The organism is Streptomyces sp. BK239 (assembly GCF_004217285.1).
Lineage (GTDB): Bacteria > Actinomycetota > Actinomycetes > Streptomycetales > Streptomycetaceae > Streptomyces.
Genome location: NZ_SHKS01000012.1, coordinates 1 through 56,004, shown reverse-complemented (window position 1 = coordinate 56,004; position 56,004 = coordinate 1). Strand labels below are relative to the sequence as shown.

Genomic DNA, 56,004 nt, shown 5'->3' with positions numbered 1-56,004 from the left:
GGCCCAGCAGGAACGTGAACTCGAGGCCCGGCCTGCGGGCTCCCGGAGCCCGGTCGGGGATCGCCTGCGGCGCGGACGCGCCCTCGGCTCGCTGGTGGGGGCGGGTCGGCATGCGCCCAGCTTGTCAGGTGCGGCCCGTCGCGCGGGGCGGACGTGCGGCAAGTCGGGCAAGTGGGGCAGGTGTGCGCTCGTACGGAACCGCTCGTGGGACCCGCGGGAAGAAGAAGACCCCGGGCCGTGAGGTCCCGGGGTCCGCGTCGCGTGGTCGGCGCGTCAGAAGGAGGTCGGCCACCCCGGAACAGGGGGGGTGGTTCCGGGGTGGCCGTCCGGACCGGAACGCCGGCCGCCCCGGGGGGTTTGGGGCGGGCGACCGTCCGATCGGTGAGGAGATCCGAAGCGCTGGGCCCCGGTTGTGTGCGCGAAGCACGACCAGGTCGGAGCTGGGGAGGCCCCGGCCTGGGCGCCCGCAGTCACCTGCGGGCAGGGTGTATCTCTCATCTGCCTAGAACCTACGGCAGTCGATCCCGCGGCGACAGACGGATTTCCGTCCCGCCATCCACCCCGCACACGTTCTTCACACTCTGCCCCCGGCGCCGCACTCCTCAGACGCGGGCGAAGGCCTGCTCGATGATGTCGAGTCCCTCGTTGAGCAGGTCGTCGCCGATGACCAGCGGGGGCAGGAAGCGCAGCACGTTGCCGTAGGTGCCGCAGGTCAGGACGAGCAGCCCCTCCTGGTGGCAGGCCTTGGCGAGCGCGGCGGTCGCCTCCGGGTTCGGCTCCTTGGTGGCGCGGTCCTTGACCAGCTCGATCGCGATCATCGCGCCCCGGCCGCGGACGTCGCCGATGACGTCGAACTTGTCCTGCATGGCGGTGAGACGGGCCTTCATGGTCGCCTCGATGCTCTTCGCCCGCGCGTTGAGGTCGAGCTCCTTCATCGTCTCGATGGAGCCGAGCGCGCCGGCGCAGGCGACCGGGTTGCCGCCGTAGGTGCCGCCGAGGCCGCCCGCGTGCGCGGCGTCCATGATCTCGGCGCGGCCGGTGACGGCGGCGAGCGGCAGACCGCCCGCGATGCCCTTGGCGGTGGTGATCAGGTCGGGGACGATGCCCTCGTCCTCGCAGGCGAACCACTGGCCGGTGCGGCAGAAGCCGGACTGGATCTCGTCGGCGACGAACACGATGCCGTTGTCGGCGGCGAACTGGCGGATCGCGGGCAGGAAGCCCCGGGCCGGCTCGATGAAGCCGCCCTCGCCGAGCACCGGCTCGATGATGATCGCGGCCACGTTGTCCGCGCCGACCTGCTTGGTGATCTGGTCGATGGCCTGCGCGGCGGCCTCGGGGCCGGCGTTCTCCGGGCCGGTCGGCCAGCGGTAGCCGTAGGCGACCGGGACGCGGTAGACCTCGGGCGCGAACGGGCCGAAGCCGTGCTTGTACGGCATGTTCTTCGCCGTCAGCGCCATGGTGAGGTTGGTGCGGCCGTGGTAGCCGTGGTCGAAGACGACGACCGCCTGGCGCTTGGTGTAAGAACGGGCGATCTTGACGGCGTTCTCGACGGCCTCGGCGCCGGAGTTGAACAGCGCGGACTTCTTGGCGTGGTCACCCGGGGTGAGCTCGGCGAGGGCCTCGGCGACCTCCACGTAGCCCTCGTAGGGGGTGACCATGAAACAGGTGTGGGTGAAGTCGGCGAGCTGGGCGCTCGCGCGGCGCACGACGGCCTCGGCGGAGGCGCCGACGGAGGTCACGGCGATGCCGGAGCCGAAGTCGATGAGGCGGTTGCCGTCGACGTCCTCGATGATGCCGCCGCCGGCGCGCGCGGTGAACACCGGCAGCACGGAACCGACGCCCTGCGCGACCACGGCGGTGCGGCGGGCCTGCAGCTCCTGCGACTTCGGGCCGGGGATGGCGGTGACGACGCGGCGCTCCTGCGGAAGTGCGGTCATGGGGGCTCCCTGATGATCTTGCGACCCGGGATTCCGGGTGTGCGGCGGTTCCGGTTGTTCCGGGTGTGGTGAGGACGCTCGGACTTCGTTTCTCGCAGGTTAGGGCGGTTCGGAAAGGGTGGGCATGCTCCATGTGGGCGTTGTCGCCGGGACCGGTTGTCCGCCGTGGACATAGCGGGCCCGGCGGCCCCCGGACCGGGCCCGGCCGTGTGAGCGGTGGACTCCTTCGGACGGGGCGTTAGATTGACTCGCTGACGGTGGACGGAGCGGCTGGTCAGGGGGCAAGGGCGATGAACAGCGACGGGACGCGGGACACGCACGACACACACGCGAGCCCTGTACCACGCCCTGCGGGGCCGCCGCCGACGCCGCCGACCCCGTCCCAGGTACCCCCGGCGCCCCCACGGACACCGCCCCGGCCGACGCGGGCTCCAGGCGCGTCCGAGCAGAGCGCGGAGCCGGCGCAGCCCCCCTCCTCCGCCGTGGCCGCCTGGCTGAACGAGCCGCGGCCCGAGGCACGGCCCGGCGTCTGGCGTCTCGGGTACCGGCCGCCGAAGGAGGGGCGTGCTGCGCAGCGGCTGGCGCCGGTGACGGTCGTCGGGATGCTGATCCCGCTGGTGGTCGCGCTGGTGCTGTGGTCTCTGTGGCGGCGCGGCGGCGTCCCCTACCAGTTCGCCCCGCTGCGCCTGTTCACCCCGGACGACTGGTGGTGGGGCGGCACCATCGCCTCGCCGAAGACCACGGAGGGCGCGGAGGCCCGGGTGGTCTACGACGGCGTCTTCTTCGCCGTCCTCCTCTACGCGATGGGCCGGCTGGGCGGCTGGGCGGAGGCCGTACGTCACTTCGTCGGCCGCCGGCCGCAGCCCTCGCGGGCGCTGCTCGCCCTGCTGGGCGCGCTGGTCGCGCTGAGCTTCGTGTTCCCGGACGCCTTCCCCGGCGTCGGCTGGGACCCCCTGCCGGTGGTCGCCCCGCTGTTCTCGCTCGTCGTCCTGGTCTCCGGCGGCTACGAGCTGTTCGCCTCCCCCTTGTTCACCGACTCGCTGTACGCGGTGATCACCCTGCTGGTGGCGTGGCCGTTCGCGGTGGTCGGCGGCTGGCTGCCGTATCTGAGGGAACGGCTCGCCGCCCGGCGCGCGGCCGCCGACCCCGCCGCGCCGGCCCCCGTGGAGCTGCCGCGCGCGCAGTGGCCGCGGCTGCGGGAGGCCGGGCAGTACGAGGCGGCGGAGGTGCTGACCGCCGAGGTGGCCGCCGGGCGGATGAACGACGTGGACTGCGCGCGCCTCACCCGCGCGTGGGAGTCGGGTTCCGGCGACTTCCGGGACACCGTGCTGCGCGAGGGCGGCGCCGCCTGGACCCACCCCTCCGGCTCCCGCGACCTGCCCCGGCGGGCCGCCCGGCACGACGTGCTGGCCGGTCAGGTGCGCATCGGGCGCTGGGTGGCCGGTGAGCGCGCGCCGCTGCCGTACCACGAGGCCGGCGCGGCGCTCGGCCCGGACGTGCTGGGCACCTCGCTGCTGGCCGTGGGGCCGTCCGGTTCCGGCAAGACGCGCACGCTCGTCGAGCCCGTGACGGAGGCGCTGGCGCTGCGGGCGCTGACCGGGGGGTGCGCCTTCGTGGCGGTGTCCTCCCCGGGGAGCCCGCTCGGCTCGGACTCCGCGTTCGACGTGATCGTCCGGATCGGCGACCGGTCGTCCGTGCACGACCTGGACCCCTACGCCGAGTCGGAGGACCCGGACGAGGCGGCCGGGGTGCTCGCCGAGGCGCTCGTGGGCGACCTCGACGCCGTCGGCGGCCAGGCCGCGGCCACGGCGCTCGCCCAGCTGCTCGGCCCCTACCGGTCGGCGTACGGCCGTTTCCCGACGTTGCCGGTGCTGCGCGAGCTGCTGGAGGGCGAGCCGGCGGCGCTGTCCGCGCTGCGGGAGGCCGTCGCCGGGGACGAGGTCATGCGCCGCGAACTGGATGCGCGGGTGCGCCAGTCGGGCGCTGCGGGCGACCCTGGCCGCGCGCTGGCCGACCGGCTGGCGCTGCTGAACCGTCCGGCGTTCGCGGGGTTCTTCGGGGGCGGTGAGCGGGCCGCCGGAGGTGAGGACCACCACGCGGGCGGCGGTGAGCGGCGGGCGTTCTCGTTGCGCGCGCTCGCCCACCACCCGCTGCGGGTCCGGATCGACCTGCCCGAGCGGGGGCACGAGGAGGCCGGGCGGCTGATCACCCGGCTCGTGCTGGCCCAGTTCCACTCGGTCGTCCGGGAGGGGCGGCGCGCGCACTTCGTGTGTCTGGTGCTGGACGACGCGACGGGGGCCGTCACCGCGGACTCGGTGCGCCGCGTCCAGCGGCTGCGCTCGCAGAACGCGGGCGTGCTGCTCGCCCTGCGCAGCGTCGCCGACGTCCCGGAGGCGCTGCACGGCCCGCTGTACGCGGCCGTCGGCTGCCGGATGGCGTTCTCCGGGATCACCACCTGGGACGGCGGCCGGTTCGCGCAGAGCTGGGGCACCGAGTGGGTGGAGACGAAGGAGGTCGCCCAGCACACGGTCTTCGCCGACCAGCCGATGACCCGCGCGCTGCACGCCCTGCGCAAGCTGGTGACCGGCCGGGCGGTGACCACGGACGCGGTGACCGTGCGCCAGGTGGAGCGGGAGCGGTGGTCGGCGTCGCAGCTGGCGCACGAGGTGCCGCCGGGGCACGCGGTGTTGTCGCTGACCAGCGTCAAGGGTGAGCACACGCCGCCGCTGCTGCTGGACCTGAGGGGCTGAACGCGACACCGGGACCCCTACAGTGAGGCAGAATCGGCACAGGCTCTTCATACGAAGCGGCCAATGGATCACCTGCCCGGTCGCCCCTGCCGACCTGAGGCCCGAGACCTGAAGGCCCCATGGCTCCCACGCTTGCCTCGCTCGTCCACCACTCGGCGCTGAAGCTGACCGTGCGGGCGGGCGGGGACCGTCTCGACGTGCCGGTGCGCTGGGCGCACGTCAGCGAGCTCGCCGACCCCGTGCCGTACATGGAGGGCGGGGAACTGCTGCTGATCACCGCGCTGAAGCTGGACGCGGAGGACCCGCAGGCCATGCGGCGCTATGTGCGGCGGCTGGCCGGGGCGGGCGTGGTGGGGCTGGGCTTCGCCGTCGGGGTCGCCTACGACGAGATCCCGACGGCGCTGGTGGAGGCGGCGGAGAAGGAGGGCCTGCCGCTGCTGGAGGTGCCGCGCCGCACACCGTTCCTCGCGATCAGCAAGGCGGTGTCGGCGGCGATAGCGGCCGACCAGTACCGGGCGGTGACGGCCGGGTTCGCGGCCCAGCGGGAGTTGACGAAACAGGCCCTGGCGGCCGGTCCGGAGGGTCTGCTCTCCGCGCTCGCCTCGCAGGTCGACGGCTGGGCCGCGCTGTACGACGCGTCGGGCTCGGTCGTGGCGGCGGCGCCCGAGTGGGCGGGGCGGCGGGCGGCGCGGCTCACCGCGGAGGTGGAGCGGCTGAGGGAGCGCCCGACGCCGGCCTCGGCGGTGGTCGGCGGGCCCGGTGGCTCCGCGCCCGCCCAGGGCGCGGGGGAAGCCAAGCCGGCGGACGCCCCCGAGAACGCCGACCGCGTCGAGCTGCACTCCCTCGGCGCCGGCCGTCGCCCGCGCGCGACGCTGGCGGTGGGGACGGCGGCGGCGCTCGGCACGGCGGAGCGGTACGCGGTGCACTCGGCGATCGCCTTGCTCACCCTCACCATGGAGCGCTCCCGCTCGCTGCAGGCGGCGGAGCAGCGGCTGGGCGCGGCGGTGCTGCGCATGCTGCTGGCGGGCGAGCCGGACCACGCGCGGGCCGTCGCCGGGGACCTGTACGGCGAGCTGCTGGACGCGCCGTTCAGGGTCCTCGTGGCCGAGCCGGCGTCCACCAAGCCGGCGGGGGATCCGCTCGCCGGCCTCGCGGGTCTGGTCGACGTGGCGGAGTCGGCGGCGGCCCGGTCGGGGGAAGCGGTGCTGGTGGTGCCCGAGGGCGGCCGGCTGGTGGCGCTGGCGGCGGACGGCGGGGCGGCGGTGGCGGCCTGCACGCGGTACGCGGCGGCGCGGGAGGGCAAGCGGGCCGGCGGCGGGGACGGCGACGAGGACGCGATGGTCGTCGGCCTGTCCGCGCCGGCCGGTCCGATCGCGGCGGCGACCGCCTACAAGCAGGCCGAGCAGGCGCTGTCGGTGGCCCGCCGCCGGGGCCGCGTCCTCGTCGAGCACGAGCAACTGGCGGCGGGCTCGGTGCTGCCGCTGCTCGCGGACGACGCGGTGAAGGCCTTCGCGGACGGCCTGCTGCGCGCCCTGCGCGAACACGACGCCACCGGCCGCGGCGACCTGGTCGCCTCGCTGCGCGCCTGGCTCTCCCGGCACGGCCAGTGGGACGCGGCCGCGGCCGACCTGGGCGTCCACCGCCACACCCTGCGCTACCGCATGCGCCGGGTGGAGGAGATCCTCGGCCGCTCCCTGGACGATCCCGACGCCCGGATGGAGCTCTGGCTGGCCCTGAAGGCGACGTCCACGGAGTAGCCGTACGGCCGGCCGCTCGAAGCCGGCCCTCGTCAGCCGAGTCCGCCGCCCCGGCCGGCTCGGCCCGCCGCCGCCTCGTGCATGGCGAGTTCCAGGAGGGCCGCGTCGGTGAGGGTGCCCGTGCCGTCCGGCGGGATCAGCCAGCGCACCCCGGCCGTGGACCGGTCGGGGTGGGGGACGACGATCCAGGTGCCGGCGCCGGCCGAGCGGACGCCGGTGCCGATCCAGCGGGCTGCCGTGCCGGGCGGCACGAAGAAGCCCATGCGGTCGTCGCCGAAGTCGACCAGCACGGGGCCGGGCCGGTCGAGGATGCGGGTGAGGACGTCGAGCGTGGGATAGCCGAGGCCGCCCGGCAGGATCAGGACGTCCCAGGCCTTGCCGGCCGGCAGCAGGGCGACCCCGAGGGGGCTGCGCTCCCATTCCCGGCGGCAGGCCCGCGGATCCGGCGCCACCGATGCGAGCCACTGAGCCGCCGTCTTCGGACCTGCCATGGGCGGACCCCCTCTTCCTCGTGTTCCTGGTGTCCTGGTGTCCTGGTGTCCCTCGTCGAGTGCGAGATCCACGCGGGCGCGTCAGAAGGAGGAGAGGGGGGTCCGCTGCGGGCATTACGCGGGTTCGGCCCACTCGTTCGGGTGAACCCCCGGGTGCGGCGCCCGCGTCAGCTGTCGAAGCCCAGGCCGAGCCGGTCCATCGTCCGCAGCCACAGGTTGCGCCGCCCCTCCCGGGCGTCCGCGCGGGCCAGCGACCACTTGGTGAGGGCGATGCCGGTCCAGGCGAACGGCTCGGGCGGGAAGGGCAGCGGCTTCTTGCGGACCATCTCCAGTGAGGTGCGCTCGGTGCGCTCCCCCGACAGCAGGTCGAGCATCACCTCCGCGCCGAACCGGGTCGCCCCGACGCCCAGCCCGGTGTAGCCGGCGGCGTATGCGACCTTCCCCTGGTGCGCGGCGCCGAAGAAGGCCGAGAAGCGCGAGCAGGTGTCGATGGCGCCGCCCCACGCGTGCGTGAAGCGGACGCCCTCCAGCTGCGGGAAGCAGGTGAAGAAGTGCCCGGCCAGCTTGGCGTAGGTCTCGGGCCGGTCGTCGTACTCGGCGCGGACCTGCCCGCCGAAGGGGTAGATCGCGTCGTAGCCGCCCCACAGAATCCGGTTGTCGGCGGACAGCCGGAAGTAGTGGAACTGGTTGGCGGAGTCCCCGAGGCCCTGCCGGTTCTTCCAGCCGACGGACGCCAGCTGCTCCGCCGTCAGCGGCTCGGTCATCAGCGCGTAGTCGTAGACCGGCACGGTGTACGACCGCACCCGCCGCACCAGGCTGGGGAAGATGTTCGTCCCCAGCGCGACCTGCCGGGCGCGGATCCTCCCGTACGGGGTGCTCACGGCCATTCCCGCGCCGTACGGCTTCAGCGTCAGCGCGGGCGTGTGCTCGTGGACGCGGACGCCGAGCCGCAGGCAGGCCCGTTTCAGACCCCAGGCGAGTTTCGCCGGGTGCAGCATGGCCACGCCCCGCCGGTCGTACAGCCCGGCCTGGAAGGTGGGCGAGGCGACCTGCTCCCGCACCGCGTCGGCGTCGAGGAACTCGACGTCCTCGGCGAGGCCCCGGCGGTCGATCTCGGCGTACCAGTCGCGCAGTTCCCGGGCCTGGTAGGGCTCGGTGGCGACGTCGATCTCGCCGGTGCGCTCGAAGTCGCAGTCGATGCCGTACCGGGCGACCGCCGCCTCGATCTCGTCGAGGTTGCGCGTCCCCAGCTCCTGGAGGACGCGGATCTCCCGCGGCCAGCGGGCCAGACCGTTGGCCAGCCCGTGGGTGAGGGAGGCCGCGCAGAAGCCCCCGTTGCGGCCCGAGGCGGCCCAGCCCACCTCACGGGCCTCCAGCAGCACCACGTCCCGCCCGGGATCGCGTTCCTTGGCGATCAGCGCGGTCCACAGTCCGCTGTAGCCGCCTCCGACGACCAGCAGATCGCAGGTGGCGGGGCCGGTGAGGGCGGCCTCGGGCCGGGGCTTTCCGGGATCCTCAAGCCAGTACGGGACCGGCCGGGCTTCGGAGAGTGAAGCGGACCGGTCCTTCCCTCCGCCGAATTCTTCACTGAATTCACTGCCACTGCTCATGGCGCTCGGGGCCATGATTTCAACTCCCTACGGAGGTTTCGCGAAAGGCTATGCCTTCTGCCGGTTGCGGCGGTTTCCGACGACCATGGAGACCAGGACGAGCAGCACGGCGACGAGGAACATGGTCGTGCCGATGACGTTGATCTGGACGGGCGTTCCGCGCTGCGCCGAACCCCAGACGAACATCGGGAAGGTGACGGTCGAGCCCGCGTTGAAATTGGTGATGATGAAATCGTCGAAGGAGAGCGCGAAGGCGAGCAGCGCGCCCGCGGCGATTCCCGGGGCCGCGATCGGCAGCGTGACCCGGACGAAGGTCTGCACGGGGCCGGCGTACAGGTCCTGGGCGGCCTGCTCCAGCCTCGGGTCCATCGACATGACGCGCGCCTTGACGGCCGTCACGACGAAACTGAGGCAGAACATGATGTGCGCGATGAGGATCGTCCAGAACCCGAGCCGCGCGCCCATGTTGAGGAACAGGGTGAGCAGCGAGGCCGCCATGACGACCTCGGGCATCGCCATGGGCAGGAAGATCAGCGAGTTGACGGCGCCGCGCGCGCGGAAGCGGTAGCGGACGAGGGCGAAGGCGATCATCGCGCCGAGAACCGTGGCGCCGAGGGTCGCCCAGACGGCGATCTGGAGGCTGACCGCGAGCGAGCCGCACATCCCGGCGACGCCGCACGGGTCTTTCCAGGCGTCCGTGGAGAACTGCTGCCACTCGTAGTTGAAGCGGCCCTTCGGTTTGTTGAAGGAGAACACCGTGACGATCACGTTGGGCAGCAGAAGGTAGGAGAGCGTCAGAAGTCCCGCGATGACGACGAGATTTCTTCTCAGCCAGTTGACGAAGGGCATTTAGACCAGATCCTCCGTCCCGGACCTGCGGATGTAGAAAGTGATGATGAAAAGGATCGCGGCCATGAGGATGAAGGAGAGCGCGGCCGCCGTCGGATAGTCGAGCACCCGCAGGAACTGAGTCTGGATGACGTTTCCGATCATGCGGGTGTCGGTGGAGCCGAGGAGTTCGGCGTTGACGTAGTCGCCGGACGCCGGGATGAAGGTGAGCAGCGTGCCGGAGACCACGCCGGGCATCGACAGCGGGAAGGTGACCTTGCGGAAGGTGGTGACCGGCTTGGCGTACAGGTCGCCGGCCGCCTCGTGCAGCCGTCCGTCGATGCGCTCCAGCGAGGTGTAGAGCGGCAGGATCATGAACGGCAGGAAGTTGTACGTCAGACCGCACACCACGGCCATCGGGGTGGCCAGCACCCGGTCGCCGGAGGTCCAGCCGAGCCAGGCGGTGACGTCGAGGACGTGCAACGCGTCCAGTGCGCCGACCACCGGTGAGCTGTCGGCGAGGATCGTCTTCCAGGCGAGGGTGCGGATCAGGAAGCTGGTGAAGAACGGGGCGATCACCAGGATCATGATCAGGTTCCGCCAGCGTCCCGCGCGGAAGGCGATCAGGTAGGCGAGCGGATAGCCGAGGATCAGGCACAGGACGGTCGCGGAGCCCGCGTAGAGGATCGAGCGCAGGAACTGCGGCCAGTACGCGCTCAGCGCGTCCCAGTAGGTCCCGAAGTGCCAGGTGACCTGGTAGCCCTCCTCCAGGGAGCCCGTCTGCACGGACGTGGAGGCCTGGTAGATCATCGGCAGGGCGAAGAAGACGACCAGCCAGAGCAGTCCGGGCAGCAGCAGGAGGTACGGCGTCCAGCGGCCGCGTCTGCGCGGTGGCCGCTCCTTCGGTGTGGGCGGGGAGAGAGGCGGGGGCGCCTCGGTGAGCGTGGTCATCAGACGGCCGCCTCCTCGTCGAGGCCGGCGTCGATGGCCTGGGCGGCGTCCAGACCGAAGGTGTGCGCGGGGTTCCAGTGCAGGACGACCTCGGCGCCGGGGGCCAGCCGGGCGTCGCGGTCGACGTTCTGGACGTAGACCTCGAGCTCGGGGCAGACGGCGCTGTCGACGACGTACTGGGTGGAGACGCCGATGAAGCTGGTGGCGGCGATGGTGCCGGTGACGCGGTTGCGGCCGACGGGGATCTCTCCGGCGTCGTCGGCGTGGGTGAGGGAGATCTTCTCCGGGCGTACGCCGACCAGCACCCTGCCGCCCGCCTCGGCGGGCGCGGTGCAGCGGGCCTCGGGCAGCAGCAGTTTGCCGCCGCCCGCCTTGAGGACGATGTCGCCGCCGCCGTGGGAGTCGACCTCGGCCTCGATCAGGTTGGACGTGCCGAGGAAGTTGGCGACGAACGTGGTCTTCGGGTTCTCGTAGAGGTCGGCGGGCGAGCCGAGCTGCTCGACGCGGCCCGCGTTCATCACGGCGACCGTGTCGGCCATCGTCATGGCCTCCTCCTGGTCGTGCGTGACGTGCACGAAGGTGATGCCGACCTCGGTCTGGATGCGCTTGAGCTCCAGCTGCATCTGGCGGCGCAGCTTGAGGTCGAGGGCGCCGAGGGGCTCGTCGAGGAGGAGCACCCTGGGGTGGTTGATCAGGGCGCGGGCGACGGCGACGCGCTGCTGCTGGCCGCCGGAGAGCTGGTGCGGCTTCTTGCGGGCCTGCTCGCCGAGCTGGACGAGTTCCAGCATGTCCTCGACCTGCTTCTTCACGCTTCGAATGCCGCGCCGGCGCAGTCCGAAGGCGACGTTCTCGAAGATGTCGAGGTGCGGGAAGAGGGCGTAGGACTGGAAGACGGTGTTCACCGGCCGCTTGTACGGCGGCAGGGACGTGACGTCCTGGTCGCCGAGGTGCACCGTCCCGGAGGAGGGTTCCTCCAGGCCGGCGATCATGCGCAGGGTGGTGGTCTTGCCGCAGCCGGAGGCGCCGAGCAGGGCGAAGAACGAGCCCTGCGGAACGGTCAGGTCGAGCGGGTGGACGGCGGTGAAGGAGCCGTAGGTCTTGCTGATGCCGGAGAGGCGGACGTCGCCGCCGCTGTCAGTCGTCTTCATCGTCGTCACGCCCCAGTGAGCTTCGCGAACTGTGCTTCGTAGGCCGTCTCCTCCGTCGCGCTCAGGGAGCGGAAGGAGTGGGACTTGGCCTGCATGGCCTTGTCGGGGATGATCAGCGGGTTCTTCGCCGCCGCCGGGTCGATCTTCGCGAGTTCGGGCTGCACGCCGTCGACGGGGCACACGTAGTTGATGTACGCGGCGAGTTGGGCGGCCGGCTGCGGCTCGTAGTAGTAGTCCATGAGCCGTTCGGCGTTCGCCTTGTGACGCGCCTTGTTGGGGATCAGCATGTTGTCGCTGGACGTCATGTAGCCGCTGTCGGGAATGACGAAGTCGATGTCGGGGCTGTCGGCCTTGAGCTGGACGACGTCGCCGGCCCAGGCGATGCAGGCCGCGAAGTCCCCGCTGGTGATGTCCGAGGTGTAGTCGTTGCCGGTGAAGCGACGGATCTGCCCCTTGTCGACGGCCTTCTGCAGGCGGGCGATGGCGGCGGCGTAGTCGTCGTCGCTGAACTTCGCCGGGTCCTTGCCCATGTCCAGCAGGGTCATGCCCATGGTGTCGCGCATCTCGGTGAGGAAGCCGACGCGGCCCTTGAGCCTGGGGTTGTCGAGCATGTCGGACACCGACGTCACCTCGATGCCGTCGAGGGCCTTCTTGTTGTAGGCGATGACGGTCGAGATCCCCTGCCAGGGGTAGGAGTAGGCCCGTCCGGGGTCCCAGTCGGGGCTGCGGAACTGGCTCGACAGGTTGGCGTAGGCGTGCGGCAACAGGGAGGCGTCCAGCTTCTGCACCCAGCCCAGGCGGATGAGCCGGGCGGCGAGCCAGTCGGTGAGGACGATGAGGTCGCGGTCGGTGTCCTGGCCGGCGGCGAGCTGCGGCTTGATCTTGCCGAAGAACTCGTTGTTGTCGTTGATGTCCTCGGTGTACTTGACGGAGATGCCGGTCCGTCGGGTGAACTCCTCCAGCGTGGGGTGGCGCTTCCCCGACGCGTCGACGTCCATGTACTCCGTCCAGTTGGAGAAGTTGACGGTCTTCTCCTGGGCCGAGTGGTCCTCGGCGGACGTGCCGCCCGCGGTCTGACCGGCCGCGGGGATGCCGCAGGCGCTCAGCGCCCCCAGTCCGCCCAGCGTCAGGGCGCCGCCGGCGGAGGCGCGCAGCAGCGACCGGCGGGTGAGGGCCGCCCTGCCGTTGCTGAGACTGCGCCGCACGGCGGCCGCTCGGGGCGGGGTCAGGCGGTCTGGCTCGTACTGCTCCATGCGCGTGGTGCCCTTTCGGAAGTGGTCGGCCTGGTCGGCGGCCGGTGTGACGCCACCTGGCGGCAGCCCTGAGCGGGCTACGGCCGGTCCCCGAAGACGGTGCGGTGCCAGTCCTTGCGGGCCACCGCGGTGTTGTCGAACATGACGTGCTTGAGCTGGGTGTACTCCTCGAACGAGTAGGCGGACATGTCCTTGCCGAAGCCGGACGCCTTGTGTCCGCCGTGCGGCATCTCACTGATGATCGGGATGTGGTCGTTGATCCAGACGCAGCCGGCCTGGATCTCGCGTGTCGCCCGGTTCGCCCGGTAGACGTCCCGGCTCCACGCGGAGGCGGCGAGCCCGTACGGGGTGTCGTTGGCCAGCCGGATGCCCTCGTCGTCGGTGTCGAACGGCAGGACGACCAGGACCGGCCCGAAGATCTCGGACTGCACGACCTCGCTGTCCTGGGCGGCGTCCGCTATCAGGGTGGGCCGGTAGTACGCACCGGCCTTGAGGTCCCCCTCGGGCGGCTCGCCGCCGGTCACCACGCGCGCGTATGCGCGGGCGCGGTCGACGACGGCGGCGACGCGGTCGCGCTGGGTGTGCGAGACGAGCGGGCCGAGGTCGGTTCCGGGGGCGAACGGGTCGCCGAGCCGCACGGATTCCATGAGGGCGGCGGTCCGCTCGACGAACGCCTCGTAGAGGGGCCGCTGCACGTACGCGCGCGTGGCGGCCGTGCAGTCCTGGCCGGTGTTGATGAGGGCGCCCGCGACGGCGCCGTGGACGGCGGCCTCCAGGTCGGCGTCGTCGAAGACGACGAAGGGCGCCTTGCCGCCGAGCTCCAGATGGAGGCGTTTGACGGTGGCGGTGGCGATCCCGGCGACGCGCTTGCCGACGGCGGTGGAACCGGTGAACGACGTCATGGCCACGTCGGGGTGGCCGACGAGGTGTTCACCGGCTTCCCCGCCGGCGCCGGTCACGATGTTGACGACGCCGTCGGGAATGCCGGCGAGGGTCACGGCCTCGGCGAAGAGGAGCGAGGTGAGCGGGGTGAGCTCGGCGGGCTTGAGCACGACGGTGTTGCCCGCGGCGATCGCCGGGAGGATCTTCCACGCGGCCATCTGGAGCGGGTAGTTCCAGGGCGCGATCGAGCCGACGACCCCGATCGGCTCGCGCCGCACGTACGAGGTGTGGTCCCCGGAGTACTCCCCGGCCGACTGCCCCTGGAGGTGCCGGGCGGCGCCCGCGAAGAAGGCGGTGTTGTCGATCGTGCCCGGGACGTCGAACTCCCGGGTGAGCTTCAGCGGCTTGCCGCACTGGAGGGACTCGGCGCGGGCGAACTCCTCGGCCCGGTCGGCGAGGACGGCGGCGAGGCGGTGCAGGGCGTCCGAGCGCTCGCCGGGCGTGGCGCCGGCCCAGCCGGGGAACGCGGCGCGGGCGGCCGTGACGGCCGCGTCCACGTCGGCCGCGCCGGCGAGCTCATAGGTGAGGACCTCGTCGCCCGTCGCCGGGTCGACCACGGTGTGCGTGCGGCCGGACGTGCCGTGCCTCAGGCGGCCCGCGATGTGCTGGGCGCCCTGCGCGAAGCGGTCCCGTGCGGGGAACCGGTCGGATCGGTCCGGGGTGGCGGTGCCCGGTTTCTGCATGTCGCTCTCCTCCGCCTTCGCCCCACTTTACGCGGGGGCCGGTGGCGTAGCTCCAGCTCGATTTGACTGCCGATCCTGGCAGAGCTATGGCCGTCCAACAAGTGATTCCGTTGTTGCCTTTTGATTACGCGACGAAATCTGTCGACCAGGTGTCGAGTACGGGTGGAAAAGGACGGACGGAGTGTCAGTGGTGCGTGGCAAGGTGGCGTGCATGGAGAGGATCGATTCTCGGGACGCCCTGGTCAGGGCGCTCGGCACGGGGGCGAGGGTCAGGTACCTGCACTTCTGGGGGCACCGGCCGCAGCCCGACGGCCGGGTGGGCGCGAGCTGTCTGAGCCAGTGGTGGCCGTCGCCGTTCGAGGTGGACGGGGTCGCCTACGCGACGGCCGAGCACTGGATGATGGCCGGCAAGGCGCGGCTGTTCGGTGACGCCGACGCCGAGCGGCAGGCGCTGGCCGCCGGGCACCCCGCCGAGGCGAAGAAGGCGGGGCGGCTGGTCAGAGGCTTCGACGAGGCGACCTGGGAGCGGGAGCGGCTGCGGATCGTGGTCGAGGGCAGCGTCCACAAGTTCGCCGCCCATCCCGAGCTGCGGCGGTTCCTGCTGAACACGGGTGACCGGGTGCTGGTCGAGGCGAGCCCCGTGGACCGGGTCTGGGGCATCGGCCTCTCCGCCCGGGACGACGGCGCATGGGACCCGCGGCGGTGGAAGGGCCCCAACCTGCTGGGGTTCGCACTGATGGAGGCGCGGGAGCGGCTGCGCTCCGAGGACGCGCCGCAGGGGAGCTAGCCGAATCGCCCTGCGGCGCTCCGGCTCCCCTGCGGCGGCTTCCTCAGCGGTATTCCCGCGTGGCGATGAACAGGACGAGCATCGCGGCCGCCAGGACGAATCCGGCGATGCCGCAGATGATGCCGGCGAGGGCCTGACCGGGGTTGTTCGCCTCGCCCCGCTTGGCCTTCGAGCGTCCGATCAGGCCGAAGACGAAGGCGAGGGGGCCCATGAGGAGCGTCGCCGGCCACACGCAGAATCCCACGGCGGACACGATGCCGAGGACCATCGCGGCGAGACCCATCCCGTTGCTCGGCGGCCGCATCCCGTTCCAGCCGTAATAGGCCGGGAGGCCGCCGCCGTACCCAGGGGCGCCCTGGTGGCCGTAGCCGCCGGGATAGCCGTACGGCATGGGCCCGGGCCCGCCCGGCGCGATAGGCGGGGGCGGAACCGGGCCGCCGGGCGGAGGCGCGTAGGGGTCGAACCCCGGCGGCGGCCCGCCGGCCAGGGTGGCGGGGTCGGGCGGCGGAAACGCGGCGAAGGGCGCACCCGCGGGCGGTGTGGACGTCGGCGCGTGCGTCGGCACGGGCCCCTGCGCGGGCGGGCCGAAGGGGCCGCCCCAGGGGTGCGGGCCCCCCGGCGCGGGATTCACCCCGGCGCCGGGCAGCGAGGTGACCGTCGGCTGGTGGTGGACGGCCGGGGGGACCTGGTCCCGGGGAGCGAAGGGCTGCGGTTCCTCCGCCGGTGGTCGCTCCGTGTGCTGTTGCTCCGCCTGTCGTTGCTCCGCCTGTCGTTGCTCCGCCCGCGGAACGGTCTCCGGTGAGGGCGCGTCCTGCGGGGCAGGCGCCTCCGAGTACGAGACCGGCTCCTCGGGGAAGACGACGGTGGTGTCCGTGCCGTCGCCGGAACCCGCGGCGGGTTCGGGCCAGGGCCCGGAGGCGGCGGCGGAGGAAGCGGACGTGCTGCCCTCCGTCACGGGCTTCGCGTCCGCCACCGGCGGGGCTTCCGCGTCCGGCTTGGTCAGCGGCACCTTGGGCGTGGGCGCCGCGTCCTGCGGCCCGGTGTCCGCGTCGGACGGCTCCTCGCCGGCGTACTGCGGCCCCTCCGCCCCCTCCGGCACGGAGCCGGGCGCGGCCCATGGATTCTGGACGGCGTCGTCGGCGGCGTCAGGCCGCGAAGCTCCGGCCTCCCCCTGCACTGCCGGCGTCGGTGCGTCGTCGGACATACGCGGGACCCCCCTTTGTCGTGCGTCCCGCAATGCTAAGGCCCGAGATCGGCGGTGGGAGGCGGACCGAGGCACGCCCCTGCCCGCCGCATCCGCCCGCCGCACGTGCGCCTACGATGACCCCGACCCACCGATCAGCCGATCACCGCGCTCCCGCCGAGCCGCCGGGCCGCTCGGAGCGCCGCTCCTGGGGAGGATCCCTTGACCGACAGCCGCGACGTCCCCGCCGGACCCCTCACTCCCGCCGGGCCCAGCGCCGGCGTCCACGCCTTCATCGCGGGTCTGCCCAAGGCCGAACTGCACGTCCACCACGTCGGCTCCGCGTCCCCGCGGATCGTCTCCGAGCTGGCCGCGCGCCACCCCGACTCCAAGGTGCCCACCGACCCCGAGGCGCTGGTCGACTACTTCACCTTCACGGACTTCGCGCACTTCATCGAGGTGTACCTCTCCGTCGTCGACCTGATCCGCACCCCGGAGGACGTCCGGCTGCTCACCTACGAGGTCGCCCGGGACCTGGCCCGCCAGCAGGTGCGGTACGCCGAGCTGACCATCACCCCCTTCTCCTCCACCCGCCGCGGCATCGACGAAGTCGCCTTCATGGACGCGATCGAGGACGCCCGCAAGGCCGCCGAGGCCGACTTCGGGACCGTGCTGCGCTGGTGCTTCGACATCCCCGGCGAGGCCGGTCCGGAGGCGGCCGAGGAGACCACCCGGCTCGCCACGGACGACCGGGTGCGCCCCGAGGGACTGGTCTCCTTCGGGCTCGGCGGGCCGGAGATCGGCGTGCCGCGCCCGCAGTTCAAGCCGTACTTCGACCGGGCGATCGCCGCCGGGTTGCGCTCGGTGCCGCACGCGGGCGAGACGACCGGCCCTCAGACCGTCTGGGACGCCCTCACCCACCTGCGCGCCGAGCGCATCGGGCACGGCACCAGCTCCGCGCGGGACGAGAAGCTCCTCGCCCACCTCGCCGAGCACCGGATCGCCCTGGAGGTCTGCCCCACCTCCAACATCGCCACCCGCGCGGTGCGCACCCTCGACGAGCACCCGATCAGGCGGTTCGCCGAGGCGGGCGTCCTGGTCACGGTCAACTCCGACGACCCGCCCATGTTCGGCACCGACCTGAACGCCGAGTACGCGGTCGCCGCCCGCCTCCTCGACCTGGACGAGCAGGGCCTTGCCGATCTGGCGAAGAACGCCGTCGAGGCGTCGTTCCTGGACGGCCCTGGCAAGGCCCGCCTCGCAGCCGAGATCGACTCCTACACCGCGGGGTGGTCCGCCCCCTGAGGGCGGCGCGCGCCGGCGCCCCTCCACAATGAGGGTCATGCAGACCGTGACTGCCGTGGCTCATCGCGGCGACCCGTACCGCTTCCGTGAGAACACCCTCGGCTCACTGCGTTCCGCGCTCGACCGGGGCGCGGACGCCGTGGAGATCGACGTGCGGCTCACCAGGGACGGCGTGCCCGTTCTCCTGCACGACGAGACGCTGAAGCGGCTGTGGGGGCACGAGCGGCCGCTGCGGTCGCTGTCGGCCGCCGAGGTGCGCGGTCTGACGGCGGGCGAGGTGCCGACCCTGACGGAGGCGCTGGCCGCGACCGAGGGCGCGCGGGTGATGCTGGACCTGCCGGGGACGAGGGACGCGCGGACGGCCCGCCTAATCGTGGACGCCGTCCGCGAGGTCGGCGCGGCCGACCGCGTCTACTACTGCGCCGACGCCGCCGCGATGCTCGCGGTGCGCGGCGCCGACCCGTCGGCCGAGATCGCCCTGACCCACACCAGCCGCGCCCCCGTCCGCCCCGCGGTGCTGGCGGCGATACGGCCGCGCTGGCTCAACTACCGCTTCTCGCTGGTCGACCGCGACCTCGCCGACCGTGTGCGCCGGGACGGGCGGCTGCTGTCGGTGTGGACCCCGGACACCCGACGCTCCATGCGCCGGATGCTGGACCTGGGCGTCGACTCCATCACGACGAACCGCGTCGACGTGCTGTGCGCCCTGCGCAAGAACGGCTGACGGGCCCCGGCGCGGCCGCGCTCAGGCGGCCACCGGGGTCCAGACGTTCGGACCGAGGGCCGCCAGCCGCTTGATCCTCCGGCGCACGACGTACAGCGGGATCACACCGAGCACCCCGAACGCCATGTCGAGCACGCTCCACCAGAACGGGATGCCCCGGATCGGCCCGCAGACCAGGGCGAGCGGGATGACGCCGGCGCAGGCGATCATGCCGAACTCGACCACCCACACGTTGCGGACGGGGTCGCGGTAGGGGCCGTAGAACGCGACCGCGATGACCAGGTGCGCGAAGGCCAGCCAGTCGGTGCCGTACAGGACGAAGGGGTAGTCGGCGTCGACGGCGTCGAGCCCCTGCCGGACGCGTTCGATCCAGTCCATGAGGGCGGGAAGGTGCTCCGGCACGGACAGGGACCTCAACAACTCCTCGGTCCAGCGCAGTTCGTGCACCAGCGGGAAGGCCGTCGCTCCGCTGAGCACCAGGCACACGACGAAGAAGACAAGCCAGGCGCGGATGCCCTTCAGCAGGGCGGCTCTGTCGCTCATGAGCGCAGCATACGCCCGAGTTGAACATGTTCAAAAGCTGCCCGCGTTCATCCGCGCCGCGTCTCGCCGTTCAGCCGCGGCTGTCGCTCCCCTCCCTCGTCGCCCGCGCGTCCGTGGCCGCGCTCGGCTGGGCCGACGGGGCGATCGGCGCCCGGGAGTCCTCCGCGGACGGAGACGGGCGGGTCGAGTCGGGGGCCGGCGCCCCGGTGGCGGTGCGGCGACCGGGGCCGGGGGTCGGAGCCCCCTCGGTAGGTCCCGCCCCGGTCGACGGGGCCACCGCTGTCGGGGACGCCGCTGTCGGGGTCTCCTGGGCAGGGGCGGGGCTCGCGGGTGGTGTGGGCGAGCCACTGAAGGGGCTGCTCATCGGGGGTGGGGCGAGCGGCACCGCCGGCGGTGCGGGCGTCTCGGACGCCGACAGGCGCAGGGGCAGCACGACGGCGGCGGCGACAGCGCAGGTCACGCCGACTCCAGCCGCCGCGCGCAGCAGCCGGCGGCGGGCCGCGCCCCGGCGGATGTCCTCGTACCGGCCGGGCGGCGGGGCGAGATGAGCGGCGGCGGGCCGAAGGATGACGGCGAGGGGGTCGTCGGGGGCGCCGTGCGTGCCGTCGTCGAAGTCGTCAGCGGGTGTGATCAAGGCTTCTCCTCAGGTGGGCGCGGAGCAGTTCTCGGGCCGCGTGGAGATCGGCCTTGACGGTTCCTTCCTTGCGCCCGGTCAGCGCGGACACCTCGCTGATGGGCATGTCAGCGTAGTAGTGCAGCAGGATCGGCACGCGCAGCCGGTCCGGCAGGGACTGCACGAGCATCCGCACCGAGGGGTCCGCCGGCTCCACCGAAGCGCTGACCGCGGCCTCGGCGGTGACCCGGCGCACGGCCCGGCGTTCCCGTTCGACCTTGCGCCAGTGGTCGCGGACCAGGTTGGCGGCGGTGACGTAGAGGAAGCCCTGCGGCTCGGCCACCGCCGTCCAGCGGGCCCAGAGCCGGGTGAACGCCTCGGAGGCCATCTCGTGCGCCGTCCCGTCGTCGTCGACGAGACGGCGGCACCAGCCGGCGAGGCGGGGGTAGAGGGCGGCGAACAGTTCGGCCGCCTCCTTCTCGCGGGACCGTTTCACCGTTCTCCTGGTTCTCCTGACGAGGCCGCCGTCGAGCCGGTCGCGGAGCCTCGCGCCGGGACCAGCGCCGCGAAGACGATCACGTTGTCGCGGTACTCCTGGCCGTCGCGCGGCCCGCCGCACGTGATGAGGCGCAACTCGGGCCGGTCCACGTCGCCGTAGACCTGCTGCGTCGGGAAGTCGGCCTTGGCGACCGTACGGACGGCGGTGACGGCGAACTCGGCCGTCGTGCCGTTCTCCAGGCGCGCCTCGATCCGGTCGCCGTCGCGCAGCCGGTCGAGGCGGCGGAAGACGCCGTCCCCGAACGCGCCGACGGTGACATGGCCGAGGATCACCGACGGGCCGGTCTGACCCGGCGTCGGCGAGTGGCGGTACCAGCCCGCCCGGTCGTCCGCCTCGATCGGAGGCACCTCGACGCTGCCGTCGGGGGTCAGCCCCAGCGCCATGAGCGGGGTGTCGACCCCGATGGCCGGGATCCGCAGCCCGACCGGCGTCGACCGCGCGAGCGGCCGGGCCGTCGCGGCGGCGTCGGCGCGGCCGGCGTTCCGCGCGCCCGTCGCCGACGAGGCGTCGGACGGCCGGTCCGCGGGCGGCCGTTCGGCCGTGCCGTCCTCGCCGCAGCCGGTGAGCAGCACCGCCCCGGCCGCGGCGAGGACGGCGCGCCTGGAGTACGGGCTCATGCCCCGGTGGTCCGCTGGCGACGCACGAAGTACATGCCGGCGCCGCCCGCGAGGAACACGGCGGCGACGCCCGCGCCGATCACACCGGCCTCGCCGGAGGAGTCCTCTGAGGTGGGAACCGCGCCGGTGTCGGCCGCTCCCCTCGGGACGACGCCCACCTGGCCCCGGCTGGAGGAGTCGGTGGTGGGCTCAGCCACGGGCGTGGGCCTGGCACTGGCGTCGACCGCGGGCGCGGTGGGAGCAGTCGTCGGGTCCGTCCCGTCGGCGGACGCGGGCACGGCGGTCGCCAGCAGTGCGGCGCCCGCGACGGCGAGGGCGCCGAGACCGGTGCGGTATGTGAAACGCATGAATCGCTCTCCTTCGTCGGTCCGCGCACACGGCACCCGGGCGAACTCCACGGGCTGTGTGACGGATCGAGCGGAGAGACGAGGCAGCGCCCGAGCGGGTTGTAAAGGGATGGCAAAGTGTGGGATCCGGGTCGATGTTGGGGGATCGGTGACGACCGTGTGCGCGGATGTCGAAGAAGGCTTGCGGGGGTTTCCGGGGTCCCGTAGTACGTGAAGCATGAACTTGTTCACCCGTGCTGCGTCCCTGCGCCGCCCGGCTCCCCCCACAGAGTCCCAACTCCCCGACGACAGCGCGGCGTTCGCCTCCTCCCCCAGGGATCCCTCGCTGGCGGCGCTGACCGGGGAGTGGATGATCGACCCGGCTCACAGCCGTCTCGGTTTCTCCGTGCGCCACGCCATGGTGACGACCGTGCGCGGGGCCTTCACGGAGTACCGGAGCCGGCTCTTCTTCGACGGACGCGATCCGTCCCGCTCCCGGGCGGAGATCGTGCTCTCCACGGCCTCGGTGGACACGGGGGTGGAGCAGCGCGACGCCCATCTCGTCGGCCGTGACTTCCTGGACGCCGCGACCTATCCCCGTATGCGCTTCATCAGCAAGACGGTCCGGCTCACCGACAACGAGGTGTACCGGATGAGCGGCGACCTCACCATCAAGAGCGTCACCCGCCCCGTGGAGCTGGAGCTGACCTACATCGGCCGGGTCACCGACCCGTTCGGGTACGAGCGGGTCGGCTTCGACGGAACGACCACCATCAACCGCTCAGACTGGGGCCTGACGTACAACGCGAGACTCGCGGAGGGAGGCGCCATGGTGAGCGAGAAGGTGCGCCTCCAGTTCGACATCGCCGCGATCCGCAACGGCTCCGCCGGCTGAGGACGTCGCCCCTCGCGGACCGGCCCGGCGGAGGTCGGCCCGCGAGGCGTCGAACACCCTGACGCCGAGGGGACTTACACGTCCAGCGAGGTCATGACGTGCTTGATCCGCGTGTAGTCGTCGAAGCCGTAGCCCGAAAGGTCCTTGCCGTACCCGGACTTCTTGAAGCCGCCGTGGGGCATCTCGGCGACCAGCGGGATGTGGGTGTTGATCCACACACAGCCGAAGTCGAGCTTCTTGCTCATCCGCATCGCACGGCCGTGGTCCCTGGTCCACACCGAGGACGCGAGCGCGTACTCGACGCCGTTGGCCCACTCCACCGCCTGGTCCTCGTCGCTGAAGGACTGGACGGTGATGACCGGGCCGAAGACCTCGTTCTGGACGATCTCGTCGTCCTGCCTCAGACCCGAGACGACGGTCGGCGCGTAGAAGTAGCCCTTCTCGCCGACCTGGTGGCCGCCCGCCTCGACCTTGGCGTGGGCGGGGAGGCGCTCGATGAAGCCGGAGACCTGCTTGAGCTGGTTGGGGTTGTTCAGCGGGCCGAAGAGGACGTCCTCGTCGTCCGGCTGCCCCGTCTTCGTCTCGGCGGCGGCCTTGGCGAGCGCGGCCACGAACTCGTCGTGGATGGCCTCCTGGACGAGGACGCGGGTGGCCGCCGTGCAGTCCTGCCCGGCGTTGAAGAAGCCCGCGACCGAGATGTCCTCGACGGCCTTGGGGATGTCGGTGTCGTCGAAGACCACGACCGGGGCCTTGCCGCCCAGCTCCAGGTGGACCCGCTTGAGGTCCTTGGAGGCGGACTCGGCGACGGACATGCCCGCGCGCACGGAACCGGTGATGGAGGCCATCGCCGGGATCGGATGCTCGACCATGAGCCGGCCGGTGTCACGGTCACCGGTGATGACGTTGAAGACGCCCTTGGGGAGGATGCCGCCGATGATCTCGGCGATCAGGACCGTGGACGCGGGGGTGGTGTCCGACGGCTTCAGCACGACGGTGTTGCCCGCCGCGATCGCCGGGGCGAACTTCCACACCGCCATCATCATCGGGTAGTTCCACGGGGCGACCTGCGCGCAGACGCCGACCGGCTCCCGGCGCACGATGGAGGTCAGGCCCTCCATGTACTCGCCGGCGCTGCGGCCCTCCAGCATCCGGGCCGCGCCCGCGAAGAAGCGGATCTGGTCCACCATCGGCGGGATCTCCTCGGTGCGGGTCAGCCCGACGGGCTTGCCCGTGTTCTCCACCTCGGCGGCGATCAGATCCTCGGCGCGCTCCTCGAAGGCGTCCGCGATCTTCAGCAGGGCCTTCTGACGCTCGGCCGGGGTGGTGTCCCGCCAGCCGGGGAACGCCGCCTCGGCGGCCCGCATCGCGGCGTCCACGTCCGCCTGCCCGGACAGCGGCGCGGTCGCGTACGCCTCCCCGGTCGCGGGGTTGACCACCTCGGTGGTCCGTCCGTCGGCGGCATCCCGGAACTCACCGTCGATGTAATTGCGCAGACGACGCAGCTCGGTGCTCACTGCCGGCCCTCCAGTTCGCGTGTGTCCAATGGCTGAGACACCCACCCTAGTGCGTGCCCCGACGTTTTCAACACCCCTGCTCCGGCCGGAGCTGCGAAATCCGCAGGTCTCACCTTTGCAAACAACGAATTTCATCGCATCGGCCTTGCAAAACCGACGATAGGTCGTGCACAGTGAGGCCGTGGCCAGTCGAAGCGCAGAGCAACGGGACTCCCGCGAGTCCAAGAACGGCACCCCTCACTTGGATGCCGTCAGCCTCGCCATCATCGAACAGCTCCAGGAGGACGGCCGCCGGCCGTACGCCGCGATCGGCAAGGCCGTCGGCCTGTCGGAGGCGGCCGTGCGCCAGCGCGTCCAGAAGCTGCTCGACCAGGGCGTGATGCAGATCGTCGCCGTCACCGACCCGCTCACCGTGGGCTTCCGCCGGCAGGCGATGGTCGGCATCAACGTCGAGGGCGACGTGGAGGAGATCGCGGAGGCGCTGAGCGACATGGCGGAGGTCGAGTACGTGGTGATGACCGCGGGCTCGTTCGACATCCTCGCCGAGATCGTCTGCGAGGACGACGACCACCTGCTGGACGTCATCAACAAACGCATGCGGGCGCTGCCCGGCGTGCGCTCCACCGAGAGCTTCGTCTACCTGAAGCTCAAGAAGCAGACCTACATGTGGGGAACCCGATAACCGTGAGGACCCGATAACCGTGAGCACCAAGGACCTCAGTCGCAGCGCCTACGACCACCTGTGGATGCACTTCACCCGCATGTCGTCGTACGAGAACTCCCCCGTCCCCACCATCGTCCGGGGCGAGGGCACCTACATCTACGACGACAAGGGCAAGCGCTACCTCGACGGTCTCGCGGGCCTGTTCGTGGTCCAGGCCGGTCACGGCCGCACGGAACTGGCGGAGACCGCGTTCAAGCAGGCGCAGGAGCTGGCGTTCTTCCCGGTCTGGTCCTACGCCCACCCCAAGGCCGTGGAGCTGGCGGAACGCCTCGCCCACCACGCCCCGGGCGACCTGAACAAGGTCTTCTTCACCACCGGCGGCGGCGAGGCCGTCGAGACCGCCTGGAAGCTGGCCAAGCAGTACTTCAAGCTGGTCGGCAAGCCCACCAAGCACAAGGTCATCTCCCGTGCCGTCGCGTACCACGGCACCCCGCAGGGCGCCCTGTCCATCACCGGCCTGCCGAGCCTGAAGGCCCCCTTCGAGCCGCTGGTGCCCGGCGCGCACAAGGTGCCGAACACCAACATCTACCGCGCGCCGATCTTCGGCGACGACCCCGAGGCGTTCGGCCGCTGGGCCGCCGACCAGATCGAGCAGCAGATCCTCTTCGAGGGCCCGGACACGGTCGCCGCGGTCTTCCTGGAGCCGGTCCAGAACGCCGGCGGCTGCTTCCCGCCGCCGCCCGGCTACTTCCAGCGGGTGCGGGAGATCTGCGACCAGTACGACGTGCTGCTCGTCTCGGACGAGGTGATCTGCGCCTTCGGCCGGCTCGGCACCATGTTCGCCTGCGACAAGTTCGACTACGTCCCGGACATGATCACCTGCGCCAAGGGCATGACCTCCGGCTACTCCCCCATAGGCGCGTGCATCATCTCCGACCGCCTGGCCGAGCCGTTCTACAAGGGCGACAACACCTTCCTGCACGGCTACACCTTCGGCGGCCACCCCGTCTCGGCGGCCGTGGGCCTCGCCAACCTCGACCTGTTCGAGCGCGAGGACCTCACCGGTCACGTCCTGGCCAACGAGGGCGCGTTCCTGTCGACCCTGCAGAAGCTGCACGACCTGCCGATCGTCGGCGACGTCCGCGGCAACGGCTTCTTCTACGGCATCGAACTCGTCAAGGACAAGTCGACCAAGGAGTCCTTCGACGCCGAGGAGACCGAGCGCGTCCTGTACGGCTTCCTGTCCAAGGCCCTCTTCGACAACGGCCTGTACTGCCGTGCCGACGACCGCGGCGACCCGGTCGTCCAGCTCGCCCCGCCGCTGATCTCCGACCAGCGGACGTTCGACGAGATCGAGCAGATCCTGCGCGCGACCCTCACGGAGGCGTGGACGAAGCTGTGATCTTCCGCTGAGGTGATCAACACCGGCCCCGGTGCCCGCCGTTCGAGTGAGAACGGCGGCCCGGGGCCGTGTGCTGTGCGGATGCCCGCCATGACGTCCTTAGCGTGCTCGTGACCGATCGGCCCTCCCTTCGTTCACCCGGACGGGGGAACGGCACGGAACGCGGCACGCAATCACGGACCTGAACCGAGGTGTACGCCCATGGAGGCCCCGCCGGACAACGACGTGCTCTGGGCACGCTCACTGCACTTCACGCACCCCGACGGCTCACCGGCGCTCGGCGGTGTCTCACTGGGCGTGCACGAGGGCGAGATCCTCGCCGTCACCGGCCCGCGCGGCAGCGGCAAGACGGCCCTGCTGCACTGCCTGTCGGGACTCGCGCCCGTCCAGCGCGGCGAGGTCTGGTTCAACAGCGTGCCCGTGCACACCATGGGGCCCGCGGCCCGCGAGCGGCTGCGCCGCGACCGCTTCGGCTGGATCGACCCGGTCCCGGCGCTCGTCCCGGAGCTCAACGTCTGGGAGAACGCCGCCCTCCCGCTGATGCTGCGCGGCACCAGCCGCCGGCGGGCCAAGGCCGCCGCCCTGGAGTGGCTGGACCGCCTCGACGTCGGCGAGCGGGCGCGCTGCCGCCCGCACGAGCTGACCCAGGCGGAACGCCAGCGCGTGTGCATCACCCGCGCCCTCGCCCCCGCCCCGTCGGTCCTCTTCGCCGACGAGCCCACCGCGCCCCTGCACCGCGCCGACCGCGCGCATGTGCTGCGCACGCTCACCACGGCGGCCCGTTCGCACGGCATCACCGTCGTGCTGGCCACCCACGAGGCGGAGACCGCCGCCCTCGCCGACCGCACCGTGTGCCTGCTGGACGGACGGCGGGTCAAGACGCTCCACCTCCCGCCCGCCGCCGAGACGGAAGGCCGGGCCGCGTGCTCGCTCTCCGCCTGACCCGCAGCGCCCACCCCGCCGTCCAGCTCCGCCGTCTGACGGTGACGGCGGCCTCGGCGGGCACCGGCTTCCTCCTCCTGTGCGCCCTCGGCCACGCGCTGTCCCACCCGGACACCCCGGGGGTCTCCGCGCTCCGGCTCGCCTGGTGCGCGCTCCCGTTCGCCGCCACGGTCCAGCTCGCCCTGGCGGTGGCCCGCACCGACCCCGGCACCCGGCCCCGCCCGGGACTGGCCGCGATCGGCCTGGGCCCCGCCCGCCTGATGGCGATCTCGGCCACCACGACCGCCCTCGCCACCGCCGTCGGCTCCCTCCTCGCCCTGCTGGTCTTCCTCCACCTCCGCGGCGACCTCACCGGCCTGCCCTTCGACGGCGCCGCGGCCCCGTCCCTCGCGGCAGGCACCCCGCTCCCCCTCCCGGCGACCCTCACCCTGCTCGCCCTCCTCCCCGTCACGGCCTCCACGGTCACGGCCCTGTCCCTGCGCCCGCGCGACCCGGCCGGCACGACTCCCGCCGGGGACGAGGACGGCACCGACGCCGGCGCGGACCGCGCGACGGGCGGCGCCCTGGCGGCCCTCCTGGACGCCGGCGCCACCCGGCATCCGGCGGAGGCCGGCGAGCCCGCGGTCACCCCTGCCGGGGCGGAGGGGACGGACACGGGCGACACCCGGCACGCGTCGGCCGACGGCCTCCCGCCCACCGGCATCCCCCCGCTCGTGCTGGACCGACGGCGTGCGGCCGCCGGCGCGCACGGCCTCCCCGCGGCCCCCGCCGACCCCGCACTCCGGACAGCGGACGCCGACGCCGACGCCGACGCCCCGGACGACCTCCCCCCGCCCGCCGCCCCCGACCCCACGAGCCTCCCCTGGGGCGCGGCCCTCCTGGCCACCGGCCTGGCCGTCGAGTCCTACGCCGCCCGCACCACCACCGCCGCCCCCCTGCCCCTGCCCGGCGGCCCCACCAGCCCCGCCGCGGTCCTCGCCGGCTGGGCCCTCACCGTCGTGGGCCTCGCCCTGGCCGGCCCCGGTCTCACCCATCTCTGCGGCCGCCTCCTCCAGGCCGCCCGCCCCGGCGCGCTGCGGCTGCTGGCCGGACGAGGCCTGATGCAGGAGGCGTCCCGTATCGGACGGCCCCTGGGCGTCCTGAGCGCCGTCGCCTCCGGCGCGTACTCGATGTCCGCGCTCCACGCCTCCTCCACCGCCGCCTCCCCCACCCCGGCGGACCTGGCCTTCGGCGGTCCACTGGCCACCCTGGGCGCGGTCCTGGTCGCCGGCTGCGCCCTCGCCACGCTTCTGACGGCGGCCGTGGAGGCCCGTCAGGCCCGCGCCGACACCACGGCCGCCCTGCTCCGCCTCGGCGCCCCGAGCACCGCGCTGCGCACCGCCGCCGCCTTCCGCGCAGGCGCCCTCGCCGCCCTCTTCGTCCCGCTCACCCTGACGGTGTCCGCGCTCGCGGCCCTCCCTCTGACCATCTGAGAAAACACGGGGAACACATTCCCGATCCACCGATGAGTTCCGAGCGGACCCCCGGTCTACCCACCGAACGCACCGAGCCGCACGCGCTCACCGCAGGACCGCACCGCACGGTCCGGCCTCCGGGCCGAGCCGCCGCACCAAGCCAGGAACGACCGATGGGAGAACCCCGATGACCGCCCGCGCATACCAGCAGATGATCTTCGTCAACCTGCCCGTGAACGACCTCGACGCCTCGAAGAAGTTCTTCACGGATCTGGGCTACTCCATCAACGCCCAGTTCAGCGACGACAAGGCGGCCTCCGTCGTGATCAGCGACAACATCATGGCGATGCTGCTCACCAAGCCGTTCTACGCCACCTTCACCAAGAAGGAGATCGCGGACGCCACCGCGACCAGCGAGGTCCTCGTCGCGCTGAGCGCCGAGAGCCGCGAGAAGGTCGACGAACTCGTCGACCGCGCCCTGTCGTTGGGCGGCACCCCCAGTGGCCCCACCCAGGACCACGGTTTCATGTACGGGCGTTCCTTCGACGACCTGGACGGCCACACCTGGGAGATCGTCTGGATGGACCCGGCCTCCATCCAGGACTGAGCACGAGCGGGCGGCACGGGCGGATGCGACTCCTCGCACCCGCCCGGCCGTTGGACGGCGCTCGCGGCCATGAGATCGATTCCCACGACGAGTTCGGCCTGCGGGTTCGAGACGACGCAGAAGGCGCTGAAACCTGACGGCGGTTAATGGGCGGGCAAAGCCCGTGGGCGTGAACCCTTCCCGCGTTGACAGATCTTATGGAACGCTTATAGACCAGTGAGTCCCCAGGGGTCGCTGCAGCGACAGCATCGGGGGCGTCACCTGCCCGTCCACCCCCCGCAGTTGTGCATCACGTAAAGGACAAACGTGTCCCCATCCCGCCGTACCGCCGCTCGTTCGGTGCGCATGCTCGGTGTGACCGCCGCGTCGGCCGCCTTCGTCCTCGGGGCCTCGGGTTCCGCGCTGGCCGGCGACATAGCGGACTTCTCCGCGTCCGCCGCCTGTGACGGCACGAAGGGCGTCATCACCGTCACCGACAAGGACAAGACGGCGATCCCGGCCGTCGTCACGGTCTTCCTCCAGAACAACAACGCCGACCTCCGTCAGGTCGGCGTGGCGCAGACGGTGATCGGCTCGGCCAAGGGCGCCACCGTCACCTTCGCGGAGGAGTGGGAGCCGGGCGCCGTCTACCGGGTCCACATCACGGCCGTCGACGCCGATCTGAACGCCGACATCGAGCCGAACCTCACCACCCCGGCCAAGGGCTGCAAGAGCGACAACCCCAACAAGCCCGAAAAGCCCGGGAAGCCGTCCGCGTCCAGCACGCCCACCGCCCCGGCCACGACGCCGTCGTCGACCCCGTCCGACACGGCGTCCGGCGCCGCCACGTCCGGCGCGCCGGTCCCGTCGCCCTCGGCGGACGACAGCAGCGCGCCGGCCGACACCGGATCGGGTCCCGCGTCCAGCAACGCGCCGTCCCCCGGCCTCGGCGAATCCAACCTCGCCGAAACCGGCTCCGGCGCCCCCACCGGCGCGATCGTCGGCATCGCGGCCGCCCTCCTCGCCCTCGGCGGGGGAGCCGTCTTCTACGGCATGCGCCGCCGAGGCGCCGACAACCACTGACCCGAAGCCCTGTGGCCCGTCCCCCGGTGGGGACGGGCCACAGGCATGTCGGCCGGCTGCGGTCCGCCGCCGCTCAGCCGAGGACGACGGTCTCCGCCGGGTCGAAGCTCACGCCCACCGCGGCGCCGACCTCCGGGGCCAGACGCAGGGGACACGCGGCCTCCAGACGGGGGGCGTCGGCCGGCTGGAGGTGGAGGGTGACATGGCTGCCCTTGAAGGTGCGGGCGGTGACCGTGCAGGGCAGGCCGTCTTCCGCGTCGGCCAGGAGCACCCCGGCCGGGCGGACCAGGAGCGTGCGGGGGCCCTGCGGGGAACCGGACGGCACCGGGGTCTTGCCCCACGGGGTGTCCGCGACATCACCGGCGACATTCGCCTCGACCACGTTGTCGAAGCCCAGGAAGCGCGCCACGAAGGCGTCCGCCGGCCGCTGCCACACCTCAAGAGGCGTGCCGGACTGGGCGATCCGACCGTCCCGCATCACCACCACCCGGTCGGCCAGCGCGAACGCCTCACCCTGGTCGTGGGTGACCGCGAGCACGGTGGTGCCCAACCGGCCGAACAGCTCCCGAAGTTCGACGACCAGCCGTTCCCGCAGCGAACGGTCGAGCTGGCCCAGCGGCTCGTCGAGCATCAGCAACCGGGGGCGGGGAGCGAGCGCACGGGCCAGCGCCACCCGCTGCTGCTCACCGCCGGACAGTGAGGCGACGGCCCGGCGGGCGGCACCCGGGAGGCCGACCAGGTCCAGCAACTCCCGCACCCGCTCGCCCTGTTCATGTCTGGCATGGCCGTGCATCCGCAACCCGAAAGCCACGTTGCCGCCCACGTCCCGCTGCGGGAACAGCTGATGGTCCTGGAACATCAGGCCCAACTCCCGCTTGTGCGCGGGCACCTTGGTCTGGTCCCGCCCGTCGAGCAGCACCCGCCCCGCGTCGAGCGGCTGGAGCCCCGCCACCGCCCGCAGCAGCGTGGACTTGCCGCTGCCGCTCGGCCCGAGCACGCACACCACCTCGTGTTCGGCGACGGCGAGATCGACGCCGTCGAGCACGGCCCGCCCCCCGAACCGCACGGTCGCGCCTTCGAGCCGCAGCAGCATCAGAACTCCCCGGTCCGGTCGGTGCGCAGCCGCTCAAGCACCAGCAGGGCCACCGCGCACACCAGCATCAGAATCGTCGAAAGAGCCATCGCCTGGCCGTAGTTGAGTTCTCCGGCACGGCCCAGCAGCCGGGCCACGGCGACCGGCAGTGTCGGGTTGTCGGGCCGGGCGATGAACACCGTCGCCCCGAACTCCCCGAGCGACACCGCGAAGGCGAACCCGGCGGCGACCAGCAACGCCCGCCGCACCAGCGGCAGATCGACCTCCCGCCACACCCGCCACGGCGACGCACCCAGCACGGCGGCCGCCTCCCGCAGTCGTACGTCCACCGCCCGCAGCACCGGCAGCATGGTCCGCACGACGAACGGCACGCCGACCAGCGCCTGCGCGAGCGGCACCAGCATCCACGTGCCGCGCAGGTCGAGCGGGGGCTCGTCGAGCGCGATGAGGAAGCCGAAGCCGACGGTCACCGCCGAGACGCCCAGCGGCAGCATCAGCAGCGCGTCGAAGCCGCGGACGAGGCGTCCGGCGTCCCGCCGGGTGAGCGCCGCCGCGGCCAGGCCGCCGATCAGCACCGCGACGGCGGTCGCGGCGGCGGCGTACTCCAGCGAGTTGCCGACCGCCTCGATCGGCGGGACCAGGAAGACGTTGCCGTCGTCACGGGTCAGCGCCCGGTAGTAGGCGAAGTCCGGCGCGTCCAGCGAGCGCTGCACCAGCACGGCGAGCGGCAGCACCAGCAGCACGGCGACGCTCGTCAGCACCCCGCCGAGCAGCGCCCACTGCCCGGCTCCACGGGGCCGCCGCGCGGTCAGCTTCGCGTCCACCAGCCGCAGCGCGCTCTCCCGCCGCCGCACCGTCCAGGCGTGCACGGCGAGGATCGCGCCGACGGCCAGGAACTGCACGATGGTCAGGACGGCGGCCGTGGACAGGTCGAAGATCTCCGAGGTCTGCCGGTAGATCTCCACCTCCAGCGTGGAGAACGTGGGCCCGCCGAGGATCTGGACCACGCCGAAAGAGGTGAAGGTGAACAGGAAGACCATCAGCGCGGCGGCGGCCACGGCGGGCCCGAGGGCGGGCAGGGTGACCGTGCGCCAGGCCCGCAGCCGGGAGGCGCCGAGCAGCCGCGCGGCCTCCTCCTGACGGGGGTCGAGCTGCGCCCACAGCCCGCCCACGGTCCGTACGACGACCGCGTAGTTGAAGAAGACGTGGGCGAGCAGGATCGCCCACACCGTCGTGTCCAGCCGTACGCCCCACAGCTCGTCGAGCAGCCCGCCCCGCCCGACGAGCGCCAGGAACGCCGTGCCGACCACGACCGTCGGCAGCACGAACGGGACGGTGACGACGGCCCGCAGCACCTCCTTGCCGGGAAAGGAGAAGCGGGCGAAGACGTACGCCCCCGGCAGCGCCACCAGCAGGGTGAGCGCGGTGGAGGCGAGCGCCTGCCAGGCGGTGAACCACAGGACGTGCCGGATGTCGGACTGCCCGAGCACGTCGAGGAGACGGCCGAAGCGCCATGTGCCGTCGACGTCGAGCCCGCGCGCGACGATCGCGGCGACGGGCCAGGCGAAGAAGACCCCGAAGAACGCGACGGGCAGGGCCATGAGCCCGAGCCGCGCCGCGTTCCCCGAACGCCTCCTGGCCGGGGCTACTTCAGTACGAGCGAGGTCCACGACTTGACCCACTGGTCGCGGTTTTCGGCGATCTTCGCCGGGTCCATGGTCTCGGGGTCCTTGGCGGCGGGCCCGTACTTCGTGAACTCGGCGGGCACGGCGGCGCCCTTGACCACCGGGTAGACGTACATGTTGAGCGGCATGTCCTGCTGGAACTCCTTCGACAGCAGGAAGTCGATCAGCGCCTTGCCGCCGGCGCTGTTCTTCGCGTTGCTCAGCAGCCCCGCGAACTCGACCTGCCGGAAGCATGTGCCGGCCGCGACGCCGGTCGGGGCGGTGGCGGGCTTGGGCTCGGCGTAGATCACCTCGGCGGGCGGCGAGGAGGCGTAGGAGACGACGAGCGGCCGGTCGGCGCCGGCCTTCCTGCCGCCGGCCGAACCGGAGAACTCCTCGTTGTAGGCCTGCTCCCAGCCGTCGACGACCTTCACGCCGTTGGCCCGGAGCTTCTTCCAGTAGTCCTCCCAGCCGCTGTCGCCGTAGCGCGCGGCGGTGCCCAGCAGGAAGCCGAGGCCGGGCGAGGAGGTGGAGACGTTCTCGGTGACCAGGAGGTTCTTGTAGGCGGGCTTGACCAGGTCGTCGAAGGAGGCGGGCGGGGCCAGGTCGTGGTCGGCGAAGTACTTCTTGTCGTAGTTGACGCAGATGTCGCCGTGGTCGACGGGGGTGACCCGGTGCTTGTCCGCGTCGAGCCGGTACTCGGCGCCGACCTGGTCGAGGCCCTTGGCCTCGTACGGCTGGAACAGGTCGTTGTCGAGGGCGCGGGAGAGCAGGGTGTTGTCGACGCCGAAGAAGACGTCGCCCTGGGGGTTGTCCTTGGTGAGGATCGCCTTGTTGACGGCCTGCCCGGCGTCGCCGTCCTCCAGGACGCGCACCTTGTACCCGGAGCGCTTCTCGAAGTCGGCGAGCACGTTCTTGGAGACGGACCACGAGCTGTGGCTGACGAGGGTGACGGTCTTCGAGCCGCCGCCGGACCCGGCGTCGCCGCCCGATCCGCCGTCGCCGGACGACGACGAACCGCACGCCGACAGCGTGACGAGACCGAGGCCCACGGCCGCGGCCACGAACGTCCTGGTGTGCACTGGATTCCTCCTGGGGTTGACCAGGAGAAGACGCGGCCCTGCCCGGGTCCGCCAACGGGCCCGGGCAGGGCGCAACAGCTCGAGTGATGACCGAACTTCCTACCCAGAATGACCTGGGCGAGGTTCAGAGGGTCTGCGGCCGGTGCCGCACTCTCAGCGCTGTGGCGCTCCCCTGTCGGAATACGAAGATATGAACTTGTCCGGGAACAGACTACCGCTCGGTGGCCGCGAGCTGGCCACAGGCCCCGTCGATCTCCTGGCCCCGGGTGTCCCGGATGGTGACGGGCACGCCGTGCGCGGCGATCGCCTCGACGAACGCCTTCTCGTCCTCGGGCCGGGACGCGGTCCACTTGGACCCGGGCGTGGGGTTCAGCGGGATGAGGTTGACGTGCACGGGCCGGCCCTTGAGCATCCGGCCGAGCCGGTCGCCGCGCCAGGCCTGGTCGTTGATGTCGCGGATCAGCGCGTACTCGATGGACAGGCGCCGCCCGGACCGCTCGGCGTACTCGAACCCGGCGTCGAGCACCTCGCGCACCTTCCACCGCGTGTTCACGGGGACGAGGGTGTCGCGCAGCTCGTCGTCGGGGGCGTGCAGCGAGATGGCGAGGCGGCACTTGAAGCCCTCGTCGGTGAACCGGTGGATGGCCGGCACCAGCCCGACGGTGGACACGGTGATCCCGCGCTGCGACAGCCCGAGCCCGTCGGGGGTGGGGTCGGTGAGCGCGCGGATGGCGGCGACGACCCGCTTGTAGTTGGCGAGCGGCTCGCCCATGCCCATGAAGACGATGTTGGACAGCCGGGCCGGCCCGCCGGGGACCTCCCCGTCGCGCAGCGCGCGCATCCCGTCCACGATCTGGTGCACGATCTCGGCGGTGGACAGGTTCCGGTCGAGACCGGCCTGCCCGGTCGCGCAGAACGGGCAGTTCATCCCGCAGCCTGCCTGCGAACTGATGCACATGGTCACCCGGTCGGGGTAGCGCATCAGCACCGACTCCACGAGCGTCCCGTCGAACAGCCGCCACAGCGTCTTGCGGGTCGTGCCCTGGTCCGTCGACAGATGCCGTACGACGGTCATCAGCTCGGGAAGCAACGCCTCCCGCAGCTTCTCCCGCGCCCCGGCGGGGATGTCGGTCCACTCCGCCGGCTCGTGCGCGTACCGCGCGAAGTAGTGCTGCGACAGCTGCTTCGCCCGAAACGGCTTCTCACCGATCTCCGCCACCGCCTCCTTCCGCTCGGCGGGCGAGAGATCAGCAAGATGCCGCGGCGGCTTCTTGGCTCCACGGGGGGCGACGAATGTGAGTTCTCCGGGCTTCGGCATAACCCTTCCAGTGTCGCAGATCAACTCCGCGCCCCCGAGCGCTCCCGGGGTGGGGGCGATCACCCGGGTCAAGCCGTGTGTTTGTGCATGACATCGAGGCAGTGCCGGTCGCGGTGGGGGACCTGGTTGTTGCGGGCCGGGAGGCTGAGGACCGCGCAGACGTTCGCGGGCTGGGTGAGGATGCTCGGCTGCCGGCCCGAAGGTGAGGTTGCCGTTGACCTCGTGCAGGCGGCCCGCGCTGTCGAGGGCCGCGGTGAGTTCCTCCCGAAGGACCGTCGCTTCGTGGGTCTCGGACTCGGGCAGGACGAGCGGTGGGAGTTTCGCATGCCGCAGTGCAGCGGGCCGATCCGGCCGGTTCGGGCGGAGTCGACAAGTGCGTCCGTCAAGGTCACGGCAGTGACTGTGGCGGTCTCGGGGGCCCACGCGCACTCCGACATCGCGACGGGCCCCCGTCCGGGAGGACAGGGGCCCGTGCGTCAGGGGGGCGGCGTGGTCAGGTGGCGCCTACGAAGATCACCAGGAGGAGCCAGACCACCGGGGCCGTCGGCAGGAGGGAGTCCAGGCGGTCCATGATGCCGCCGTGGCCGGGCAGGAGCGTGCCCATGTCCTTGATACCGAGGTCCCGCTTGATCATGGACTCGCCGAGGTCGCCGAGCGTGGCGCTGACCGCGACCGCGAGGCCCAGCAGCACGCCCTGCCACCAGGTGCCGCCGTCGATCAGGAACTGCATGCACAGCGCGCCCGCGACCATCGCGAACGTCACCGCCCCGAGCAGGCCCTCGCGGGTCTTTCCGGGGCTGATGCGCGGGGCGAGCTTGTGCTTGCCGAAGCGCCAGCCGACGGCGTACGCGCCGGTGTCGCTGACCACCGTCAGCATCAGGAACATCAGGACCCGCTGCGCGCCGTCCTCGGCCGTCAGCATCAGCGAGACGAAGGTGGCGAGGAACGGGACGTAGAACGCCGCGAAGAGACCGGCCGTGACGTCCTTGAGGTAGCCCTCCGGTGGTTCCGTCATCCGCCAGACGAGGACCGCCAGCGCGGTGAGGGCCATGGCCACCCAGGCGCCCTCTGCCCCCCGGACGTACCCGGAGACGACCATCGCCGCCCCGCCGAGCGCGAGCGGCACCAGCGGAGCCTTGATCCCCTTGCGCTCCTGCAGCCTGCTGGTCAGCTCCCACAGCCCGACGACGACGGCGATCGCTATGACACCGACGAACACGGCCTTGACGACGAACAGCGACGCGACGATGACCGCGCCGAGTCCGACGCCGACCCCTATGGCCGCGCCCAGGTCACGGCCCGCGCTCTTCTTCTGCGGTGCGGGCGCCGGCTGCGGGGCGTCGGGCATGGGCTCCGGATTCTGCGGCGCCGCCGCAGGGGGCTGCACCGACGGTGTGTCGTCGCGGTACGGGCCGCCGCGGCGGTTCCCGTCGCGGAACGACTCGTGGGGGAACGATTCGTTCTGGGACGACTCCTCGCGGAACGCCTGCGGCGTCTCGCGGTGAGGCGTCCCGTCCCGGAACGCGGGGCCGCCCGGACGAGCGGCCCCCCGGTCGTCATCCTGGTGTCCGCCGGGAGCGGGTACGTCGGGGACGATGGGCATGGGGCGAGTCTGCTGCGCCTCAGGCGCATCGTAGCCGGGACCCGCCGGGGCGGCCCCCTGGACAGGTCCCTGGTCGTTGGGCCCCCAGTACCCCGCCTGTGAACCGGCGTGCGGCGGAGCGCCCCAGGAAGAGTCGTTCATCAGACCTCGAGCAGCTCCGCTTCCTTGTGCTTGAGGAGCTCGTCCACCTGAGCGACGTACTTCGCGGTGGTGTCGTCGAGCTCCTTCTCCGCACGGCGGCCCTCGTCCTCGCCGACCTCGCCGTCCTTGACGAGCTTGTCGATCGCGTCCTTGGCCTTGCGGCGGACGGAGCGGATGGACACCTTGGCGTCCTCGCCCTTGCCCTTGGCGACCTTGATGTAGTCGCGGCGGCGCTCCTCGGTGAGCTCGGGGAACACCACCCGGATGATGTTGCCGTCGTTGCTCGGGTTGACGCCCAGGTCGGAGTCGCGGATGGCCTGCTCGATGTTGCGCAGCGCGCTCTTGTCGAACGGGGTCACGACCGCCATGCGCGGCTCCGGCACGGAGAACGAAGCCAGCTGGTTGATCGGCGTCGGCGCGCCGTAGTAGTCGGCCACGATCTTGTTGAACATCGCCGGGTGCGCACGGCCGGTGCGGATCGCGGCGAAGTCCTCCTTGGCGACCACGACGGCCTTCTCCATCTTCTCCTCGGCCTCGAGGAGGGTCTCTTCGATCACCACTTGCTCCTGCGTGTCTTGAGTAGGCCCGGCTGCGGTTCCTTGCGGAGGCGGCGGCCGGCTGCGTCGCGTCTTCTTCCTGCACGGTTCCCGACCGGCAGGACATTGTCCATCCCCCGACCAGGGTCCGTCCCCCGGCCAGGCTTTGTCATACGAACTGCGGTTCGACCGGTCAGACCCGGTCGCCTTCCTCACCCACAAGCGTGCCGATCTTCTCACCCTTGACGGCCCGGGCGATATTGCCCTCGGCCAGAAGCTCGAAGACGAGGATCGGCAGCTTGTTGTCGCGGCACAGCGTGACCGCCGTGGCGTCGGCGACCTTCAGGTCGCGGGTGATGACCTCGCCGTAGCCGAGGGCGTCGAACCTGACCGCCTCCGGGTTGGTCTTCGGGTCGGAGTCGTAGACGCCGTCCACGCCGTTCTTGCCCATGAGCAGCGCCTCGGCGTCGATCTCCAGGGCGCGCTGGGCGGCGGTGGTGTCGGTGGAGAAGTACGGCATGCCCATGCCCGCGCCGAAGATGACCACGCGGCCCTTCTCCAGGTGCCGCACGGCGCGCAGCGGGATGTACGGCTCGGCGACCTGGCCCATGGTGATGGCGGTCTGGACCCGGCTGTCGATGCCTTCCTTCTCCAGGAAGTCCTGGAGGGCGAGGCAGTTCATGACGGTGCCGAGCATGCCCATGTAGTCGGAGCGGGCGCGGTCCATGCCGCGCTGCTGGAGCTCGGCGCCGCGGAAGAAGTTGCCGCCGCCGATGACGACCGCGATCTCGGCGCCGTCCCGGACGACGGCGGCGATCTCGCGGGCGATCTTGTGCACCACGTCGGGGTCGACGCCCAGGCCGCCGCCGCCGGAGAACGCCTCTCCGGACAGCTTCAGCAGGAACCGGCCGTGTACTTTGCCGTCGTCGCTCTTCTGGGCCTTGGTGGTCATGGGAGATCCCGCCTCTTTCACGTGGTGCACATACGAAGAAGGCCATTGCCGGTGGGGTGTCGTTCGCAACCCGTGCGCGGCAATGGCCTCCTCGTCAGATCTGCTGTCGTCCGTCACGCGTGCGTGACGGCGTACGCGGACGACTCACGTCGACCCTATAGGGGTCGCGCGTCGATCGCGGTACGGACTCAGATGCCGACCTTGATGCGCGAGAAGCGCTTCAGGGTGACACCGGCCTCGTCCAGGACCTTCTGGACGGACTTCTTGTTGTCGAGCGCGTACGGCTGGCCGAGGACGGTGGCGTCCTTGAAGAAGCCGTTGAGGCGACCCTCGACGATCTTGGCGATCGCGGCCTCGGGCTTGCCCTCGGCGCGGGTGGTCTCCTCGGCGATGCGGCGCTCGGACTCGACGACGTCGGCCGGCACGTCCTCCTTGGAGAGGTACTTCGGCGCGAAGGCGGCGATGTGCTGGGCGATGCCCTTGGCGACCTCGGCGTTCGGCTTGTCCAGCTCGACGAGGACACCGATCTGCGGGGGCAGGTCGGGCATCGTGCGGTGCATGTACGCGATGACGAAGCCGTCGGCGAACTGCGCGAAGCGGTCCAGGACGATCTTCTCGCCGAGGTTGGCGTTGGCCTCGTCCACGAACGCCTGGACGGTCTTGCCGGCCTCGATCTCGGAGCCGAGCAGGGCGTCGAGGTCGGCCGGGGACGTCTTGGCGACGTGCTCGGCGATCGCGTTGGCGACGGCCTGGAACTTCTCGCCCTTGGCGACGAAGTCCGTCTCGCACTTCAGCTCGACGAGGACGCCGGAGGAGTTGTCGTCGGCGATGATCGAGACCACGGCGCCGTTCTCGGCGGAGCGGCCCTCGCGCTTGGCGACGCCCTTCTGGCCCTTGATGCGGAGCGCCTCGACGGCCTTCTCGACGTTGCCCTCGGCCTCGTCCAGCGCCTTCTTGCAGTCCATCATGCCGGCGCCGGTGAGCTCGCGGAGCTTCTTGACGTCGGCGGCGGTGTAGTTCGCCATGAGTCTGTGAGTCTTTCTCGAAGTCTGGAAGATCGACGATCGGAACGGGCCGGGAGCCCCCTCCACGGGAACTCTCCGGCTCTGTACCGACCTACGGGTGAACGGCGGGGGCGGACTTCATGTCGGCGCCCCCGCCGTCAACCGTGACGCTGTGACGGTCAGGCCTGCTCGGCGTCCGCGGCCGGGGCCTCGGCGGCGGGGGCCTCGGCGGCCTCCGCGGCGGGGGCCTCGGGGGTCTCCGCGGCAGCCTCGGCGGCGGGGGCGGCCTCGGCGGCCGGAGCCTCGTCGGCCTTCTTCTCGCCCTCGAGCAGGTCGCGCTCCCAGGCGGCCAGCGGCTCGCCGGCGGCCTTGTCGCCCTTGTCGCCGGTGGCGACGCCGGAGCGGGCGATGAGGCCCTCGGCGACGGCGTCGGCGATCACGCGGGTGAGCAGGGTGACGGAGCGGATCGCGTCGTCGTTGCCCGGGATCTTGTAGTCGACCTCGTCGGGGTCGCAGTTGGTGTCGAGGATGGCGACGACCGGGATGTTGAGCTTCCGGGCCTCGCCGACCGCGATGTGCTCCTTCTTGGTGTCCACGATCCAGACGGCGCTGGGCACCTTGGACATCTCGCGGATACCGCCGAGGGTCTTCTCCAGCTTGGCCTTCTCACGCGAGAGGACCAGGAGCTCCTTCTTCGTCAGACCCGAGGCGGCGACGTCCTCGAAGTCGATGAGCTCGAGCTCCTTGAGGCGCTGCAGGCGCTTGTAGACGGTCGAGAAGTTGGTGAGCATGCCGCCCAGCCAGCGCTGGTTGACGTAGGGCATGCCGACGCGGGTGGCCTGCTCGGCGATGGCCTCCTGCGCCTGCTTCTTCGTGCCGACGAACATGACCGTGCCGCCGTGGGCGACGGTCTCCTTGACGAACTCGTAGGCGCGGTCGATGTACGACAGCGACTGGAGCAGGTCGATGATGTAGATGCCGTTGCGCTCGGTGAAGATGAAGCGCTTCATCTTCGGGTTCCAGCGACGGGTCTGGTGACCGAAGTGGACGCCGCTCTCCAGCAGCTCCCGCATCGTGACGACGGCCATGGCCGTTCTCCTTGAGGTTCTCGGTTGTGCCGCGGATGCCGGACGGCTCCCGCGCCTGACGCCCGCGACGCGCCGAGCCACGAAGGACCGAGGGGCGCTGACACCGACCGGTGAGGGTCTGATGTTGGGGCGTGCGAAGTCGACCCGGTGACCCGGATCGCCAGAAGAAGTGTACGGGACCGGCGGACCACCGGGTGACGCCGCTGTCCACAACCGGGCGCCGGTCCACAGCCCCGGGCGCGGCCGGCGGTTTCCGGCCACGCTGTGCGGCATGAACGCGAAGCGGTGCGGGGGCCTGCTGCTGCTCCTGCTGATCATCATGACGATGCCTGTGGCGTGGGCGGATCCCTCGCCGTCCGGGGCGCCCCCCGGTCCCCCGTCCCCCGGTCCGCCCACGCCGCCGTCCGGGCCGGTGCCGGCGATCGGCCGCGCCTGGCCGGTGGGGAACCGCCCGCCGGTGCTGCGCGGCTGGGAGCCCCCGGCGACGGTGTACGGGCGCGGCCACCGCGGTGTGGACCTGGCGGCCGCTCCGGGCGCCCCGGTCCGGTCCGTGGCGGCCGGCCGGGTCTCCTTCGCCGGGCGGGTCGCGGGCAGGGGCGTCGTGTCCGTGGAACTGGCCGGCACGGAGCTGCGCACGACGTACGAACCGGTGGCGGCGACCGTGCGCAAGGGCGACGAGGTCGCCGCCGGCGAGCAGGTGGGCACGGTCCAGCCGAGCGGCTCACACTGCGCGACCACGTGCGTCCACTGGGGCCTGAGAAGGAACGAGGCCTATCTGGACCCTCTGTCCCTGCTCCCTCCGTGGCTGCTGAGCCGAGGGCCGTCCCGCCTGCTGCCGGTCCTGGGCGTGCCGCTGCCGTAGGGGCACCGCCCGTGGCCGTTCAGCAACAGCCCGCTCAGCCGGGCCCCGCTCGACGCGGCCCCGCTCGACGCAGCCACGACCGAGCCCGATGGACGTGGCCCCGTCCGAACAGCCCGGCGCGGCGGCTCAGCCCAGAACCCCCCGCAGCACCATCCCCACCGCGGCCTCGGTGACCCCGCCCGGCTCCTCCGCGCCCAGCTCGATCCTGCGGACGGCCGCGTCCACCACTCCCTGCACCAGCATCGCCGCCAGCCGGGGTTCCGCGTGTCCCATCTCGGCCAACGCCTCCACGATCATCGCGACGAGCGAACCGTGCGCCGCGCGGATCTTCTCCCGCGCCCCCGCGTCCAGCTCGCTCGCCGAGATCGCCACCACGGCCCGGTGCCGACGGTCCCCGACCAGCGCCAGCTGCCGCCGCACATAGGCCTCGACCTTGGTCGAAGGCCCGTCCGCCGTGGCCATCGCCGCCTGGACCTCGGCGGCCCACACGGGGAAGTCGACCTCGCACAGTTCCTCGACCACGGCCGCCCGCGACCGGAAGTACTCGTACACGGACGACCGCGCGAGTCCCGTCCGCCCGGCGAGGGCGGGGAAGGTCAGCGCCTCCGTCCCGCCCTCGGACAGCAATGACCGGGCCGCGTCCAGCAGGGCGGCACGCTGCATCGTCCGGTGCTCGGCCACGGAGGCCGCTCGAATCCTTGGCACGTCCACCACTTTACGGACGCCGCCCTCTCGGCGGGAGTGACTCGACCCGCCCGCCGGCCACGCCGGGTCAACGGCCGAAGCTCGCCAGCTTCGCGCGCAACTGGAGCACCGACTTGGTGTGGATCTGGCTGACCCTGCTCTCGGTGACGCCCAGCACGTTCCCGATCTCGGCCAGGGTCAGGCCCTCGTAGTAGTACAGCGTCACGACCGTCTTCTCCCGGTCGGGCAGGGTGTTGATGGCCCGCGCCAGGAATCTGCGCAGCTCCCGGTCCTCGGCCACCTCCACGGGGTTGTCCGCGGCGGTGTCCTCCAGCGTGTCCATGACGCTGAGGCCGTCCCCGCCCTCGCCCCCCACGTGCAGCAGTTCCTCCAGCGCGACCACGTTGGCCAGCGACAACTGGCTGAACACCGCGTGCAGCTCGTCCACCGCGATGCCCAGCTCGGCGGCGACCTCGCCCTCCGAGGGGGTGCGCCGCAGCCGCGCCTCCAGCGTCGCGTACGCCCGCTCGACGTTGCGCGCCTTCTGCCGCACGGACCGCGGGATCCAGTCCAGCGCCCGCAGCTCGTCGATCATCGCGCCCCGGATCCGGGTGATCGCGTACGTCTCGAACTTGATCTCGCGGTCGAGGTCGAACTTCTCGATCGCGTCGATCAGCCCGAACACGCCCGAGGACACGAAGTCCGCCTGCTCCACGTTGGGCGGCAGTCCGACGCTCACCCGCCCGGCCACGTACTTCACCAGCGGTGAGTAGTGCAGGATCAGCTGCTCCCGCAGCCGCTCGTCCCCCGTCGCCTTGTACGAGCGCCACAGCTCGTCGAGCGTCGAGGGGGCGGGCGGTCTCACGCTGCCACCGTCGCGGGCGGCTGGGGGGATCGCCGCCCGGTCGGACCCGGAGGTGTGCTGGGGCATACGTCGCCTTGTGCCGTTTCTGCCGTGGAGATACGTGTGTGATGCGGTGTGACGCCTACTGGTCGGATGTGCTGCCGAGTGCTGCGATGTGATGACTGGTGGCCGGTCTGTGACGGAATCCTCGTGAGCGTAGCGTGACTGGAGCGTCGCGGTGTGCGAAGGTCCGGCCCGGACCGGTGCGGGGGCCGGCGTCACCGGCCGCCGCCCAGGGGCACGCCACTCGCCCCGGGCGACACCGGGGACGCGTCAACTGCGCGCGTTCTCAAGGCTGTCGACGTTCGCCCGGACGGCCGAACCCACCCGGTCAACACGGGTGTCCACCCCGTCGGGCGGACACCACCGCCTGGCGTGTCAACTTCCAGTCGTCGCCATGTCGTTCGACGTATCCGAGTGCTCTGAGTTCGTACAGTCGGGCGATCGCGTCGTCCGGCGTGGTGCGCGCCTCGCGGGCGATCTCGCCCACCGTCGCGGCTCGCCGGGCGGGGAGCGCGGCGAGGACACCGCGGGCGCCCGGCGCCAGCAGGTCGCGCGGGAGCGCCGGTTCACGCCTGTCCGGCGCCAGCTCCCCCATGTCCCCGACCAGCTCGACGACCTCGGCGGCGTCGGTGACGAGCACGGCCTCCTCCCGCAGGAGGGCGTGCACCCCGGCCGACTGGGCGCTGGTGGCCGGCCCGGGCACGCCCATCGTGTGCCGGCCCAGCCGCCGCGCCGCCCGCGCGGTGACCAGGGAGCCGCTGCGGTGCGCCGCCTCGACGACCACCGTGCCCCGGGTGAGCGCGGCGATCACCCGGTTGCGCAGGATGAACCGGGTCGGCGTCGGGTGGTCGCCCGGCGGCAGCTCCCCCACCACCAGGCCCTGCCGCGCGATCCGGTCGAGCAACTGCGTGTGGCCGCGCGGATAGGGCCGGTCGACTCCGCAGGCCAGGACGGCGACCGTGGCTCCGCCCGCGCCGAGGGCGCCCCGGTGGGCGGCGCCGTCGACGCCGTAAGCGCCGCCGGAGACCACCACCCAGCCGCGTTCGGCGAGGTCAGCGGCGAGTGTGGCCGCCATGTGCGCGCCGTACTCGGTGCAGGCGCGGGCGCCGACGACGGCGACGGACCGCAGCGCCCATATCCGCAGGCTGGGACCGCCCCGCACCCACAGGCCGAGCGGCCGGGCGTCCCCGAGGTCGTCCAGCGGGCCGGGCCACTCCACGTCCCCCGGGCACAGGAACCGCACCCCGGCCCGCCGGGCCACGGCCAGATCCCGCCGGGGCGCCGCCTCGTCCGCGCGCGCCCGCAGCCCGGCCCAGCGCCGGGGGCTCACCCCGGGCAGCGGGTCCCCGTGGCCGCGCAGCCGCCGGGCCACCTCGGGCACGCCGTACTCGCGCACCCAGCGCCCGGCGGTCTCGTCGCCCGGTTCGACGACCCGGGCGAGGAACACCCGCGCGAGCCGCTCCCCGTCCGGCTCGCCGAACCCCGCGTCGCCGAACGCCGGCCCGCCCGACGCTGCCCCCGCCACGCCGAACGCCGGCCCGCGCGGCCCTGCCCCCGCCACGCCGAAGGGGGTTTCATCCGCCCCGAGCTCACCCGTGGGTTCCTCGGGCCCCGGTCCGTCGAACTCCCGCCCGCCGACGTCGTTCACGCCATCGCCCCGAGCGCCATGGGCGCCCCGCGGGGCACCCCGGTGCGCAACTGGAGCGCCAGGGCGACGTCCGTCGCGTCGGGCCGGTCGTGCCCGACGAGGTCGGCGACGGTCCAGGCCACCCGCAGGACCCTGTCCAGGCCCCGGGCGGTGAGCACCCCGCGCTCCAGGTTCCGCTCGGCCTCGTCCATCGCCCCGCTCAGCGGGTGCCAGCGGCTGCGCAGCTCACGCCCCGGGACTTCGCTGTTGGTCCGCCACGGGGTGCCGGCCAGCCGGGCCGACGCGCGTTCCCTCGCGGTCCTGACCCGGTCGGCGACCGTCGCCGTCGTCTCGCCGCCGGGGCCGCGGTGGACCAGCTCGGCCCTGCTGACCGGGTCGACCTCGACGCGCAGGTCGACGCGGTCGAGCAGCGGCCCGGAGAGCCGGGCCTGGTAGCGCCGGACCGCCGAGGGCGAGCACTCGCACAGGCTGTCCCGCAGTGAGAAGCGTCCGCAGGGACACGGATTCGCCGCGAGCACCATCAGGAAACGCGCGGGGAACCGCACCACGCCCGCGCTGCGCGCGATCACGACGTGCCCCGCCTCCAGGGGCTGGCGCAGGGCGTCGAGGGCGTGGCTGCTGAACTCGGGGGTCTCGTCCAGGAAGAGCACCCCTCGATGGGCCATCGACACGGCTCCGGGCCGGGCGATGTGCGGGCCGCCGCCGACGAGCGCCTGCATGGTGGCCGAGTGGTGCGGTGCGCAGTACGGCGGTACGTCGATCAGGGGTTTGCCCGGGGGCAGGAGCCCTGCCACCGAGTGCACCGCCGTGACCTCCAGCGACTCCTCCCGGCTCAGCCGGGGCAGCACGGCCGGCAGCCGCTCGGCCAGCATGGTCTTGCCGGCGCCCGGCGGCCCTTCGAGGAAGAGGTGGTGTCCGCCTGCGGCGGCGACCTCCACCGCCGTGCGCGCCGAGCGCTGCCCGACGACGTCGGCGAGGTCGTGCCCCTGGTCGTGGTGGGCTGCGTCGACGGTGTGCATACCGGTGGCGGCGCCCGTCCCGGGCATCCGCAGCCCCGCCAGGAGCGGGTCGGGGCGGCCCGCCTCGTCCGGCTCCTCCTCGGGCACGGGCTCGTCCGCGAGCACGGCGGTCAACTGCCGCAGGCTGCGCACGCCCAGCACCGAGACACCGGGCACCAGGGAGGCCTCGGCGGCCGCGCACTCCGGGACGACGACCTGCTCGTACCCGGCGTCCGCCGCCGCCAGCACCGCCGGGAGGATGCCCCGCACGGGGCGCACCCGCCCGTCCAGCCCCAGTTCACCGATCATGACGATGTCGGCCAGCACCCGCGGGTCGATCCGCTCGGACGCGCCGAGCACCGCGCTCGCGATGGCGAGGTCGAATCCGCTGCCGGCTTTGGGCACCGACGCCGGGCTGAGGCCGACGGTGAGCTTCTTCTGCGGCCACTCGCCGCCCGAGTTCACCACCGCCGCCCGTACCCGGTCCCGGCTCTCGCTCAGGCTCTTGTCCGGCAGCCCCACCAGCGTGAAGGCGGCGACCCCGGGCTCCAGGTCGGCCTGGACCTCGACCACGACGCCTTCCACGCCCACCAGCGCCACCGAGCACGTACGCGCGAAGCCCATCTCAGGCCACCCCCCGCACATGCTCGACGACGGCGGCCCCGCGGCGGGGCAGCAGCACGCCGACCAGATCGATGCGCACGCCGCCCGGTGGCGCTCCCCCGTGTGCGTGGATCCATCGCTCGGCCAGGCAGCGCAGGCGGCGGGCCTTGTCCGGCGTCACCGCCGCCATCGGGTGCTGGAAACCGCCGTCCCTGCGGGTCTTGACCTCGCAGACGACCAGGACGTCGCCGTCCCGCGCGACGATGTCGATCTCGCCGGCCCTGCCGCAGCGCCAGTTGCGCCCGAGGACCGTCATCCCGGCCTCGGCCAGCCGTCGGGCGGCCAGCTCCTCGCCGTACCTGCCGAGCGCGCCTCGCGACAGATCCATGCTCGTGCCCGAGCGGCCGCCCACGCCGGTGCTCTTGATCGTGTCGGTGTTCGTGTTCGCGTTCATGTCGGCACCACCTCCGGCGCCCACGTTCACGCATTCACGGCACGCGAAAGGATCTTGGTGCGCAACTCAGCGGTTGTGGACAACTCCGTCACCCACACGGGTGGGGTCATCCGCTCGGCAGCTCCAGGTCGCTCTTGTTGAGCTCCTCGATGTTCACGTCCTTGAACGTAAGGACCCGCACCTGCTTGACGAACCGCGCCGGCCGGTACATGTCCCAGACCCAGGCGTCCGCCATCGACACCTCGAAGAACACCTCGCCCTGGACCGAGTGCACCTGCATCTCGTAGTCGTTGGTCAGGTAGAAGCGCCGCTCGGTCTCGATCACGTATTTGAACAGACCGACGACATCGCGGTACTCCCGGTAGAGCTTCAGCTCCATCTCGGTCTCGTACTTCTCGAGGTCCTCGGCGCTCATGGCATGTTCCCCTTCAGCCGTGCGATCCCACCATTGTGCGCCAGTCCGGTGAGCCGCTAGACGATTTCCGTATCGAGCGTCACCGGGCCGGCCGGGGGACCTTCGTCGAGCAGCCTGCTGAGCAACTCGGCGAGTCTGGTCGGATACACCGTCTCACGTGCCCGGCTCAGTTCCTGACACGTCCACCAACGCGCTCCCGCGACGCTGCGCCGCTCCAGTTCGGTCAGGGCCGTGGCGCGGGTCGCCGTCACGGCCGTACGGGCGAGGTAGTACCACTCGTCCTGGTCCCAGCGGCGGCCCACGAACGGGAAGGAGCATCTCCGCCGCCAGAGCACCGGGCCGAGTTCGACCTCGGTGATGCCCGTCTCCTCGGCGAGTTCCCGCAGGGCGGCCTCTTCACGGGTCTCGTCGCCCTCGACGCCGCCGCCGGGCGTGAACCACCAGTCGTCGGCAGGGTCGTCCGGCTCATGGCCGTGCAGCAGCAGGATGCGGTCCTCGGGGTCGAGCAGCACGACCCGGGCCACCTTGCGCAGGCCGCCCGTGTACGTGTCGGCCGCGCCCGGCGGCACGTCCGTCCCGGCCGGCTCGCCGGGCACCGGCTCAACCGGCACTCGCGCCGGCCCCGCGGCGGGAGGTCCGCTTGGCGATGGGCCCGTAGGCGCCGCCGCCGAGGACGAGCACCGCGCCGGCGACGATCAGCCAGCCGATGGTGCGCAGCGGGCCGGGCTCGGAGAGGTGGCCGAGCGCCTGGAAGCCCGTGGGGCGCTTCAGCATGCCGTTCATCGGCCAGACGACGGCGTCCACGCGCGCGGTGACGGCGGAGGCGGCCACGGTGCCCTGGGCGGCGTCGGTGAGGTGGGCTGTGGAGTCCAGCGAGCCCTGGCGCTCGTCGCCGAGCAGGAACAGCCGCCCCTCCGGGACCTCCACCTCGGGGATGCTCTTGACCTCGGCGGGGGCACCCTTGGGCAGATACGGTTCGTCGATCTGCTTGCCGTTGACGGTCAGCTTGCCGTTCGTGCAGCAGGAGACGGTGTCGCCGCCGACCGCGACCACGCGCTTGACGACGGGCGCGTCGGCCCAGTTGGTGTCCTTGAAGACGACGACGTCACCGCGGCGCACCTCGTCGCCGTCCACGACCTGTGCGAGGACCCGGTCGCCGGCGTTGATCGTCGGGACCATCGAACCGGTGGGCACGGTGTAGGGGCGGTAGGTCAGCGCCGCCCAGCCGAACCCGCCCAGGAACAGCACCAGGCCCAGCGCGACGGCCAGTCCGGACAGGCGCTGTCCGGTCCGGCTGCCCACCGGGCCGCTGCTGGTGCCACCGCCGCTGTGCGGGGCCGTACGTGTCGTGCTCTCGCCACCCATGGGTCCGCACCCTACCCGGGGGTACCGAGCCGGGTAAGCCCTTCCCCGTCAGCTGCCCGAGGTCACCGTCGGCGCGGTCCGCTCGTCGGAGGAGTCCGCACGCCGGCGGCGCCACAGGACCAGCGGGACGGCGCCGGCGAGGGCGACGCCCTGCGGGGCGACGGTGAGCGACGTGGAGGCGGCGGCCTGCGGGTTCAGGCCTTGCTGGTCGAAGGTGTCCGGCACGGGCAGTGTGCCCCAGCGGTTGATCGGCCAGGCCTTGACGACGGCGCGGCCGACGACCTGGTCGACGGGGACCATGCCGTGGTTCTTGTCGGACTGGTTGTAGCGGGAGTCCCGCGAGTTCTGCCGGTGGTCGCCCATGACCCAGATGAACCCCTGGGGAACCTTCACAGAGAACTGGCCGCCCTGGTCGTCCTGGCTGCACGGGGTGTTGCCGGGGTAGACGTACGGCTCGTCGAGGGCCTTGCCGTTGACGGTGAGCGGGCCGGTGCCCTTGCAGGTGACGGTGTCGCCGCCGACGCCGATGACCCGCTTGATCAGGTCCTTCTCCTCCGCCGACGGCATCAGGCCGATCCAGCTGAGGAAGGTCTGCACCGCGTTCGGCTCGGGCGTGGGCTCGCCCGCGAGCCACTTGTCCGGGTCGTGGAAGACGACGACCTCGCCGCGCTCGGGCTCGGAGCCGAACCACGGGGTGAGCTTGTCGACGAGGACCCGGTCGCCCTGCTGGAGGGTGTTCTGCATCGAGTCCGAAGGGATCGAGAACGCCTGCACCAGGAACGTCTTGATCAGCAGGGCGAGGACGAGCGCGATGCCGATCAGGATCGGCAGCTCCTTCCAGAAGGAGCGCGGCTTCTTCGCCCTGGGCGCGCCGTCGCCCGGGCCCGGCTCCGTGGTGGGCGGCTGTCCGCCCCCGGGGCCCTCGCCGCCGGCCGCCGGGACGTCATTCCCGGAGTTCACGGCGCCGTCCGTAGCCTGGTCGGCCGCTTCCACGGGACGTCCGCGGTACTCCTCGCCGTCGTGCCCGGACCGTGCGCCAACCGCCACATCCCCCACGCCAACTCCTAACTCTGTGCCGCTGCCTGCCCCACATACGGCGCAGGCCCACCACTCCCATAACGAGCGGGAGTTCCGCAGGGCTCGGGAGTCCGACCGGTCCGTTCGGATGGTCGGGAGCAACCCTATGCGACGTGCCGGGGGCCGAGGTCGTCGCGAAGCCCGAGTCGGTCACGGAGGAAAAGGTTTGCGGTTCTTTTAGGGAGTTCCAGCGACCGAGGGGCCACGCAATGACCATGGCCCGGCCCAGTACGCCGTCCTCGGAGACCGTGCCGCCGTAGTCGGTGTCCTGGTGGAAGCGGGAGTCGGCGGAGTTGCCCCGGTGGTCGCCCATCACCCAGAGCCGGCCCTGAGGGACGGTGATGTCGAAGGTCATCGCGGAGGGGGCGTCGCCGGGGTAGATGTAGTTTCCCTCGTTCAGGGGAACGCCGTTGACGGTGACGCGTCCGGCGCCGTCGCAGCACTGGACCCGGTCGCCGCCCACGCCCACGACCCGTTTGATGAGGTCCTTCTCGTCGTCGGACGGCAGCAGGCCGATGAAGGTGAGCCCTTCCTTGATCTGCTTGACGACGACGGGGTCCGCCTTCTTCGGGGTCGTCCGCTCGTCCTGCAGCCAGCCGCCGGGGTCCTTGAAGACGACGACGTCGCCGCGCTGCGGCTTGGAGCCGAACCACGGGGTGAACTTGTCCACCAGGACACGGTCGCCGATCTGGATCGTCTGCTCCATCGAGCCGGACGGGATCACGAAGGCCTGCACGAGGAACGTCTTGAGCACCAGGGCGATGAGGACGGCCACGCCGACGAGCAGCGGGATCTCCCGGACGGCGCTCCGCCTGCGCTTGCGCTTGACCTTGCGCTGGAGCTTGCGCCGTTCCGTGCGCGAGCGTCCGCCGCCGCCGGGGGTGGTCGTGCGCCGTGCGCCGGTGGGCAGGAGGTTGTCCGCGGCGCTGACGGGGGCGCCGCGCGGCTTTCCGCGGTTACCCATCGGCGCCCTCCCCGGCCGGCACGCGCGCGTAGGCGCTCGGGCGGTGGAGTCGGGCCTGGTGGGCGAAGGGCCAGACGATCCAGTCGGCGCGGCCGATCACCTCGCCGACGGGGATCATGCCGCCGCCCGGGGACCCCAGGTGATCGCGGGAGTCGCTGGAGGCGCCGCGGTGGTCGCCGAGGAGGAACAGGGCGCCTTCGGGCACGACGACGTCGAAGGGCACCGTGGAGGGGCTGTCGCCCGGGTACAGGAACGTCGACTCGTCGACCGGCCGGCCGTTCACCTGGATCCTCCCGTCCTTGTCACAGCAGACCACGTGGTCTCTTCCCACACCCACAACGCGTTTGATGTAGTCCGCGTGCCCGAAGTACCCGGTGCCGTCGAACACGACGACGTCGCCGCGCCGCGGCTCGGCACCGAAACGGTACGCCAACTTATTTACGAGAACCCGGTCCCCGATCCTCAATCCGGTTTCCATGGATCGGCTGGGAATCTGGAAGGGCTGAGCCACGAAGCTGTTCAAGAACAGCGAAAACAGCAGGCAGGCGAGGAGGGTGAGGCTGATCCACCCGCCGGGGACCCATTCCGTGACACGCCCCGCCAACGCGAAACGCGACCGTCCCTCCGGCGCCGCCGCCTCCGAGGTGTGCTCGGGAGGGGCGGGTGCGGAGGAGCGGTCGCGCTCCGTGTGCTGCGCTTCGGTGTCCATCGAGGCCAGATGTTATCCGGCCGGGCCGTGGACGCCTCAGGGCGCTCAGTTGTCGCGCTTCTCCTTGATCTTCGCGGCCTTGCCGCGGAGCTCACGGAGGTAGTACAGCTTGGCGCGGCGGACGTCACCGCGGGTGACGAGCTCGATCTTCTCGACGATCGGGGTGTGCACCGGGAAGGTGCGCTCGACGCCGACGGAGAAGGAGACCTTGCGGACCGTGAAGGTCTCGCGGACACCGGCGCCCTGACGGCGGATGACGACGCCCTTGAACTGCTGCACACGGGAGCGGTTGCCCTCGATGACGCGAACGTGGACGTTGACGGTGTCACCCGGGCGGAAGGCCGGGACGTCGCTGCGCAGCGACGCGGCGTCGACGGAGTCGAGCAGGTGGGACATTTCGTCTGCTTTCTTCGCTGATGCCACAGGTCATCAACGGGAACTAGAGGTTCTGGGTTGGTGGTCGCGCGCGTCGGGGCGGGCGTCGTGTCCCCCTGTGGCAGGGGCGCACGCCGGACAGCGCACAACAGCGGCCTATTGTTCCACGCCGCCGGTCCTGCGCCAAAATCGGCCGTAGGGCTCGCCCTCCGGGTCCGGGGACCAGCCCAGGATGGAGAGCATCTCGCGGTCCTTCTTGTCGAAGGCCCGGGGGTCGGCGCGCTCGATCAGGTCGGGCCGGTTGGCCGTCGTACGGCTGAGGGCCTCGTCGCGGCGCCAGCGGGCGATCCTGCCGTGGTGGCCGCTGAGCAGCACCTCGGGGATGTCCCGGCCGCGCCAGGCGGGGGGCTTGGTGTAGACGGGCCCTTCCAGGAGGTCGGCCATGGCGCCGGGCGCGAAGGAGTCGTCGCGGTGGGACTCGGCGTTGCCGAGGACGCCGGGCAGCAGCCGGGCCACCGCCTCGGTGACGACGAGCACGGCCGCCTCGCCACCGGCGAGGACGTAGTCGCCGATGGAGACCTCGTACACCGGTATGCGGGTGGCGTACTCGTCGACGACGCGGCGGTCGATGCCCTCGTAGCGGGCGGGCGTGAAGATCAGCCAGGGGCGTTCGGAGAGCTCGCCGGCGAGTTTCTGGGTGAAGGGGCGGCCGCTGGGGGTGGGGACGACCAGCGCGGGGGCGTGGGCGCCGCTCTCGTAGCCGTCGGCGAGGACCGAGTCGAGGGCGTCGCCCCAGGGCTCGGTCTTCATCACCATGCCGGGGCCGCCGCCGTAGGGGGTGTCGTCGACGGTGTTGTGGCGGTCGTACGTCCACTGCCGCAGGTCGTGGACGTGGACGTCGAGCTGTCCACGCGCGCGTGCCTTGCCGACGAGGGAGACGTTCAACGGGTCGAGGTACTCGGGGAAGATCGTGACGACGTCGAGGCGCATCAGGACTCGTCCCGGGAGGAGGCGATCTCGGCCCGGTCGTCGATCAGTCCGGGCGGCGGGGCGATCACGGCCCGCTGCTCCTCGAGGTCGATCTCGGTGACGATCTCCTCGACGAACGGGATCATCACCTCGCTGCCGTCGGGCCGCTGCACGATGAAGAGGTCCTGGGAGGGCAGGTGGGAGATCTCGGTGATCCGGCCGACCTCCTCGCCGTCCTCGGTCACCACGTCGAGGTCGATGAGCTGGTGGTCGTAGTACTCGTCCTCGTCCTCGGGGAGTTCCTCGGGGTCGACCTCGGCGATCAGGAGGGTGTTGCGCAGGGCCTCGGCGGCGGTGCGGTCGGCGACGCCCTCGAAGCGCAGGAGGAGACGGCCGCTGTGCACCCGGCCGGTCTCGATCGTGAGCGGACCCACGGAGGCGGGGTCCGTGAACAGTACGGCGCCGGGACCGAGCCGCTGTTCCGGCTCATCGGTGCGGACCTCCACGGTGACCTCGCCCTTGATGCCGTGGGCGCGGCCGATCCGTGCGACTACGAGCTGCACTTGCGAAGATCTCCTGTCGTGACGACTGCGGGCCGGGGACGGCCCAGTGGCCCTCCCCGGCCCGAGCCGGTGCTGCTGATGCGTCAGCGGACGTGGTCCACGTCGACGAGGTCGACGCGGACGCCGCGGCCGCCGATGGCGCCCACGACGGTGCGCAGGGCGCGTGCGGTGCGGCCGTTGCGGCCGATCACCTTGCCGAGGTCGTCGGGGTGGACCCGGACCTCCAGCACACGCCCGCGGCGCAGGTTGCGCGAGGCGACCTGCACATCGTCAGGGTTGTCGACGATGCCCTTCACGAGGTGCTCAAGCGCCTCTTCGAGCATGCTGCTCAGGCCTCGGTCGACTCGGAGGACTCGGCGGCGGCCTCGTCCTTCTTCTCGGCCTTCTTCTTCTGGGTGATCGCCTCACCCTTGCCCGTGTCGTCGCCACCGAGGGCCTCGAACGACGGGCGCGCCTTCTTCGGCTCGGCGGTCAGCAGCGGAGCCGGGGCGGGCTCGCCCTTGAACTTCTGCCAGTCGCCGGTCTTCTTCAGGATGGCGAGGACGGGCTCGGTCGGCTGCGCGCCGACACCCAGCCAGTACGCCACGCGGTCCGCGTCGACCTCGATGACCGACGGGTTGTACGTCGGGTGGTACTTGCCGATCTCCTCGATCGCACGGCCGTCACGGCGGGTGCGGGAGTCGGCGACGACGATGCGGTAGTGAGGCGAACGGATCTTGCCCAGACGCTTCAGCTTGATCTTGACTGCCACGGGAGTGGGTTCTCCTGGATTTGACGTGGTTGGGCACGGCGAGATTGCCGCGTGGGGTTGCGGTACCCGAGTGCCCGACGGACGCGTCAGCCGGAGGAGAGAGGGGTCCTGTGCGGCTGTCGAGTACAGCTAGCCATTGTGCCACACCCCGCGGGTCGCTTTCGGCGGGGGCTCGGACCCATGGATTCCATGGCTGGTTCCGCCCCCGCGCCGGTTTCGGGCGGCGCGGGGGCGGTGTCGGGGTGGGCGAGTCGTCCGGGGACCGGCAGCCACGAGATGCCGGTGTCTCCCGGTTACGCCGCGCCCATGATTTCCGGGATGCGGAACGGCTTGCCGCAGCCGCCGCAGACGATCGGCGCCTGGGCCAGGACCGACGGCACGACGCGGACGTTGCGGCCGCAGTCGCAGACCGCCTTGACGCGGACGCCGCCCCCGGAGGAGCCGTGCCGGGCGGCCGGGCCGCGGAAGGCGCGGGTGGTGTCGGCGGAGGTGGCCGCCAGGTGCGCCTTGAGGGCCCGGTGGAGACGGTCGATGGTCGGCCGGTAGCGCCGCTTGGCCTCGGGGTTGAGCGTGACCAGCGAGAAGCCGCTGCTGGGGTGCGGCTCCTCGGGGTGGTCCAGGCCCAGCTCCTCGGCGATCGCGAGGAATCGGCGGTTGTGGTAGCGGCCGGCCCGGGAGGTGTCACGGACGCCGCGCGAGGCGGCGATCCCGTGGACCGCCTCGTGCAGCAGCCGCTCGAAGGAGAGCTCGTGACCGCAGGCGGACGACGACTCCCCGATCAGGGACTCTGGCGCGGCAAGGTCCGGCAACTCGGGGTGGTACCGCTGAATGTCGGCCCACGCCTGTGCCAGCTCTGCGGCGAGAACAGGTGGTGTCTGTGTCGTGCTCACGTAATGACAACGAGCGTGGGTGCCCCTGTGTTCCTATTCCGGGCCATCCCAAATAATTTGCACTTACCCGTCAGTTGCCTCTGATGCGTCCTGACGAGGGCGGGTGCGCTGATCTGCGGAGAAGCCTCACAGGCCGTACCAAGGTGGTACGTAGTCCGCGATACGTACCGGCGCGTAGACGATGTCCGCGCTCCGTTCGCGCGCCGGGCGACCCGACTCTCCCCGGGAGCGCAAGAGGCGTTTCCGGCCGCTCCCCCGCCGCGGTGCGACGACCCGGTCGGCGTACGCCACGAGGGCGACGTTACCGGGCCGGGCCCCGCGCTCGGGCACCGCCCCGCCTCCGCGGCGGGACGCCGTCCGGTCTGCCTGTTCCCGGCGGCCCCCGCCTCATGCCCGTCGGCCCGGACGGCCCGGCGGGCGGCCGGGCGCCCTCGCCATGGCGCGATGGTACGGGCCCGGGTTACCGGAACGTGAAATCCGGTCACACCGGCGCCCGGACCGCAAGCCGGGCCCCGCGACCCCTGGACGCGGAACCGAGTGCGGAGTTACCTGGCATACGGGGAGTGCGAGCGCACTGACGGGGCCACCTCGATGATCAGCGGCAACTCACTGCGGATTGGGGCGCTTTTCCATGACACCTACGCTCGTGCGCCAGCACCGGCCTCAAGCGGGGCCGGTGCCCCGCGCGGACCTGGCGGCACGCGCGCGTGACTGGTCCGAGATCCAGGAGCGGATGCTGGTTCCGCTCCACGAGGCCGTCTACGAGCGGCTGGACGTGGGTCCGGGCACGCGGCTGCTGGCCCTGGGCTGCGGCTCCGGGCTGGCCCTGCTGACGGCCGTCTCCGCGGGCGCCCGCGTCACGGGCGTCGAGTCCTCCTTCCCGGAGCGGCTGGCCCTCGCCCGGCGGCGGCTGGCCCCGTCGTCCTGGGACGCACACGCGCGCGACGCCGTCCGCCTCGTCGACGGCACGCTGCAGGACCTCGGGGACGGCACGCGCTCGAACCCCGGCGAGGACTCGGCCGACGGCTCGCGGGACCCTTCCGACGCGGCGACGGCTCCGTACGACATCGTGACCGCCTTCGAGCCCATCGGCTGTCTCGCCGGCGACTCCGAGGGGCTCGGCGAGCAGCTCGCGGCCGCCGCTCCGCTCGCCCGACGCGGCGCGCCCGTCGTGCTCGTCGGCTGGGGCCCGCCGGAGCGCTGCGCCACGTCCACGGTGCTGCGGGTGGCCACCAAACTGACCGAACCTTTGCGCTCAGCGGGCAGTTGGCGTCCGGCCCTGCGTGACGACCTGGAGGAGGTCGCCCAGCGCGCCGGGCTGAAGCCGGACGGATCCGGGCGCGTGGCCTGCCCGTTCGGCTACGCGAGCGTGGCCAGCGCCCTCAAGGGCCTGCTGTCGACAGGCCTGTTCGACGCGGCGATCTCCGCGACGGACCAGGCGCAGGTCGACAAGGAGATCACCGAGGCGCTGCACCCGTACCGTCGGCCGGACGGCACGGTGTGGATGCCGAACGTGTTCCGGTACCTGATCGCCCGGACCCCCTGAGGGATGCCACCGGCGGCCTCACGGGCCTGGCGAACCCAAGCCCGGGCGAGCCTATGGGCCTGGGCGAGGCCCGAGGCCGGACGGGCCGGGGCAGGCCCTAGTGGGCTTGATCCGTTTTGGCGGACATCCGAGATCAGGGGTTCAGCCCCGGGAGGATGTCCATCATGGAGAGCATGGGGAAGAAGAAGCCTCGCCC

Annotated in this window: 56 protein-coding genes and 1 riboswitch (1 of these 57 only partly in view); of the genes, 14 read left to right on the top strand and 42 right to left on the bottom strand. The window is 72.1% G+C overall.

Going from position 1 to position 56,004, the window contains the following annotated elements:
* Positions 1–112 carry the 5' end (the start) of a phosphatase PAP2 family protein gene (locus tag EV567_RS27460; protein WP_130444778.1) on the bottom strand. It extends 710 nt beyond the left edge of the window, so the window shows 112 of its 822 coding nt (coding positions 1–112); it begins with the start codon at positions 110–112; its stop codon lies beyond the left edge, outside the window.
* A gap of 490 nt (positions 113–602) precedes the next feature.
* Positions 603–1,937: a 4-aminobutyrate--2-oxoglutarate transaminase gene (gene gabT, locus EV567_RS27450; RefSeq protein WP_130444776.1), complete on the bottom strand. Its 1,335-nt coding sequence runs from the start codon at positions 1,935–1,937 to the stop codon at positions 603–605.
* A gap of 290 nt (positions 1,938–2,227) precedes the next feature.
* On the opposite strand from gabT, the gene EV567_RS27445 reads away from it, so the two are divergent.
* Together EV567_RS27445 and EV567_RS27440 are read left to right on the top strand one after the other, a co-directional pair.
* Positions 2,228–4,687, top strand: a complete 2,460-nt coding sequence (locus tag EV567_RS27445; protein WP_130444774.1) for an ATP/GTP-binding protein — start codon at positions 2,228–2,230, stop codon at positions 4,685–4,687.
* A 119-nt stretch (positions 4,688–4,806) separates the two neighbouring features.
* Complete coding sequence (locus tag EV567_RS27440) at positions 4,807–6,444, top strand: PucR family transcriptional regulator (protein ID WP_130444772.1); 1,638 nt, start codon at positions 4,807–4,809, stop codon at positions 6,442–6,444.
* Between the two features lie 32 nt (positions 6,445–6,476).
* On the opposite strand, the gene EV567_RS27435 is transcribed toward EV567_RS27440, so the two are convergent.
* From EV567_RS27435 to EV567_RS27405, 7 genes are all read right to left on the bottom strand, one after another.
* Complete coding sequence (locus EV567_RS27435; protein WP_130444770.1) at positions 6,477–6,935, bottom strand: hypothetical protein; 459 nt, start codon at positions 6,933–6,935, stop codon at positions 6,477–6,479.
* Positions 6,936–7,102: 167 nt separating this feature from the next.
* Complete coding sequence (locus EV567_RS27430) at positions 7,103–8,560, bottom strand: FAD-binding oxidoreductase (protein WP_130444768.1); 1,458 nt, start codon at positions 8,558–8,560, stop codon at positions 7,103–7,105.
* A gap of 33 nt (positions 8,561–8,593) precedes the next feature.
* Positions 8,594–9,394, bottom strand: coding sequence for an ABC transporter permease (locus tag EV567_RS27425; RefSeq protein ID WP_130444766.1), 801 nt, complete (start codon positions 9,392–9,394; stop codon positions 8,594–8,596).
* On the bottom strand, positions 9,395–10,324 hold the full coding sequence (locus tag EV567_RS27420) for an ABC transporter permease (protein ID WP_130444764.1): 930 nt from the start codon (positions 10,322–10,324) through the stop codon (positions 9,395–9,397).
* Positions 10,324–11,472 carry an ABC transporter ATP-binding protein gene (locus EV567_RS27415; protein WP_207228863.1) on the bottom strand — a complete coding sequence of 383 codons (1,149 nt, stop codon included), beginning with the start codon at positions 11,470–11,472 and terminating at the stop codon, positions 10,324–10,326. Before EV567_RS27415 ends, EV567_RS27420 begins: the two co-directional genes overlap by 1 nt.
* A 5-nt stretch (positions 11,473–11,477) precedes the next feature.
* On the bottom strand, positions 11,478–12,725 hold the full coding sequence (locus EV567_RS27410; protein WP_130444760.1) for a spermidine/putrescine ABC transporter substrate-binding protein: 1,248 nt from the start codon (positions 12,723–12,725) through the stop codon (positions 11,478–11,480).
* A gap of 77 nt (positions 12,726–12,802) precedes the next feature.
* Positions 12,803–14,350 (bottom strand): gamma-aminobutyraldehyde dehydrogenase, encoded by a 1,548-nt coding sequence (locus EV567_RS27405; protein WP_130444758.1) that lies wholly within the window; start codon positions 14,348–14,350, stop codon positions 12,803–12,805.
* Between the two features lie 211 nt (positions 14,351–14,561).
* On the opposite strand from EV567_RS27405, the gene EV567_RS27400 reads away from it, so the two are divergent.
* Positions 14,562–15,137, top strand: a complete 576-nt coding sequence (locus EV567_RS27400) for an NADAR family protein (protein ID WP_130444756.1) — start codon at positions 14,562–14,564, stop codon at positions 15,135–15,137.
* 43 nt (positions 15,138–15,180) lie between these two features.
* Here the strand turns inward: EV567_RS27400 and EV567_RS28355 are convergent, their stop codons facing one another.
* Positions 15,181–16,341 carry a DUF4190 domain-containing protein gene (locus EV567_RS28355; RefSeq protein WP_242621018.1) on the bottom strand — a complete coding sequence of 387 codons (1,161 nt, stop codon included), beginning with the start codon at positions 16,339–16,341 and terminating at the stop codon, positions 15,181–15,183.
* A 141-nt stretch (positions 16,342–16,482) separates the two neighbouring features.
* On the opposite strand from EV567_RS28355, the gene EV567_RS27390 reads away from it, so the two are divergent.
* Positions 16,483–17,625, top strand: coding sequence for an adenosine deaminase (locus tag EV567_RS27390; RefSeq protein ID WP_130444754.1), 1,143 nt, complete (start codon positions 16,483–16,485; stop codon positions 17,623–17,625).
* A gap of 37 nt (positions 17,626–17,662) precedes the next feature.
* Positions 17,663–18,349, top strand: a complete 687-nt coding sequence (locus tag EV567_RS27385; RefSeq protein WP_130444752.1) for a glycerophosphodiester phosphodiesterase — start codon at positions 17,663–17,665, stop codon at positions 18,347–18,349.
* A gap of 21 nt (positions 18,350–18,370) precedes the next feature.
* Here the strand turns inward: EV567_RS27385 and EV567_RS27380 are convergent, their stop codons facing one another.
* The 5 genes from EV567_RS27380 to EV567_RS27360 all read right to left on the bottom strand — a co-directional run bounded on the left by EV567_RS27380 (position 18,371) and on the right by EV567_RS27360 (position 21,028).
* On the bottom strand, positions 18,371–18,892 hold the full coding sequence (locus EV567_RS27380; RefSeq protein ID WP_130444750.1) for a hypothetical protein: 522 nt from the start codon (positions 18,890–18,892) through the stop codon (positions 18,371–18,373).
* A 70-nt stretch (positions 18,893–18,962) separates the two neighbouring features.
* Positions 18,963–19,526 carry a hypothetical protein gene (locus EV567_RS27375; RefSeq protein ID WP_347400511.1) on the bottom strand — a complete coding sequence of 188 codons (564 nt, stop codon included), beginning with the start codon at positions 19,524–19,526 and terminating at the stop codon, positions 18,963–18,965.
* On the bottom strand, positions 19,510–20,001 hold the full coding sequence (locus EV567_RS27370) for an RNA polymerase sigma factor (protein ID WP_130444748.1): 492 nt from the start codon (positions 19,999–20,001) through the stop codon (positions 19,510–19,512). The genes EV567_RS27375 and EV567_RS27370 overlap by 17 nt, the downstream gene beginning before the upstream one ends.
* Complete coding sequence (locus EV567_RS27365) at positions 19,998–20,681, bottom strand: class F sortase (RefSeq protein WP_130444746.1); 684 nt, start codon at positions 20,679–20,681, stop codon at positions 19,998–20,000. Before EV567_RS27365 ends, EV567_RS27370 begins: the two co-directional genes overlap by 4 nt.
* Positions 20,678–21,028 (bottom strand): Tat pathway signal sequence domain protein, encoded by a 351-nt coding sequence (locus tag EV567_RS27360; RefSeq protein ID WP_130444744.1) that lies wholly within the window; start codon positions 21,026–21,028, stop codon positions 20,678–20,680. The genes EV567_RS27365 and EV567_RS27360 overlap by 4 nt, the downstream gene beginning before the upstream one ends.
* Positions 21,029–21,245: 217 nt before the next feature.
* On the opposite strand from EV567_RS27360, the gene EV567_RS27355 reads away from it, so the two are divergent.
* A complete protein-coding gene (locus tag EV567_RS27355; protein WP_130444742.1) occupies positions 21,246–21,902 on the top strand; it encodes a YceI family protein in 657 nt (218 codons plus the stop codon).
* 74 nt (positions 21,903–21,976) lie between these two features.
* Here EV567_RS27355 and EV567_RS27350 read toward each other — a convergent pair whose 3' ends face one another.
* On the bottom strand, positions 21,977–23,416 hold the full coding sequence (locus EV567_RS27350; protein WP_130444740.1) for a gamma-aminobutyraldehyde dehydrogenase: 1,440 nt from the start codon (positions 23,414–23,416) through the stop codon (positions 21,977–21,979).
* 166 nt (positions 23,417–23,582) lie between these two features.
* Between EV567_RS27350 and EV567_RS27345 the strand changes: the two genes are divergently transcribed.
* The 6 genes from EV567_RS27345 (at position 23,583) to EV567_RS27320 (ending at position 29,547) form a co-directional block, all read left to right on the top strand.
* On the top strand, positions 23,583–24,098 hold the full coding sequence (locus EV567_RS27345) for an Lrp/AsnC family transcriptional regulator (RefSeq protein ID WP_130444738.1): 516 nt from the start codon (positions 23,583–23,585) through the stop codon (positions 24,096–24,098).
* A 19-nt stretch (positions 24,099–24,117) separates the two neighbouring features.
* Positions 24,118–25,482 (top strand): aspartate aminotransferase family protein, encoded by a 1,365-nt coding sequence (locus EV567_RS27340; RefSeq protein WP_130444736.1) that lies wholly within the window; start codon positions 24,118–24,120, stop codon positions 25,480–25,482.
* A 201-nt stretch (positions 25,483–25,683) separates the two neighbouring features.
* On the top strand, positions 25,684–26,424 hold the full coding sequence (locus tag EV567_RS27335) for an ABC transporter ATP-binding protein (protein ID WP_130444734.1): 741 nt from the start codon (positions 25,684–25,686) through the stop codon (positions 26,422–26,424).
* Complete coding sequence (locus tag EV567_RS27330; protein WP_130444732.1) at positions 26,406–27,896, top strand: hypothetical protein; 1,491 nt, start codon at positions 26,406–26,408, stop codon at positions 27,894–27,896. The genes EV567_RS27335 and EV567_RS27330 overlap by 19 nt, the downstream gene beginning before the upstream one ends.
* A 169-nt stretch (positions 27,897–28,065) precedes the next feature.
* Positions 28,066–28,485 carry a VOC family protein gene (locus tag EV567_RS27325; RefSeq protein ID WP_130444730.1) on the top strand — a complete coding sequence of 140 codons (420 nt, stop codon included), beginning with the start codon at positions 28,066–28,068 and terminating at the stop codon, positions 28,483–28,485.
* Positions 28,486–28,791: 306 nt separating this feature from the next.
* On the top strand, positions 28,792–29,547 hold the full coding sequence (locus tag EV567_RS27320) for an LAETG motif-containing sortase-dependent surface protein (RefSeq protein WP_130444728.1): 756 nt from the start codon (positions 28,792–28,794) through the stop codon (positions 29,545–29,547).
* 73 nt (positions 29,548–29,620) lie between these two features.
* Here the strand turns inward: EV567_RS27320 and EV567_RS27315 are convergent, their stop codons facing one another.
* From EV567_RS27315 to rpsB, 9 genes are all read right to left on the bottom strand, one after another.
* On the bottom strand, positions 29,621–30,640 hold the full coding sequence (locus EV567_RS27315; RefSeq protein ID WP_130444726.1) for an ABC transporter ATP-binding protein: 1,020 nt from the start codon (positions 30,638–30,640) through the stop codon (positions 29,621–29,623).
* Positions 30,640–32,241, bottom strand: a complete 1,602-nt coding sequence (locus tag EV567_RS27310) for an iron ABC transporter permease (RefSeq protein ID WP_130444724.1) — start codon at positions 32,239–32,241, stop codon at positions 30,640–30,642. Before EV567_RS27310 ends, EV567_RS27315 begins: the two co-directional genes overlap by 1 nt.
* 44 nt (positions 32,242–32,285) lie before the next feature.
* Positions 32,286–33,386: a thiamine ABC transporter substrate binding subunit gene (locus EV567_RS27305; protein WP_130444722.1), complete on the bottom strand. Its 1,101-nt coding sequence runs from the start codon at positions 33,384–33,386 to the stop codon at positions 32,286–32,288.
* Between the two features lie 78 nt (positions 33,387–33,464).
* Positions 33,465–33,570: riboswitch (TPP riboswitch) on the bottom strand.
* Positions 33,571–33,597: 27 nt separating this feature from the next.
* Positions 33,598–34,704: a 23S rRNA (adenine(2503)-C(2))-methyltransferase RlmN gene (gene rlmN / locus EV567_RS27300; RefSeq protein ID WP_130444720.1), complete on the bottom strand. Its 1,107-nt coding sequence runs from the start codon at positions 34,702–34,704 to the stop codon at positions 33,598–33,600.
* Between the two features lie 493 nt (positions 34,705–35,197).
* Positions 35,198–36,448 carry a phosphatidate cytidylyltransferase gene (locus EV567_RS27290; RefSeq protein ID WP_130444718.1) on the bottom strand — a complete coding sequence of 417 codons (1,251 nt, stop codon included), beginning with the start codon at positions 36,446–36,448 and terminating at the stop codon, positions 35,198–35,200.
* Positions 36,448–37,005, bottom strand: a complete 558-nt coding sequence (frr, locus tag EV567_RS27285; RefSeq protein ID WP_130444716.1) for a ribosome recycling factor — start codon at positions 37,003–37,005, stop codon at positions 36,448–36,450. The genes EV567_RS27290 and frr overlap by 1 nt, the downstream gene beginning before the upstream one ends.
* A gap of 172 nt (positions 37,006–37,177) precedes the next feature.
* Positions 37,178–37,936 (bottom strand): UMP kinase, encoded by a 759-nt coding sequence (pyrH, locus tag EV567_RS27280; RefSeq protein WP_130444715.1) that lies wholly within the window; start codon positions 37,934–37,936, stop codon positions 37,178–37,180.
* A gap of 188 nt (positions 37,937–38,124) precedes the next feature.
* Positions 38,125–38,961, bottom strand: coding sequence for a translation elongation factor Ts (tsf, locus tag EV567_RS27275; RefSeq protein ID WP_130444713.1), 837 nt, complete (start codon positions 38,959–38,961; stop codon positions 38,125–38,127).
* A 158-nt stretch (positions 38,962–39,119) separates the two neighbouring features.
* Positions 39,120–40,028, bottom strand: a complete 909-nt coding sequence (gene rpsB / locus EV567_RS27270; RefSeq protein WP_130444711.1) for a 30S ribosomal protein S2 — start codon at positions 40,026–40,028, stop codon at positions 39,120–39,122.
* 271 nt (positions 40,029–40,299) lie between these two features.
* On the opposite strand from rpsB, the gene EV567_RS27265 reads away from it, so the two are divergent.
* Positions 40,300–40,890 (top strand): murein hydrolase activator EnvC, encoded by a 591-nt coding sequence (locus EV567_RS27265; RefSeq protein ID WP_130444709.1) that lies wholly within the window; start codon positions 40,300–40,302, stop codon positions 40,888–40,890.
* A 126-nt stretch (positions 40,891–41,016) separates the two neighbouring features.
* Here the strand turns inward: EV567_RS27265 and EV567_RS27260 are convergent, their stop codons facing one another.
* From EV567_RS27260 to EV567_RS27180, 17 genes are all read right to left on the bottom strand, one after another.
* On the bottom strand, positions 41,017–41,571 hold the full coding sequence (locus EV567_RS27260) for a TetR/AcrR family transcriptional regulator (RefSeq protein ID WP_130444890.1): 555 nt from the start codon (positions 41,569–41,571) through the stop codon (positions 41,017–41,019).
* Between the two features lie 91 nt (positions 41,572–41,662).
* The gene (whiG, locus tag EV567_RS27255) at positions 41,663–42,505 is read right to left on the bottom strand and encodes an RNA polymerase sigma factor WhiG (RefSeq protein WP_130444707.1); all 843 of its coding nucleotides are present in this window, start codon (positions 42,503–42,505) and stop codon (positions 41,663–41,665) included.
* Positions 42,506–42,809: 304 nt separating this feature from the next.
* The gene (gene dprA / locus EV567_RS27250; protein ID WP_207228866.1) at positions 42,810–44,006 is read right to left on the bottom strand and encodes a DNA-processing protein DprA; all 1,197 of its coding nucleotides are present in this window, start codon (positions 44,004–44,006) and stop codon (positions 42,810–42,812) included.
* A 119-nt stretch (positions 44,007–44,125) separates the two neighbouring features.
* On the bottom strand, positions 44,126–45,751 hold the full coding sequence (locus EV567_RS27245; RefSeq protein ID WP_130444705.1) for a YifB family Mg chelatase-like AAA ATPase: 1,626 nt from the start codon (positions 45,749–45,751) through the stop codon (positions 44,126–44,128).
* Position 45,752: 1 nt separating this feature from the next.
* Positions 45,753–46,214, bottom strand: coding sequence for a YraN family protein (locus tag EV567_RS27240; RefSeq protein WP_407071627.1), 462 nt, complete (start codon positions 46,212–46,214; stop codon positions 45,753–45,755).
* 76 nt (positions 46,215–46,290) lie between these two features.
* Positions 46,291–46,599: a DUF2469 domain-containing protein gene (locus tag EV567_RS27235; protein WP_003993268.1), complete on the bottom strand. Its 309-nt coding sequence runs from the start codon at positions 46,597–46,599 to the stop codon at positions 46,291–46,293.
* 56 nt (positions 46,600–46,655) lie between these two features.
* Positions 46,656–47,210: an NUDIX hydrolase gene (locus EV567_RS27230; RefSeq protein WP_407071626.1), complete on the bottom strand. Its 555-nt coding sequence runs from the start codon at positions 47,208–47,210 to the stop codon at positions 46,656–46,658.
* On the bottom strand, positions 47,200–47,964 hold the full coding sequence (gene lepB / locus EV567_RS27225) for a signal peptidase I (protein ID WP_130444703.1): 765 nt from the start codon (positions 47,962–47,964) through the stop codon (positions 47,200–47,202). Before lepB (EV567_RS27225) ends, EV567_RS27230 begins: the two co-directional genes overlap by 11 nt.
* A 48-nt stretch (positions 47,965–48,012) precedes the next feature.
* The gene (gene lepB / locus EV567_RS27220; RefSeq protein ID WP_130444701.1) at positions 48,013–49,020 is read right to left on the bottom strand and encodes a signal peptidase I; all 1,008 of its coding nucleotides are present in this window, start codon (positions 49,018–49,020) and stop codon (positions 48,013–48,015) included.
* Positions 48,908–50,005: a signal peptidase I gene (gene lepB, locus EV567_RS27215; RefSeq protein WP_130444699.1), complete on the bottom strand. Its 1,098-nt coding sequence runs from the start codon at positions 50,003–50,005 to the stop codon at positions 48,908–48,910. Before lepB (EV567_RS27215) ends, lepB (EV567_RS27220) begins: the two co-directional genes overlap by 113 nt.
* Positions 49,998–50,714, bottom strand: coding sequence for a signal peptidase I (lepB, locus tag EV567_RS27210; protein WP_130444697.1), 717 nt, complete (start codon positions 50,712–50,714; stop codon positions 49,998–50,000). Before lepB (EV567_RS27210) ends, lepB (EV567_RS27215) begins: the two co-directional genes overlap by 8 nt.
* A gap of 45 nt (positions 50,715–50,759) precedes the next feature.
* The gene (rplS, locus tag EV567_RS27205; protein WP_020128707.1) at positions 50,760–51,110 is read right to left on the bottom strand and encodes a 50S ribosomal protein L19; all 351 of its coding nucleotides are present in this window, start codon (positions 51,108–51,110) and stop codon (positions 50,760–50,762) included.
* A gap of 135 nt (positions 51,111–51,245) precedes the next feature.
* Positions 51,246–52,079 carry a tRNA (guanosine(37)-N1)-methyltransferase TrmD gene (trmD, locus tag EV567_RS27200; protein WP_130444695.1) on the bottom strand — a complete coding sequence of 278 codons (834 nt, stop codon included), beginning with the start codon at positions 52,077–52,079 and terminating at the stop codon, positions 51,246–51,248.
* Complete coding sequence (gene rimM, locus EV567_RS27195; RefSeq protein WP_130444693.1) at positions 52,079–52,621, bottom strand: ribosome maturation factor RimM; 543 nt, start codon at positions 52,619–52,621, stop codon at positions 52,079–52,081. The genes trmD and rimM overlap by 1 nt, the downstream gene beginning before the upstream one ends.
* Positions 52,622–52,704: 83 nt before the next feature.
* Entirely contained in the window at positions 52,705–52,944 is a 240-nt protein-coding gene (locus EV567_RS27190; RefSeq protein ID WP_003973401.1) for an RNA-binding protein, read from the bottom strand.
* 5 nt (positions 52,945–52,949) lie between these two features.
* Complete coding sequence (gene rpsP / locus EV567_RS27185; protein ID WP_130444691.1) at positions 52,950–53,372, bottom strand: 30S ribosomal protein S16; 423 nt, start codon at positions 53,370–53,372, stop codon at positions 52,950–52,952.
* 293 nt (positions 53,373–53,665) lie between these two features.
* Positions 53,666–54,262 (bottom strand): hypothetical protein, encoded by a 597-nt coding sequence (locus EV567_RS27180; protein ID WP_130444689.1) that lies wholly within the window; start codon positions 54,260–54,262, stop codon positions 53,666–53,668.
* 631 nt (positions 54,263–54,893) lie between these two features.
* On the opposite strand from EV567_RS27180, the gene EV567_RS27170 reads away from it, so the two are divergent.
* A complete protein-coding gene (locus EV567_RS27170; RefSeq protein ID WP_130444687.1) occupies positions 54,894–55,808 on the top strand; it encodes a cyclopropane-fatty-acyl-phospholipid synthase family protein in 915 nt (304 codons plus the stop codon).
* Positions 55,809–56,004 lie beyond the last annotated feature (196 nt).

Excerpts from the sequence above, each read along its gene's own strand:
- gabT (WP_130444776.1), bottom strand. The coding sequence starts at position 1,937 with ATGACCGCACTTCCGCAGGAGCGCCGCGTCGTCACCGCCATCCCCGGC.
- EV567_RS27445 (WP_130444774.1), top strand. The coding sequence starts at position 2,228 with ATGAACAGCGACGGGACGCGGGACACGCACGACACACACGCGAGCCCT.
- EV567_RS27440 (WP_130444772.1), top strand. The coding sequence starts at position 4,807 with ATGGCTCCCACGCTTGCCTCGCTCGTCCACCACTCGGCGCTGAAGCTG.
- EV567_RS27435 (WP_130444770.1), bottom strand. The coding sequence starts at position 6,935 with ATGGCAGGTCCGAAGACGGCGGCTCAGTGGCTCGCATCGGTGGCGCCG.
- EV567_RS27430 (WP_130444768.1), bottom strand. The coding sequence starts at position 8,560 with ATGGCCCCGAGCGCCATGAGCAGTGGCAGTGAATTCAGTGAAGAATTC.
- EV567_RS27425 (WP_130444766.1), bottom strand. The coding sequence starts at position 9,394 with ATGCCCTTCGTCAACTGGCTGAGAAGAAATCTCGTCGTCATCGCGGGA.
- EV567_RS27420 (WP_130444764.1), bottom strand. The coding sequence starts at position 10,324 with ATGACCACGCTCACCGAGGCGCCCCCGCCTCTCTCCCCGCCCACACCG.
- EV567_RS27415 (WP_207228863.1), bottom strand. The coding sequence starts at position 11,472 with ATGAAGACGACTGACAGCGGCGGCGACGTCCGCCTCTCCGGCATCAGC.
- EV567_RS27410 (WP_130444760.1), bottom strand. The coding sequence starts at position 12,725 with ATGGAGCAGTACGAGCCAGACCGCCTGACCCCGCCCCGAGCGGCCGCC.
- EV567_RS27405 (WP_130444758.1), bottom strand. The coding sequence starts at position 14,350 with ATGCAGAAACCGGGCACCGCCACCCCGGACCGATCCGACCGGTTCCCC.
- EV567_RS27400 (WP_130444756.1), top strand. The coding sequence starts at position 14,562 with ATGGAGAGGATCGATTCTCGGGACGCCCTGGTCAGGGCGCTCGGCACG.
- EV567_RS28355 (WP_242621018.1), bottom strand. The coding sequence starts at position 16,341 with ATGTCCGACGACGCACCGACGCCGGCAGTGCAGGGGGAGGCCGGAGCT.
- EV567_RS27385 (WP_130444752.1), top strand. The coding sequence starts at position 17,663 with ATGCAGACCGTGACTGCCGTGGCTCATCGCGGCGACCCGTACCGCTTC.
- EV567_RS27380 (WP_130444750.1), bottom strand. The coding sequence starts at position 18,892 with ATGAGCGACAGAGCCGCCCTGCTGAAGGGCATCCGCGCCTGGCTTGTC.
- EV567_RS27365 (WP_130444746.1), bottom strand. The coding sequence starts at position 20,681 with ATGAGCCCGTACTCCAGGCGCGCCGTCCTCGCCGCGGCCGGGGCGGTG.
- EV567_RS27360 (WP_130444744.1), bottom strand. The coding sequence starts at position 21,028 with ATGCGTTTCACATACCGCACCGGTCTCGGCGCCCTCGCCGTCGCGGGC.
- EV567_RS27355 (WP_130444742.1), top strand. The coding sequence starts at position 21,246 with ATGAACTTGTTCACCCGTGCTGCGTCCCTGCGCCGCCCGGCTCCCCCC.
- EV567_RS27335 (WP_130444734.1), top strand. The coding sequence starts at position 25,684 with ATGGAGGCCCCGCCGGACAACGACGTGCTCTGGGCACGCTCACTGCAC.
- EV567_RS27325 (WP_130444730.1), top strand. The coding sequence starts at position 28,066 with ATGACCGCCCGCGCATACCAGCAGATGATCTTCGTCAACCTGCCCGTG.
- EV567_RS27315 (WP_130444726.1), bottom strand. The coding sequence starts at position 30,640 with ATGCTGCTGCGGCTCGAAGGCGCGACCGTGCGGTTCGGGGGGCGGGCC.
- EV567_RS27310 (WP_130444724.1), bottom strand. The coding sequence starts at position 32,241 with ATGGCCCTGCCCGTCGCGTTCTTCGGGGTCTTCTTCGCCTGGCCCGTC.
- rlmN (WP_130444720.1), bottom strand. The coding sequence starts at position 34,704 with ATGCCGAAGCCCGGAGAACTCACATTCGTCGCCCCCCGTGGAGCCAAG.
- EV567_RS27290 (WP_130444718.1), bottom strand. The coding sequence starts at position 36,448 with ATGAACGACTCTTCCTGGGGCGCTCCGCCGCACGCCGGTTCACAGGCG.
- pyrH (WP_130444715.1), bottom strand. The coding sequence starts at position 37,936 with ATGACCACCAAGGCCCAGAAGAGCGACGACGGCAAAGTACACGGCCGG.
- tsf (WP_130444713.1), bottom strand. The coding sequence starts at position 38,961 with ATGGCGAACTACACCGCCGCCGACGTCAAGAAGCTCCGCGAGCTCACC.
- rpsB (WP_130444711.1), bottom strand. The coding sequence starts at position 40,028 with ATGGCCGTCGTCACGATGCGGGAGCTGCTGGAGAGCGGCGTCCACTTC.
- EV567_RS27265 (WP_130444709.1), top strand. The coding sequence starts at position 40,300 with ATGAACGCGAAGCGGTGCGGGGGCCTGCTGCTGCTCCTGCTGATCATC.
- whiG (WP_130444707.1), bottom strand. The coding sequence starts at position 42,505 with ATGCCCCAGCACACCTCCGGGTCCGACCGGGCGGCGATCCCCCCAGCC.
- EV567_RS27245 (WP_130444705.1), bottom strand. The coding sequence starts at position 45,751 with ATGGGCTTCGCGCGTACGTGCTCGGTGGCGCTGGTGGGCGTGGAAGGC.
- EV567_RS27235 (WP_003993268.1), bottom strand. The coding sequence starts at position 46,599 with ATGAGCGCCGAGGACCTCGAGAAGTACGAGACCGAGATGGAGCTGAAG.
- lepB (WP_130444703.1), bottom strand. The coding sequence starts at position 47,964 with ATGGGTGGCGAGAGCACGACACGTACGGCCCCGCACAGCGGCGGTGGC.
- lepB (WP_130444699.1), bottom strand. The coding sequence starts at position 50,005 with ATGGGTAACCGCGGAAAGCCGCGCGGCGCCCCCGTCAGCGCCGCGGAC.
- lepB (WP_130444697.1), bottom strand. The coding sequence starts at position 50,714 with ATGGACACCGAAGCGCAGCACACGGAGCGCGACCGCTCCTCCGCACCC.
- rplS (WP_020128707.1), bottom strand. The coding sequence starts at position 51,110 with ATGTCCCACCTGCTCGACTCCGTCGACGCCGCGTCGCTGCGCAGCGAC.
- trmD (WP_130444695.1), bottom strand. The coding sequence starts at position 52,079 with ATGCGCCTCGACGTCGTCACGATCTTCCCCGAGTACCTCGACCCGTTG.
- EV567_RS27190 (WP_003973401.1), bottom strand. The coding sequence starts at position 52,944 with ATGCTCGAAGAGGCGCTTGAGCACCTCGTGAAGGGCATCGTCGACAAC.
- EV567_RS27170 (WP_130444687.1), top strand. The coding sequence starts at position 54,894 with ATGACACCTACGCTCGTGCGCCAGCACCGGCCTCAAGCGGGGCCGGTG.